Here is a 57,671-nt window from a genome sequence, read left to right as displayed (position 1 = left end):
GAAGCCGGAAATGATTACCAATATTGAAGGAGGTATGGATTTTACCCTTCTTAAAAACAGATTGACATTCAATTTTACAGCTTATCAGAATAATTCTAAGAATCAATCCATCATTATACCCATGTTGTATGAAACAGGATATAATAAGAGAATTATCAATGCCGGTGAGTTGAGGAACAGAGGGATTGAGATGACTTTAAATGCTTACCCGATCAAGAATAAAGATTTCTCATGGAATATAAGTGCTAACTGGTCTATGAACCGAAACAAGATCCTTTCCCTTCCGGAAGAATATCAAGGAAAACCTTATACAATGGCAAGTGTAGGAAGTGTAGTCTTCTATGATGCTGTAGTAGGAGGTTCTCTTGGAGATATGTATGGAGCAGGGCTATTGTATTCACCGGATGGACAGGTAATTTATGATGCTAAAGACGGATTAACGGCTAAGTCAACAGAAATGAAGAAGATAGGAAATGCTTATCCAAAGTGGAGAGCAGGTCTTCAGAATGAATTCAGATATAAAAATATTACAGTGAGCTTCTCATTTGATGGACAGTACAAAGGAATAGCTTACTCTCATTCACATCACAAAATGTCGGAACAAGGGAAGCTTACTCATACCCTTGCGGGAAGAGACAATCCTGGAGGATTAATTGTTGGCCAAGGAGTTGTTCAGAATCCTGACGGAACCTTTTCTCCTAATACAAAAGGAATTCCGGTCGCTACCTATTATGGAGATTATTATAGAAGAGCAAACGTAGAAACCAATTCATTTGATACTTCATTCCTGAAGTTGAGAGATGCCAGAATTTCTTACTCTTTCCCGAAATCAATTGTGGAACCTTTAAAAGTTACAGATATTACCCTTGCGGTATTCGGGAGAAACCTTTGGATGTGGACGAAATTCCCATTATTTGATCCGGAGGCAGCTACTTTAGATGATTCTACAATCACACCAGGAATTGAGATGGGGCAGATGCCTCAGGCCGGAACTATTGGCTTCCAGGTAAATGTTAAATTTTAAAATCAGAAAAAATGAAAAAGTTAATCTATATATGTTCATTTCTAGCTCTTGTAGGGAGCACCGTTTCTTGTGATAGAAGTCTTGATGAGATCAATAAAGATACCAGTAGAATTAATGTGCCTGTTGCCAGCGCCTTGTTGGTTCCCATCCAATATAATATGGCAGCTGTTGGATACAATAGAGCAAATGATTTTACTTTTGATATCATGCAGGTTTCTTTAGACTTTCCCAACGAAGGGAACTCATTGAGCCGCTATTATTTAACAGAAAAAACAGGAAATGGTTTCTGGGATAATTCCTATCGATGGCTCAAGCAGGTAGATGATCTAAAGAAAGCTGCAATGTCGGAAGGAGATAAAAATTATCAGGCCATCTCGATGGTATTAAATGCCTGGATCTATTCCAATCTTACCGATACTTATGGAGATGTTCCATTTTCTGAAGCATCACAATTGGATGATAAGATTATGTATCCGAAGTTCGATAGACAAAAAGATATTTATATTAAATTATTGGATGATTTAAAGGCTGCCAATGCTCTTTTTATTACGAATAAGACACTTAGCGGAGGAGATCTATTCTTTAAAGCAGATTCAGATCCTAATGGAATTATTGGCTGGAAAAAATTCTGTAATGCTCTATCTTTGAGACTTTTGATGAGAATCTTAAATAAAGATGGAGAAGTAAATGTTAGAGAAAGAATTCAGGAAATTATCAATAACCCAACAACGTATCCTATTTTCCAGAATAATGCAGAAGGAGCAAAAGTTGATCTTACCGGAATCTTCCCATTGATGCCGCCTATTGCAAGACCTCAGGATTTCACAACCGGTAGAGCCGCTTCAGAATTCTTTGTAGAAACATTGAAGGCCAATAACGATCCACGTATGGCATTGTTTTTCTCACAGGCAAAAGATCCAAAAACAAATGCTAACTTAGGATATTTAGGAGCACCATCAGGATATGCACAAGGAACTGTATTTACCTATCAGCCATCAAACCTTAACCAAAACCTGGCGAAGGCACCTCTGAAAATTTTAGTATACCCATACGCAGAGCTTCAGTTTACATTAGCAGAATTGGCATTCAAAGGAATAATCCAGGGAAGTGCTAAGACGTTTTATGAAAATGGAGTAAAAGCAGCCATCGAACAATGGGGAGCTGTAGTTCCTGCCAATTATTTTGATAATCCTGTAGTAGCATTTGGAACAGGAGATATGAAGAAAATTATGCTTCAGAAATATGTGGTCTTATTTTTTGTAGACCATCAGCAATGGTTTGAAAAGAGAAGAACAGGGTTACCGGTACTTCCTAATAATGGAGGACTCTTAAATGGAGGAAATCTTCCTCAAAGATTGATGTATCCGCCTAATACCAGAGTTTTGAATAAAGAAAACTATCAGGCAGCAGTTCAGCAGATGGGTGGTGATGACATCAATGTAAAAGTATGGTGGAGTAAATAATTTTAAATAAAAAATAAAGATGAGTATCAATATAAAACTTTTAGTGCCTTGTATGCTGGTTTCAGCAATGGCTTTTTCCCAGTCTTCAGTTTCAGGATATGTATATGAAGACAGTAACAAAAATCAGAAGAAAGAGAACCGCGAAAAAGGAATTGAAGGAGTTGCTGTTTCTAATGGGGCTCAGGTAGTCTTAACTGATAAAAATGGTCGTTATAGTTTGCCTGTTCAGGAAGATCAGACAATTTTTGTCATCAAACCATCAGGATATCAGACTGCTTTAAATAGCAACAATTTACCCCAGTTTTATTACCATTATAAACCCAAAGGATCTCCTGCAGACTTTAAATATAAAGGAGTGGCTCCAACAGGTGAACTTCCAAAAGAACTGAACTTCCCGCTTTACCAACAGAATGAAAACAAAAACTTTGATATTCTGGTTTTTGGGGATCCGCAGCCTTATACAGAGAAAGAGCTGGATTACTTCAAAAGAGGAATCGTTAATGAAGTGAAAAATACTAAGAAAAATGCAGTACTTGGAATCAGTTTGGGAGATTTGGTAGGAGATAATCTAAGCTTACAGAAACCCTATGCAGACGTAATGAAGGAAGTGGGATTGCCCTGGTATAACGTTATGGGAAATCATGACATGAATTATGATGCTAAAGAAGATAAACTTTCAGACGAAACCTTTGAATCCAATTTTGGCCCTGCCAATTATTCTTTCAATTACGGAAATGTACACTTCATTATCCTTGATGATATTCTGTACCCCGATCCACGAGACGGAAAAGGCTATTGGGGTGGATTCCGTGAGGATCAACTTCAGTTCATTGAAAACGATCTGAAATTGGTTGATAAAAGCAAACTAATCGTGGTTTCTTTCCATATTCCGTTGGAGCATAATAATGAGGATAGTTTCAGAAATGCAGACCGACAGAAGTTATTCGACTTCCTGAATCCTTTCCAGAATGTATTGCTTTTATCAGCCCATACCCACATTCAGCAGCAGATTTTCTATGGTAAAAAAGCGGGTTGGAATGGTATAAAAGAACTTCATGAATATAACGTTGGAACCACTTGTGGCGACTGGTATTCCGGAACAGCTGATGAAGAAGGACTTCCTACTTCAACAATGAGAGATGGAACAGCAAAAGGTTATTCTTTTATCAGCTTTACCGATAATCAATACAAAGTAAAATACAAGACTGCCGGAAAACCGGAGGATTATCAGATCAAATTATATGTTCCGAAAGTGATTCCATTCCCGTCAAAAACCTCTGCAAAAGTATTGGCCAACTTCTTTATGGGAAGTAAAAAAGACAAAGTAGAGTACAGAATAGATAATGGAAAATGGGAAGAAATGGAATATGATGAAACCATAGATCCAAACTTTGCACTTTCCGTTTTTAAATGGGATACAACCGAGAAAATTCTACCAGGAAGAAGACCTTCCAATCCTGAAATGTCAAAACATATCTGGGAAGCAGATTTTCCTAAGAAACTGACATTAGGAAAACATAAAGTGGAGGTTAGAACAACAGATATGTATGGAACCCAGTTTTCTGCTTCAGAAGAATTTGAAGTCCAGAACGCGATCCAGATTCCTTAAGCTTTTCATTTTTTACTATACTTTTTTTAGATTTAAAAAACCGGTTCTTCATGAGCCGGTTTAATTTTTTGTTGAGGGTGAATAATTTAAATCACAAAAAGATTGTTTTGCTGCTTTAGAAACTTAAAACTTTGTACGATTTTACATAAAGGCTTAAGTGCTCTTCTCAACCACATTCATGATCGCTTTTCGGGTTATCTAAAACCATTAAAAAACTATTAAATCTCCTTTCTTTCCATTCCATAAAAATGATCTTTCGTAACTTTGTCTTACGAAAAGTATTACACTATGAATATAAATGGAAAAAATGCCATCGTAACTGGTGGTGGAAGAGGATTAGGGAAGGCTGTAGCATTAGCTTTGGCGAATGAAGGAGTGAATGTTGCCATTACAGGAAGAAACGAAGAAAATCTTAAAAATACAGTTGACGAGATCCAACAATTAGGAGTAAAATCTGCCTATGCAGTATTTACGATTGATGATGAAGCGGCTGTAAAAGCAGGAATTGAAACTTTAGCTGAAAAATTAGGCGGAGTTGATATTCTTGTCAATAATGCAGGAATCGGAGATTTCGGAACAATTGAAGAGATGCCGTCTGAAACTTGGGAACAAGTAATCAAAACCAATTTATTTGGAGTGTACTATGCGGCTAAAGCAGTACATCCATTTATGAAAGCGAAAGGAGAAGGAGATATCGTAAATGTTGCTTCTACTGCAGGATTAAAAGGTGGCCCCAATATGTCAGCTTACGCAGCTTCGAAAGCAGCAGTAGTTTCTTTATCTCAGTCAATGATGGCAGAATGGAGAAAACAAAACATCCGTGTGATTACTCTTACACCAAGCACCATTGCTTCTGATATGAGTATCCAGGGTGGACTTACAGACGGAAATCCTGACAAAGTTTTACAACCTGAAGACTTCGCAGAATGGGTAAGAGATATTCTGAAAATGAACAGAAGAGCATTAATTGCTAATGGTTCTATTTTCTCTACAAATCCATAAGAAGTTTAAAATTCAAAGGTTAAAGTTGTCGTAAAACAACTCATCCAATTTTATTTTAAATGATTCATAAAGAAAATCAATAGAAGCGGGCTTTAGCCCGCTTTCTTTATGATATCAAATTCGAATGGCTTTAGCCAAAACCTATAGCTTCTAATCTGCGTTATCAGCATAATCTGCGAGAGAAAAAAAATAATAGAAACGAACTTTATTCAAAACTTACCTTTTCCATTTTTTTAACCGTAATAACATTAGTATTTTTGCAGCAAATTATTCACATGCAAAATTATTTAGAATTCAATTTCAAGATTTCTCCACTGCAACCTTGGAACGAGATATTAATGGCAGAGCTTATTGAAATAGGTTTTGACAGTTTCACAGAAGAAATTCACGGAATTTTAGGATATATCCAAACCGATTTATTTAATGAAGATCAGCTTAAAGCACTTCCAATCTTTGAAAATGAAAATGTAAAAATCGAGTATTCCTTTGAAGAAATGCCGAATATCAACTGGAACGAAGAATGGGAAAAGAACTTTTCACCCATCAATATTGATGATAAAGTAATGATCAGAGCAGAATTCCATGAGTCGGTACCAGGAATGCATGAAATTATCATTCAGCCTAAAATGTCATTCGGAACAGGGCATCATCCTACAACACACCTGATGATTCAGCAGATGATGGATATTGATTTCAATGGCAAAAAAGTGCTGGATATGGGATGTGGAACCTCTGTATTGGCAATTTATGCAAAACAGCAGGGAGCTGGTGATACAAAAGCGATCGATATTGATGAATGGTCTGTAGAAAACTCAAAAGAAAATGCAGTAAGAAACAATGTTGAGTTGGAAATTGAGCAAGGAACAGCAGATAATTTAGGGAGTGAAAACTTCGACATTATTTTAGCCAATATCAATAGAAACATTCTGATTTCAGATATTCCAACTTATGTTTCCGTATTGAACGATGGTGGGAAATTATTGCTTTCAGGGCTTTGTTTCTTTGATGTGGATGATATCCTTGAAGTATGTAAAGAAAGTGGTCTTACCTTAAAAAAACAGCTGCAGAGAGAAGAATGGGTGAGCTTATTGCTTGAAAAATAAAAAAACGAAATACAAATATGAAAACCTTATTGACGGCTTTATTTTTACTGACATTGCAATTCTTTACAGCGCAGGAAAATGAAGTATATGCAGATGGTGTTTTCAACTTTACAGAAAACAAAAGCCAGAAGATTTTTACAGACTGGACAAGAGTAAGAAAGGAACCGGGTGTTAATGCCCAAATTCTGGATTCACTGCAGAGCAATCAGCAGATAATGATTCTTAAAAAAGAAGAAACGTTACCCGTCTTACAGTTGGGAGAAAGAAGAGCCCATTGGTATAAAATTTCTTATCAAAAAGGAGAAATGATAACTGAAGGGTATATTTGGGGCGGAAATCTATGTGTAGGATACCGCAATAAAAACGGATACGATTTTCTTTTCGGGCTTTCAAAAACTGTGGATAGAAAAAACAAATCTTTGAATGAAACCGAGAAACAGAATATTGCCGGAATAAAAGTAATGGAAGGCAATACTCTTATTGATGAGGTCTATTTTGATACCGGAAGAGGAGAGGAGCTGAGTACAGCTTCCTTTAATATGGAAAGCAATCACAAATTACAGGATGTAGAATTTACCTTAAAGGCAATGGTATCCGGTGAAGCTTGTGGTATTGCAACTTATGATCAATACGTCCTTTATAAGGATAAAAAACTTATTACATTACCACAACTGATGAATGTAGGGGATGCAGGAGTATATTATCACAGTGAAGAATATGTTTTTCCTAATGATAAAGGAGGAATTTCTAATGCAATTATCCTGAAGGTAGAAGATATGGAAACCGATGATAAAGATAGAGAGAAGAAAAAACATTCTTCCAAAACGTATCTTTGGAACGGAAGTTCTTATAAGCTTAAATAAGTTTTTTGTTTACAATAAATAAAAACCGTTGTTATTACAGCGGTTTTTTTGTTCAGAAAACCTATTTCTCAATTGAAAAAAATCAAATACATTTAACCATAGAAAAAACAAAGCCAATGAATTTGTTAGATAATATCCTTCCCATTTTGTTTTCAGTAGTTGTAGGAGGTATAATTGGGATTGAAAGAGAATATCAATTGAAGTCAGCAGGGTTGAGAACCATGATATTAGTGACCTTGGGTGCTTGTATCTTTACCATGCTTTCTATGAATCTGGGGGAATCAGGAAGTCCGGATCGTATTGCGGCCAATATCATCACTGGAATAGGTTTTGTGGGAGCAGGGGTCATCTTTAAAGAAGATAACAGAGTTTCTGGACTTACAACGGCTGTTACGATATGGATCTGTGCTGCATTAGGAATGACAATAGGAGCCGGATATTATGAAGAAGCCACCATTGGCTCTGTAGTTGTGTTTTTACTGCTTATTATGTTCAAATATATCCAGGATATTATTGACAGGATCAGTACCCGATATATCTATCAGATTACACTTTCTTATGAAGAAGGAGTGATAGAAAAATATGAAACCCTTTTTAAAGAAAATGGTTTAAAATCCATCAGAGGAAAGCAAATGAAAAGTGGGGAAAAATATACAGCAATCTGGAGAGTACAGGGAGCTGCCAGAAATCATGAGATTTGTACAAAAATACTATTGAATGATTCTGCCATAGACGAATTTAAGTTTTAAAAAATAAAAAGAACCTTTACATCCTGTAAGGGCTCTGTTTTTGGATGAATACAAGGTTTGCAAAACAAAAATAGGATTGGAATAAACCAATCCTACCCAAACATGATTAAGTGTATAGTTTAGCCATAAGTGGCTACAAGGAATAATTTGCACAAAAAAGATTTTTATTGATACTTAATCAATGTTTCCTTAATAATAATTAAAACTAACTTTTATAACGGCTTCCCGATTAAAGCTTATCCCTGTAAAAATAGTGTGAATTGTAATCTGTCTTAGGAAAAGTTAAACTGATCCTGCGAAATCAGCCGATGAAACGGAATTTTTATGATGTGAAGCGTAGCTTTTATTCTTATAAAAGTAGGATAGGCTAAAGGGGAAGAATCAGATTGGATAATTGCCAAAGAATAAGAGTAATACCTATGTTTATAAAAAGAATAATCCACCAGAGCGGGTTACGTCTTTGGAGAATAATAGCTACTATAGACGAAATATAGGAGAGTAATAAACAAAGTACTTCCACCAAAAAATGAGTATTTTTAATAATTCCAAAAAAGGTAATAATAAACATTCCCAAGCTGAGAATTGCCGTATTACCAAATGCAGTAGCTGTTTTATGCCGGTTTAGTTGGTTCATTTTATGTAAGTTGTTTTCGGAAAATTAATAAAAATCCTCACAGTAAAAGCTGTGAGGGTTTTTTCTGAAAGAATATGATAAATATATCAGATCAGTTTATATTAAGGAGTTGCCTTTACAGCATTGTACATTAAAGAGTCTTTTTTCGAAGGAGTGTAATCATATTTGTAATTGTAAAATGAAGCCTCCCAGTCTCCATATCCTACATTAGGAATAATAATGAATTTTTTACCAAATTCATTGGCAGAGTTTTTCACTGCTGCAGATCGCTCAGTTTCAGATTTTTTATCAAATAAATTAGAGAAATCAGCAAGATTATCACCTAATAATAAAACAATATTATAGTTTTTAGCGATATCAAGTCGACGGTTTTCTTTACTGCTTTCTTTAGATCGAACAATAAGATGATTCTCGTTTTGAATAGGAAAATTGTATTTTTTCAAATTGTTCAAAGTTCCTGTGCGCTCCTGCTCCAAACGGTTGGTCACATAGAAAACCTGTATTCCTTTACTTGCTGCATACTGATAGAATTCCTGAGAGCCGGTCAATGGCTTGGCAATACCTTTAGCCGTCCATTCTTCCCATGTTTTTTGATCATAATCTTTTCCCACCTTAGCACGTTCAACTGCATAATATGAATTATCTAAAAAGGTTTCATCAATATCCGAGATAATGGCCAAAGGCTTCTCAGATTTTTGAGCCAAAGCTTCATCCAAACGAAGTTTAGCAATATTATAAGCTTGTAAGCAAAGAGCTTCATATTCCGCAGAACGCTGTTGGTAAAATGCAGCATATATTTTCCCATCACGTCCAAGGTTTTGATAAGGGGTATTCTGAGTTGATGTATTGGCAACTGGAGTCGCTGTTTTACATGACAAAGTCAAAGCAAAGGCACAGCTTGCGATAATGAACTTGAAATTTTTCATTGAATTAAAATAGAGAAGACAAAATTATAACAATTTGATTTTTATCACAACTATTTCGAACGCAGATTGTCGCACTATTTCTACCTTGAGTTTTTTTACAAAAAAATGATTCATTCTTTTTGGCAAAATTCAAAGAGCTATATCCTCAATTCGTATTGAAACTCTTAGAGATTAACCCTAATCTTGAAAATACAGAGATTATATTTTGTGCTAGCTCAAATTACATTTTTCTTTCAAAGAAATTGTACAGAATTCGGTAATACAGTCTACCTCTGTTCAAAAAAGAAAAAACAGGATAAGAAAAAAATTAGGTATACCCGGTGATGTAGATATTTATGATTATTTTGATCGGGTGTCTTAGACGTAAAATGTACCAAGTTTTCTGCAATCCTTAAACGGTGGATTTTTCCAAAATGGAAGGATCCACCGTTTATTTTTTTCTAAGTATAAATAAAAATATCTTAAAATATGAACAAAAACAAATAGGAAAAAAAACTATTAAGAATCCAATAATCAATAGGTTGAGATAAGAGTAACACCTGTGTCATATGTTATTTTATCGGCGGTAGTACATTTGTCATATCATGATATTACACCTGTATTACATAATAAAATGAGATTTGCCTAACATTAATGAATGGTAAAAATACCGGAAAAAGATAAAATGAAAAATAAACACAAAATAAATCAAAATGAAAACTTTTATAATGCCCCAAGGCTCTGTTTTTATACCATTTTATTACTAGCAATAAGAATGCCCTTTACCTTTATAAACTGAACGGCAGGCGGTATATTTTAAGATGAATTCAAAACAATAATCTAAATCTTTTTCGACTTATGTGGTTCTTAATTTCAATTAATAGCTACAATAAAAAGTAAAAAAATGCAGCTAAGGTTAGCCACCGTTGGGCAAAATAAGACTTTTGTATTGCCAAAAACAAAATAATATAACTTTTATATTATAAAAACAAAAATATATGAAAAAATTAGAAATTTTATTTTTTTTAACTATTGCAACATTTTCATATTCCCAGGTCGGAATTAATACACCATCACCAAAAGCGACTTTGGATATTATTGCTCAGCCTGCAGGTACTGCTGCTGATGGAATTATTGCACCTAGAATTTCAGGGGACAATTTGAGGACAAAATCACCTGTATATACAGCGGCTGATCATACAGGCGCAATAGTGTATGTAACACAGGCAGACTCTGCCCCTGCAGGAAAAACGGTAAATGTTACAAGTGCAGGATATTATTATTTTGACGGAACCGTATGGGTTCTTTTTAACACAGTCACTAATAATCCTTTAGAAGGAAGTTCTGTTGTAAAAATGAGATTAACAAACTCTTCTAGTGCTAATGTATTAACTACAAAATCGGGAACCTATTCTTTTAGATATAATGGTACCGGGATTAATAATTGGTGGGAAATGAAATCAAATACGGGAAGTAATAGACCTATATCTGTTTTTGTAAGTGAAAATTGGGCTCCTTCATCACAATCATCAAGTGTATCACCCAATAACAGTAATGCTACTACTGCATGGAGTAGAATCCCGGGATCCACAATCGTGGGAGCTACTAATGAGCTGAATGTTTTTAGAATTTATGATTTAACGGATGGTAAGGAGATCATTTTAGAAGGAAATTTAATTGATGTTGGAGGTACAATAAAACAAGCTATGATAGCTACCGAATATTAATTTTCTTATTTATCGTAATATTTTATTGCTTGTATATTTTATAATCTAATAAAAAAGGGAACTAAGTCTATCCTGGAGTAATGATTTGACTATAACTTCGTAAGGGATAAAAAGTGACTTGAAAAATAAAAGAAAGAGTGCCAGTTTTGTAGAGTTCAAAATCACAAAATATGCGCACTCTTTCAATACAAGTCAGCGAGAATGAACTGAAGCAATTAAGTTATGAACGTTTTGCCTATCCGTATTCAATAGAAAAAAACATCTCTTGTAAATCATTTTTTAGAAGTACTTTTCCTTTTTATACTAGTCCTGATAAAATGGAGATTCAGATATGAACAGTTCATATCAGTCTTTTATTATCTGCTTTTCACCATAGCGAAGTTTGATTAATGCAAGCTCACAATAAATGGAATCAGGTAAAGTATATGATTTTCTAGGGAGTCTTTTAGATCAAAATAAGAGAATAAAAATCAATAGGGTAAATTCAGCACTGTTACGGCTCAACAATGGTGTGCCGATTGATTTGGAAAAAAAATGTTGGAACTTAAAGGAAGATTGTCTGTTTTGGTAAAAGAACAAGCAGCAAAGGAATTAAGTGTTATAATTAAATTATTATTTTATCAACTTTATTTTTACAAAGAGGATAAATAGCTAATAGCGTAGCCTCCAAAAGTTTTGCATCATATATATTTATATTTTTTTTATATTTACTGCTAATACAAAGCCATTTCAGCTCTAATACAAAACCATGACCAGGTTCATCTATTCATTTTATTTATTTTTCCTTTTATATTCATGCACTAATTCATCACAGGAGGCATTCAATCAAAATTTCAATTATCCGCTGCAAAAGGAAATAGAGCATTTTCCGATAGAAGATTATAAAGCTTATAATGCAATCAATAATAAATATCTTAAAATAGCAGAAGAAAAGGGCTATAATGACGGGAAAGCGCACTGTTATATTAATACGGCTTCGGATGAAATTAATAAGGGTAATTTTATCCCAGCTACTGAGTTACTGCAGAAAGCGGAAGTTATTCTTATCCAATCGGACAATAATGCATTAAAGGCTTATTTTTATAATACACTGGCATTTCTTAACTACAGAGTAAATATTACCGATCATTTCGCTTTGGCTTATAACAACAAAGCATTGTACTACATGAAAAAATGTAATCCGGAAGAGCAGAAGATGTATCAGATGGATAAGATATATCAGGTAAGGGCTTATTTTTTAGCGACTACTCTTAAAACGGATTCGGCTGCAATTTATTTCCATAAGGCATTGAACAATTCAAGTACTGCTCTCAATAAGGTAAATACTCTTGCTTCTTTGGCAGAAATGCAATTGGTTTCCAATAAGTTGGATTCAGCAGCTACTTATGTTGAAAAAACGTTAAACACTGTAAAAGATGTAAAAGGAGATAAAGAAATTCAAGCCTATGCATATTATATTGCGGCACGTTATTATACGGCGATGAAGCAATTCAGTAATGCTGAAATGCTGTTGAATAAAGCTCTCAACATTAATAATTCAATCTCATCGATTCATCTTACTCCGTTTTTATATGATAGCCTGTACAATTTTTATAAAGAGAAGGGAGATAAGCAGAAGGAAATATATTATTCGGAATTATCTCAAAAAGCACGGGATCAGATGTTTAACAATAGAAGCATAGGCATTAATACCGTCAATAGAAAACTGATTGCGGATACAAAACAACAAGAACATCAGGAACTCAGTAATACCCGTATTCTTATAGGTCTGTTGATGGTTGTGGTAATCATTGCCGGTATATTCATTTACCTATGGACAAGAAAGCTTAAGGTAAATAAAATGGCTTTGAAAACCGAAGCAGAGATACTGAAAGATAAGCTGGAGGATAAGAGCGGCGAAGAATTGATTAAACTTGCCCAAAAAAATGATTCATACTTTTTGGCGAAATTCAAAGAGGTATATCCTCAATTCGTATTGAAACTCTTGGAGATTAACCCTAATCTTGAAAATACAGAGATTGTATTTTGTGCTATGCTCAAATTGCATTTTTCTTCCAAAGAAATTGCACAGAACTTGGTCATACAGCATGCTTCTGTTCAAAAAAGAAAAAACAGGATAAGAAAAAAATTAGGTATATCCAGCAATGTAGATATTTATGATTATTTTGATCAGATGTCTTAGATGTAAAATGTACTAAGTTTTCTGCAATCCGTAAACGGTGGATTTTTCCAAAATGGAAGGTTCACCGTTTATTTTTTTCTAAGTATAAATAAAAATATCTTAAAATATCAACAAAAACAAAAAAGCATATAAAAACTATTAAGAAGGTAATAATCAATATATTAATAAGGAAGTAATACCTGTGTCATATATGATTTTTATGAAGGGTAGTATCTTTGTCATAGTGTGATATTACACTTGTATTGCATAATAAAATGAGATTTGCTGAAGTAATTCGGATGTGAAAATTGAAGATTACAACAAACACATTTTATTAAACGATACACATATGAAAAAAAATTTTTTCGCCTTCACTTTTTTCGCCTTTTTTTCTTTTAACCAAGCTCAGGTTGGTATAAATACCTCATCACCTAACGCTACCCTAGATATAAAGGGAAACAATATTGCAGTACCGGATGGCATTGTTGCACCACGTCTTACAGGTCAGCAATTGAGGGCTAAAACATATACTCCTGTACAAGAAGGTGCATTAGTATATGTGACTGTCGCAGATTCTGCACCAGCAGGACAGACAATTAATGTTACCGATGTTGGATACTTCTATTTCAATGGAACCCAGTGGATCTCTTTTAAAACCTTAAGCAATACAACAACCAATGCTACAAGATATCTGGGAGGGACTATTTTCGTCAGGTTTAATACTACTACAGCAGGTACTACAACAATTCCAAATAATAGAGTAATTGGTGGCGCCGTAGGAACTATCTACAATGTAGGAACAGTTACAGGGCAATCGTCGTCCAAAGGAGGAATCACTCAAATTTATGGAAGCGGATATACCGTATCAAATCCTGGACAAGGAATCTATGATATTAAATTTGATGTGCCATTAAAAACCATCTACGGTGCTTCGCTGAATGTTTTTGATGCTTATGGTCAGGGAACCCCAGGTGTTATTACATTAGGTAAAGACCCAACAACCTCATCACCTGGAAATATCTTACTAACAACCGATAACAGTCAGATATCCTTTATCGATAATACCATTCTTCGTGTAAAGACAGGAGATGGTTCCGGAAACTATTCTAACAGACCTTTTACCTTTTTAATCACAGGGCAATAAAATTTTGGATAAATTATGAAAAAAAATAAACTTATACTGCTTGTTTCAATATTTTCAATTATGCATATGTATGGGCAGGCAGGTATTAAAACAGTAATGCCCCGAGTTACCCTAGACGTTATGGGAGATGCGGCTACTTCCTCCTCTTTGGATGGTATTATCCCTCCGAAAATAACAGGGGATGTCTTGAAGTCATTAGATGGAGCTTACGGCACCAACCAGGCAGGTGCCATTGTATATGTTACCACAGTTCCCACTAATCCTATTACGGCAAAAACGGCAAATATTAAAAATCCTGGCTACTACTATTATGATGCTCCTAATACGATTTGGGTAGAGTTCCAATCTGCCGGACAAACCACTGCGAATGATGCTACCCGTTTTCTGGGAGGAACGGTTTATGCAAGGTTTAGCAACCAAAGCAACGGTACTCTTACCAATAGTAAATTAATATCCGGTAACTATAGTTTGGGACAGCTTACCAACCAAACTCCAAATAAAGGAGGTATCAACTCGGTGGCAGGAAATGGCTATACGGTATCTAATCCTGCACAAGGTATTTTTGATATTAAATTTGATACACCCTTTACACAGCTCTATGGAGTTGTATTAAATATTGAGGATGTCTATGGCTATAATTCTGATAGCAGTAACTCCACAGTATCTGATATTAATCCTAATCCTTCCACTCCTGGCAGTCATTTAAGACTGAAAGATAACACACAGGTTGCTTATTTATCCAATAGTATTATTAGGGTAAAAACAGGAGACAATAACGGAGCATTATCTAACAGAACCTTCTCTTTCATTATTACGGGAAAATAAAATACAATATAACGATGAAAGTTATTACAATAACAACGCTGATAATGTTTAGTACAACCTGCATTAACGGCCAAGTGGGTATTAATACAAATCAACCCAATGCAACATTGGATGTACGCACCCCTACCAATCCTACCAGTGCGGTAGGTATCATAGCGCCAAGCATTACTGGAGATAATCTAACAGCTCAAGATGCTGCCTATACAGTAAATCAGACAGGCGCTTTTGTATATGTAAGTCAAAAAGCAACCACACCCTCTGTAAAAACGGCAGCTGTGAATGTCCCAGGATATTATTACTTTGACGGTGCGATTTGGAATCCTTTGAAAGCCGTTGCGTCTGCTACCGATGCCTCTCGGTATATAGGAGGTGCAGTATATGTCAGATTTGACAGCACAGCTAATTCAGTGAATGCGGACACCTATATTCCTAATAACAGAATTATTACCAATAATACAAATGGTCAATATTCTGTAGGTAGTCTTCAAGTTCAGGCCACAAGAGGGGGGATAGATTCCATTACAGGTACTGGCTATAAAATATCAAACCCGGGAAATGGCATATTTGATATACAGTTTGAGACTCCATTTACAGAAATCTACGGCTTTAGTAGTAACATATTGGATGCTTACGGGAATTCGGGGGGATCTATACCTAATGGTGGATATCCTGATTCCCGATTTCCCGGAACCAGGCTTCTGACCAATGATAACACCCAGCTTACCTTTATATCCAATACTATTCTTCGCATTAAAACAGGAAATAGTAATGGAGGATTATCCAATAGGCCCTTTACGTTTGTGGTTACAGGAAGATAAACCTATTCATAAAATATAGAGAAGAGGCAGGAGTAATGATGGCGGACTGAAAGTAGATGATAATGGAGATCTAGAAAGAGTCCTATCCTAAATCTTGATTATGAAGATTATTGAAAAAAACAATATTACAAATGAAAACAAAAATTATTTCGGCCGCTATTGCCTCTTTAGGGTGGATGGGAGTTTGCGGTCAGATAGGTGTAAACACTCCGACACCTCAAACTACAATGGATATTAGTGCAAAAAGAGATGCCTCCGGGAATATTACGGATAATACCCAGTTGATTGGATTACAGGCACCCCATGTTACCAGGGCAGAACTGAGCGCAAATACAGCACCATATGGTTCTGGTCAGGAAGGAGCTTTAGTGTATATTACCGATATATCCGGTGGTAATACGAATAGTCCGAGGACTAATATTACAACTATAGGTTATTATTACTTTGATGGAACTTTATGGCAGAAGATTAATATGTCGGCTTCGGATAATTGGCGCACTATGGGAAATTCTGGGACACAGGTAGGTACTAATTTTATTGGTACTACTGATGCACAAGAGCTGATGTTTAAAATAAACAATGTGCAGAGTGGATATATGGATTACCTGAATACAAAACAGAATACTGCTTTCGGATATAATGCACTGGTAGCGGGACCCGCTTATAATAGTGCCAATTCGGTTACCACAAACAACAACAATACAGCAATAGGTTATGAGGCAATGAGCTCACTTGGTACGGTTTCCGGTTCGTTTCAGACGGCAAACGTAGCAGTTGGTGCCGGTGCCATGAAAAATCTGGTTGGAGGTGCTTGGAATACTGCGGTGGGAGTTAATGCGATGGGAAGTGCTACCGGTAATCCTAACACATTGTCAACAATGAGGAACAATACTGCGTTAGGAATCAGTGCTTTGTCGCAATTAAACAAAGGAGCATTTAATATTGCTATCGGACCTAATGCAATGTCCCAGTCTAAGACATCTGCAGGCACGGATGTACTTTCTGGTAATATAGCAATGGGACTTACCACATTAGACCTCCTGAATAACGGGACAGACAATATTGCATTAGGCTCTTATACGGGGAATGGCTTAAAAAGTGGCAGTCAGAATGTATTTATAGGGGTATCGGCTGCAAGTAATGTCACAAGCGGAGATCATAATATATTTATAGGTCATTACGCTACAGGTACCACCCCAACTTCCAGCGGGGAGATCAATATAGGAAACATTATTACGGGAACCGGTGTAACTAATAATTCAGCAGCGGCAGTAACAAAAAAAATAGGAATCAATACGGGGAGTACTTTACCTAATTCCACATTACAAGTTGGCGGATCCATATCACTTCCCATTAAAGCTGTTACAGCAGATTATACAATTACAGATACTGATTATAAGATATTGACGCGGCACACAGGAGTTGCAGAGGCTGCCCTTACGTTACCTGATCCAGCAACTTGTGCAGGAAGGATATATATAATTCAAAATATGGAGGATAATGGTGGTGTAAAATTTAACTATGATATTGAAATAGGGGGCGGCTACGTTTGGACGCACGGAAATGCCGCATTAAAAGTTAAGGGTGTGAGTATAAGTAGTAATGGAACCTATTATAGCGTAACAGGAACATCAATCACTTTACAAAGTGATGGTACAGAGTGGACAGGTATTACCCAATAAAAGAAAAAATCAATATCAATTATTTAATAAAAAAACAATATCACAAAATGAAAACAATGTTTATTTCTTCTGTCATTGCCCTGAGAAGATTGAACAGCTAATGATTTAATCATAATAGAATAAAAAAAAACTAAACACAATGAATCAACCCAGCCATTCTAACTACATGAAAAAAATGCTTGGAATACTGTTTCTGTTGATCGGTTGTTTTCTCTTTGCAAGCAACTTTAATCAATCAGTTACTACTACTGCCGAAACCTGTGCAGGAAACGGGGCTATCAGCATTAACATTACAGGGGCCAATGCCGGCACAAGCCAGTTTACCTTCAAGATCTATAACGGAACTTCGGGTAATATTTTTACCACCAACCTCAGTGGCGGAAACCCGCAGAACACCACTGCTGCTACTGCCAATTTCAATTGGGCGATTTCAGGCTTTACTGCAGGTACCTACCGCGTGGAAACCACCGAAACAGACGGCAGCAATACAAAAATAGTAACCACAACTTTTACCATTGGCGACCAGAAGAGAAACATGGTAGTATCCGTTGCTGCGGATCAGTGTGCAGAAAAAACGCTTACCGCCACGCTCACACAAAGCAGCTATGGCCCATACACCTATACATTACTGGACTCTAACAGCAATGTGTTGGAAACCAGCCCTTCCACCAATGCCACATCCTACAGCTTTAGCACGGTTCTGCCTAACGGCAGCTATACGGTAAGTGTGAAAGATTTGTGCGGAAACCAGCAAATTGGGACGTATGTGATAAATGCACCTGCCTATACCTATGATCTTTGGATAAAAACAGGAACCCGCTTAGTCAGCTGTACTACGAAAAGACTTAATTTACAGCTTCGATTATTTAAAAATGGAAACCTGGTAAGTATATCGAATGCCCGTTACCCAATAACGGTTAAAATTCAGCTGAACAATTTCCCCGATTCTCAGACGGTTGTCCTTCATAATGCCACAGAAGCAGGAGATTTTTTTGTAGATATACCATTTTATACAGGGCAGGATAATAGCTTTACGATGACCGTAACGGATAGCTGCCCGTTTATTTTTACCAAAAATTTCCAGTCGAATTACGGATTGAATTTCCCTTATTTCGATCTTGGCTTATTGCCGATTGCCAATACCTGCAAAACTCAGTTTAACCTGAGTATTAGTAGAATTGAAGCATTCTATCCGGGAACTAACGGGTACAAGGTAACAATTACTTCAAATGTTCCGGGATTTGATGCTTCCCAGTACAATTCTAATTTCAACTCGGCGGGTGAAGGATATTTCAGTGATTTTAACAACATCCAGCTTCCGAATGTACCGGCAGGGCTATATACTGTTACAATTACAGACGAATGTGGGCATACCGTAACAAAAACAACCCAACAGACACCACCAGACTGGCAATTACAAAAATTAGCAGATTGGGGAGCCTGTACACCGGGAAGCTCAACTGTATCATTCGGTGTTTTTGATGGTGCCCCCGCAGCCAATATTAAAAGTAAACTTACTTCTTTCAGTATTATTGCTGCTCCACAAGTATTTATGACGATGTATAATACCACATTGCCTTACAATGCAGACAGCTGGATATACAACGGCACATTTACAGATAATATAGGAAGGGTGTATGCCAATGCACTCCCTGCGGGAACCTATACCTTCCAGTATACTGACGCATGCGAGGGCAATACCATAAAAACGGCAACCCTTACGGTAACGGGTACTATCCTACAAAATTATGCAACAAATAAAACACTTACCTGCAACGGAGTAAGCCTGAATTCTACTATTACCTCAAATTACAATACACCTGTACTGTATCTTCAGCAGTATTTTCCGGCAACCGGGAAATGGGGGTATCCGCAAGACCCCACACGTCTGTATACAAACGGTACAGAAATTTTTGGTACTGATAAGGCACTTGCACTCACTCCTGTACCCGGAAATGTTGGATCCGGTGTAAATACTTTTTCTTCAACCGGCAATATAGCGGTAACCGGAAGCGGGCATTACCGCGTGATTTTGGAACACAGATCGTGGCTGAACGGTATAGAAAACGGCTTCCCGATTATTATAACAGCTCCTTACCAAGCCTGCCAGACAGTAATGGAGGAGTTTGACGTGAATGCTGCTGATATTACCGTAAACAATTTCATTGTAATTACCTGTATCGACGGTACAAACAATCTGATAATAGACGCAGCCGGAGTAAATCTTTCTTATCAAATTATCGAGAAAGATGGTGTTGCCTTTGTAAGCCCGGCATCACCACAGTCCAGTCCTGTATTTACAAGTCTGCAGCCCGGCAAATATAAGGTAAGGATTTCAGATAGCTGTGGTCGCCAGAAAGTAGTGACATTCTTCGTCGTAGCACTGGAGAAATTGCCTGTAATACAGGGAACATCATTTTGTGCGGGTCAGCCGGGTAAATTGTATATTGAGGGGTATAACTTTCTCACCTATCAGTGGTACAAAAACGGTGTTGCCATTCCGGGAGCTAATGGAACAGGCTACAACACGCTCAATTTTCCTTCTTATGACCCGACAACCGAAGCGGGAATTTACAGTGTGAAAGTTTCACTGCCGGGAACCTGTTTAGATAAAACTTTATATTATACGATAAAACCAGATGGCACTCCACCAAATGCTGGAACTGGGCAAACCGTAACAATAGACATCAGTACCATTACAGCACCCATTAATTTATTCAATTATTTAACGGGGCCATATGATAATTCAGGAATTTGGACGGAAACCACCATTCCCGCCAGTGGGCAGCTTTCCGATTATATCTGGAACGCACAAAATGTGCTGAGTGGGACTTATACCTTTAATTATACGGTAAATTCAACCTGTACCGGTGCACCTTCAGTAGCAACAGTAACCATCAATATAACAGGGCATTGTACAAAACCGGGAGATTTCACCTCCATGGGTTCACCTACCAAGGTCGGGATTACAAACCTTCAAAAGCAGAGTGGATGGCCGGAGAACATTCCCAATGGCTTTATCGCTTTAGAATCTAAAACTTCCGGCTTTGTGATTACCAGGGTGCAGAATGCCTCAATGATTACAGATCCTAAAGAAGGGATGCTTATCTATGACATCGATGCAGATTGTGTAAGTCTGTACAACGGTACAGTTTGGAGATGTATCCGAAGAGGATGTAATGATTAGCGGAAGACTTTCATACAAGAGCCCCGGAATACTAATAAAATAAATTAAACCCGGCAGATTTCAGAAATTTTGTCGGGTTTAAAAAGACAATCAATAATTATAAGTAAGTAAAACAATGAAAAACGTAATACTAATAATAACACTTTGTATGACATCTTTCGCTGCGGCACAGGTTTCCATAGGGGGAAAGCAAAGTGTAGAAGGCACCACTACCGTTCTTGATTTTAATACTACGCCAACCAGTACCAACGGAATTATCCTTCCCGCAGTAGACAATGTTACCAATGCATTAGCATCAACAACTACCAATAATAATGGGACTTTCCTGTTCGACAAATCGGACAAGAAGGTTAAGATGTATGAGAAAAATTCATGGGTTGCCCTTTCAGACATGGGATATTCTTCCAAAATCATGGCCAACACCTCGGCAGAGAGCGGAAACGGAGTAATCATAGGAGCTTCTTCTACTACTGCAAAAGGTGTATTGGTGCTGGAATCTGCGAATAAGGCAATGATACTTCCCAAAATAGCCAATCCGCATACCACTGTGAAAAGTCCATATCCGGGAATGATATGTTACGACACCGTAAGCAAGAGCTTAGCAGTATTTGATGGTCAGCTGTGGAGTTATTGGAAGTAATTTTTACAAGTAAAGCTACATTATTTTGGGTACTGGCCGATTACATGATCGTTTATACTAAAAGATGGTACTCTCAAAATATATTACAAAAGGAGGGGAGGGGTAGGAGATACCAGTGAATAGTTAATGTCAGGGATGAAGAATATGCCTCAAATTTTTAAATCTCCTATCTCAAATTTCCCATCTAAAATAGTTAATATAATGAATTTTAAAAACATCCACATAGGGGAAATGATAGAAACTCTGGTTACAGAACGCAGGATAGAGCTACCTCGTATTTGTAATTTTTTTAAATCCTCCGAAGAAGATATAGAAAAAATGTACAAGGCAAAAAGTATGGATACTGAAGCATTGTTGAAATGGAGTAAGCTACTGGAATATGACTTCTTCAGAATTTATTCCCAGCACATGATATTGTACGCACCACATAGTCCCTCGGAAACCCAACAGGGCTCAAAGAAAATTTCATTGCCACAGTTTCGTAAAAATATTTACACACAAGAGATTATTGACTTCATATTGGAACAGGTACATAAGGGAGAAATGTCCCGAATTGAGATTATGAAACGTTACAGAATACCTAAAACCACTTTATACAAATGGATAAACAAATACAATACAGAGGAAAATTAACCCCCGATTATAAACAAATCTATATGGATATTCTGGAATTGAAATTTCCAGAAAAAATGGATAGGTGCAAATCCCTGTTGAATAAAAATCACCTGAGTGCTCTGGATGTTCAGAAGCTGAACCAAATGGTTTTTGGCACTTCAAATAAAGAATTAACCGGAAATGGAAAACATCGTTCCTATTCAAAATCTGATATTCTTCAGATGTTAGGTTACCAGAAAAAACACAATCTTAATAACAGCCAATTGGCAGAGAAATTCAACCTTAGTAGGAATTCAATTACAAAGTGGAAGAGGATATTTGTATGTCTATAATAGTTTTTTCAACTATATGAGAGAACCATTAGTTAAACTAGTCAATACTTAACCATACAAAGATGTTGATGATTTACATACTAATTATTCCATCATCGTCTTAATCGTTCTGATATAATTGTTTTTTTTAGACGTGTCTCCTGCATTTTGTATTCACTACTACTGCAAGGTACAGAAATGCAAGGTACGGGCTTTCTGTTATTCTTTTGTATAGAAGTAAGGATGCTGCTGCACTCCTTCATGCCAAGCGAGCAGCTTCCAAACTAAGTCTTCATCAGCCATCATAGCTTCATGCACCCGTTTTCAGAATATATTTCCTGCTAATTTTTTTATACAGGTTTTTTTAGCATTAGACCTATACAGGCAACCCCGGATTCGTAAAATCTAATAACCTCGAATGATAGGTTACTTGCCTTGGGTTTCGTTCCAAACTTGGGTGAGCACACCAGTGAAATATTCAGGTGGCTGTGCTCCGGAGGCAGAGTAGCGATTATCGAAAATGAAGAACGGTACACCGGTTGCACCATGTTCAGCAGCGGCTTTCTCGTCTTTGCGAACAGCATCAGCGTATTCATTTGAGCTGAGTACCTCCTTTACTTTATCAGTAGGAAGCCCCACCTGGTCTGCAATCTTTGTAAGCGCCGCCCTGTCATTCATAGCCTCACCTTCGGCAAAATAGCCTTTCATAAGTGCGTGGCTTAGTTGTTCTTCTTTGCCATATTGAGCTGCGAAGTGAATGAGCCTGTGTGCGTCGAATGTGTTGCCGGTACGCATTTGGGTGTGGTCAAATGGCAGACCTGCTGACTTTGCGTGTTCACCTATATTACGATAGGTTTCAGAGGCTTTCGCTTCGGTAGTGCCATAGCGTTTGGCAATTACTTGTGGAGTGGGTTGTGCCTCTCCTGAAAGCTGAGGCGCTAACTCGAAGCTGTGCAAGTGTACCTCAACTTCGTTACGATGCGGAAATTCTTCTAGGCCTTTGCGGAAATTCTCCTGGCCAATGTAGCAGTACGGGCAGATAACGTCGTACCAAATGTCAACTCTCATATATTTATGTTTTTCTTAAAGTTACAAAAAAATCAAAATATACAAACATCTTTCAAAAAGAATATAAGACAAAATTGACAATAGTTTCAGGCTTTTTGGAGGATGAAATTCTTTCCTCATTTGAATGGTTTTCAGACACAAGTTTCCAATAAAAACCAATACTTAAACCATCTGCTGTAATCTGGATTTGCATTGGCCTCCTAACATAAATACAAAATATTAAATTGATTAATAAGAAGCTGTACCAAAAAAAAAGGGACAAAGTTAGATTTTTCTACTTTATCCCCTCAAGTGAGCGCGAAAGGATTCGAACCTTTGACCGTCTGCTTAGAAGGCAGATGCTCTATCCAGCTGAGCTACGCACCCTTGAAATTTTTAAAAGTCGGGGCGGCAGGATTCGAACCTGCGACCTCCTGGTCCCAAACCAGGCGCGATGACCGGACTACGCTACGCCCCGAGATGTCATCCTTAGTGAATTTTACTTCATAATTCAAATTTTAAAAAGCCTTCAAAATTTGAATAAATAGTCTCACTTTAAAAGTGTTACTTTTGTGAGCGCGAAAGGATTCGAACCTTTGACCGTCTGCTTAGAAGGCAGATGCTCTATCCAGCTGAGCTACGCACCCTTGAAATTCTTAAAAGTCGGGGCGGCAGGATTCGAACCTGCGACCTCCTGGTCCCAAACCAGGCGCGATGACCGGACTACGCTACGCCCCGATTAAAGGTCATCATCAACGAATTTTATTTCGTTTTTGCGGTTGCAAAGGTACAATACTTTTTGAAATAAAAAAATAAATTCTAGGATAATTTTTAATTAAATTTTCGGGAAACTTTTTTGTTAACTTTACTTGATTAATAACCATGGATTTAGGTTGTCTGAAAATTTTTACATTTTTTTAGGGCTTTGTGACTTGTTCGCGAATTTTAACCTTACAATTTTTTTTAATTAGAAATATGAAAACTCAGGATTTTTATAAAATATATCTTCCCGCTTTGGAAAAAGCGTTTCAAAATGATGAGGTCAACAACGAATTTTATGTAAAAGGGCCGGAAGAATATATTGATCCTATCTTCTTAGATGAAGTGACTTCATATTTAGAAAAGAATGAAGATGAGTTTTTAGAAAAAGTAGCTTATTATTTCGATGCAAGATCACACAATTTTCCATCCATTCAAGGAATTGCCATAGATGCTTATAAAGAGCAATTGAAAAGTTATATTTTGAATTTAAAATACTAATATTATCAATCAATTCTAGAGAGTGGGAATATCTTGATAAAACTTTTAGGAGAAAATATAAAAATTTTATTTTTGTAATAATGCAGATATTTGTAAAGCTGCCTCATGCTTTATTTAAATAATTGATCCCTTTTCAATAAAATAAATACTATGAATTACTTTGTATATGCACTGGAGCATATTTATACCGATGAAACGCATACCGCTTGTAAATTTCTTGGGTATTTTGATGATATGGAACTGCTTGAAAAAGCAAAAGAAAAAGCGTTAACTCTCCCAGGATTTAGAACTTATCCTGAAGGAGTTATTGTAAGGAAATATGAATTAAATAAAATTCATTGGCAAAATGGATTTAATAGTATTGTAGGAGAAATTGGAAGGGATTATTTAAACAAAGAAGATGTAATTAGTGAGAGCAGTAAATCAATAAAAGAATTGAACTTACAATATATTTTTCAAGTGAGTCATACCTATACTATTCATACTTTTTTAGACGATGAGAGGATTGTTGGAGTCTTTTTAGATGAACATCGGGCAAATGAGGTTGTTGATCATTGTAAAAAGAAAGATGGATTTAAAAATTATCCCAATGATTTTATAGTGGATAGGTTTGTTGTAAATAATTTATTGTGGATTACAGGGTTTGGTTAAAAAATAATAGCATTAGAATCTTTGATTTGTTATTTTAATACATTTAATCCTACGTAATAAAAACAGGAGAATAGGTTTGAACTTTATTTTCAGGGTTCATTAACTTTCTGCTTCCATCCTCCAGCTTCCTTTATTTCTCCTTAATCCCTATATTTGCGGCATGAAACGATTAATGTTGATGAGCTTGCTTTTTCCGGCAATCCTGTTTTCACAAACAAGCGGAAAAGTAATCAAAATTTCAGATGGAGATACCATTACAGTGCTTTTAAAAGGCAATATACAAAAGAAACTAAGATTGGCAGAAGTAGATTGTCCGGAAAGTGGGCAGGCCTTCGGAAAAAATGCCAAACAATTCACATCCAGTCAAGTGTTTGGGAAAACAGTAAAATTTACTGAAACCAGTACAGATCGCTATGGACGTTCCATTGCTAAGGTGTATTATGATAAAGATAAATACCTCTCAAAAGAGCTGATAAAACAAGGAATGGGATGGTGGTACTTTTCCTATTCTAAGGATGATTCTTTAGGGAAACTGCAGGAGAAAGCTCAGCAGAATAAGATTGGACTTTGGCAGGATATTCATGCTGTTGCTCCCTGGGAATACCGCAAAATGAAAAGGGAAGAATCGAAAAATAAAAAAGAGGCAGCTTCTAAAACTCAGATGAAAATAAAAGGAGTAGCTTAAAATAATAGAGGTCTTGAAATAATATTTTCAAGACTTTTTTTATGCAGAGTTTGCTAAGGAATCTAAATGGCTATATTTGTAATGTTCACATTCTCTACTTCTTATTTGTTGTTGATCGTTTAAGATAGATATGAAAAATGGATGCTGATAAACTATTTAATCATGAAGAAATCCACTATTTTACTATTGTTGTTTGTGTTGTTTATTCAAAATATAAACGGACAAAAAAATAAAATTTCTTACGATAGTATTTCTGTTTATTTTAATGAAATAAAGACTGCATCTACGAAGAATATTGAACTTTGGGATCAGGACTTGTATGGAGCAATGATCTTAATTGATCCTAAAACCAGAGAGTTCTTCACTAATGAATCCGATAAAATGGAGGTTCTTCCTAATGATATTAATATGGCCAATACAGCCCTGAATTGGAATGGGAAAAAATGGGCAATGATTATGCTTCCGCTTCCTCAAAATAAATATGATAGGATTGGTTTGTTGGCTCATGAATCATTTCATCGTTTACAGCCATTGTTAGGCTTTGAATTAAACAATGTAGAGAGTAGTCATCTTGATCAGAAAGAAGGAAGAATTTATCTTCGTTTAGAGCTGGAAGCTTTGAAAAAAGCAGTAAAATCAGATTCGGAAAAGGAGTTGAAAAAACATCTTACCAATGCACTTACCTTTAGAAAATACCGCCATAGTATTTACAAAGGCTCTGCTTCCCATGAAAATCTTCTGGAACTTAATGAAGGGATTGCAGAGTTTACTGGAGTTATAGTGAGTGGTAGAAATAAAGCCCAGACAGTTACTTTTTTAGCCAACGGGATTGATGACTTTTTTAATAATGCAACATTTGTACGGTCATTTGCCTATCATACCGTTCCTGTTTATGGGTATTTGCTCCATAATAAGGATAGAAACTGGAATAAAAAAAATACGGCAAAAACAGACCTGACTGATTATTTTATCAAAGGATTCAATATTATTATTCCTAATAATGTAAATGCTGTTGTAAAAGAGATATCGGATCATTACAAAGGAAATACAATCATTGAAGAAGAAGTTCAGAGAGAAGAGAAAACAAAAAAGATTATTGCTGAATACAAACTCAAATTTATAGAGAGCCCTCATTTTGAAATAAAATTTGAAAAGATGAATGTTTCTTTTGATCCAAGGAATATAGTACCTATTGAAAATAAAGGAACAGTATATCCTACTATCAGAGTTACGGATAAATGGGGAGTCTTGACCGTTGAAAATGGGGCATTAATGAGTTCAAATTGGGATAAGATTTCAATATCTAACCCTGTTCAAATGGAAGGGAAAAAAATATCAGGTGATGGTTGGGTTCTTGAACTGGCTGAGGGGTATGTAATAAAGAAAAATGAAACTACTGGTAATTATACATTGTTTAAATAATGGGACTTGTTTATAAGTCAGAATAATGATTGATTGTATGTAATGAGTAAGGACAGATCTGTTACGATCAGATTTGTCCTTACTGAGATGTTTACAGGGGGTATTCAAGCTCTTTTTATGGTTCGAGTCCGAGATCACCACATGATTTATAGGGAACACAGGTTAATTTGTCATTTACAAAACATAATCTGATACAATTCCCACCTCCAACAATGGCTTTTAATTCTGCTTTTTGAAGTTTTTTTAAATTTTTCATGTCAATAATATTTTATGTTGTAGTACAAATTTGAAATTAATTATTACACTACAATTAAAATTAACAAATTTTAACCGCCTTAGATGATGAAAAGAATAGCTATAATAAAAAGGTAATTTAAGGCTTAAAATGATATTTGAAATTTATTATACTCCAATTTTTATTTTAGAGGTAAATCCTTTGTGGTTTGATAGGTGCTTTCTGAGCCTTTCCTGCAAATCTTCACAAGAATGCCCAATATAATATTTATCAATCGTTTCAGAATAAAGTATATAGCAATAGCACATCGAGCTAATATATGAAAACTATTGTTTGTTGTAGTGTAGTAATAAACAAAAAACCTCACCATAAAAATGATGAGGTTTTTTGTGAGCGCGAAAGGATTCGAACCTTTGACCGTCTGCTTAGAAGGCAGATGCTCTATCCAGCTGAGCTACGCACCCTTAGAAGTTGATTTTTGCTTAGTAATAAGCACATTAAAAAAGTCGGGGCGGCAGGATTCGAACCTGCGACCTCCTGGTCCCAAACCAGGCGCGATGACCGGACTACGCTACGCCCCGAATATATAAGAGAGCGGAGGGTAAGGGATTCGAACCCTTGCGACACTTTCGCGTCGACAGTTTAGCAAACTGCTCCGTTAACCACTCCGGCAACCCTCCTTTTTGTTTATTTTTTAATGATCGTTGTTCCGTTATTGCGAGTGCAAATATAGAACAGATTTCTTTATTTACCAAATAAATTTCAAGAAATTTTTGTGTATTTTTGAAGTAATAAATTGATAAAAAACCAAACTGATGCGTAAGACATTATATATCATCGGATTAAGCACTTTAGTTTTTTCATGTACTTCCCAAAAAAATGTGAAAAAAAATACGTACCAACCGAAAACCCCAGTGGCACAGCCAAAAACTGCAGTGAAGACTCCCGCTCCGGAAGTTTCAAAACCAAAAGTTGTAAGTGATCATGGAGTAGACTTTTTTACTACTAATATAGCAGACCCGGCAAAAAATGATAACACGGCAAGTTATGGTTCTATAGTATCTGCTAAACCTATAGGGTATAAAGTAGTGAAGACTTATTTTCCAGCCATGGCTCAAAACTTCAGACAACGTTATCTGATTATGCATTATACAGTGCTTCCTGATGACAAGTCTATCACTGTTCTTACTCAACCCGGTGTAAGTGCTCATTATTTGGTTAACAATACCGGAGATAATGAAATCTATCAATTGGTAGATGAAAATAAGAGAGCGTATCATGCCGGAGTAAGTTCGTGGAGAGCAGATAAGAATATTAATGATACTTCTATAGGAATTGAAATTGTAAATCCCGGGTTTACTACTGATGCTACCGGAAAAAGAGTTTTCGTTCCTTTTAGTGATGCACAGATAAGAAAAGTAGCAGCATTAGCAAAAGATATTGTTACCAGATATCAGATTCCTGCAACCAACGTAATTGGACATGCAGATATTGCTCCTACAAGAAAGCAAGATCCGGGGCCTATGTTTCCATGGAAAAGGCTGTATGATGAATACCAAATAGGAATGTGGTATGACGAATCGGCAAAACAAAATTATTTTGACCTTGCACAAACTGAGCTTCCTGCAAAATACAGTGATACAACCTTTATTTTTACAATACAGACTGCATTGCAAAAATTTGGTTACGGAATAGAACTGAGCGGAAAATGGGATGATGCTACCAAGAAGACTATTGAAGCTCTTCAGTATCATTTCCGTCCTCAAAATTATGACGGAATTATGGATGCCGAAACATGGGCAATACTGCAAGCTTTGAACTTAAAATATTCAGTAAAATAATTCAAATTAAAACGCATCGATTCGATGCGTTTTTGCTATCTTTAAACGATCAAAAACAGTAAAATATCTGTAATGGAAAATTTCAGAAAAGAGAGTGATCTATTAGGCGAATTAAACGTGCCATTAGACGCTTATTATGGAGTGCAGACACAACGAGCAATCAACAACTTCAAGATTTCGGGACAGCTATTGTCTTCATACCCGGATTTTATTAAAGGACTGGCTTTCGTAAAAAAAGCCGCCGCAAAAACCAATTATGAATTAGGACTTCTTGATGAGACCCTATATTTCAAGATAGCAGAAGCATGCGATGAGATTGTAGCAGGGAAATACCATGAGCAATTTCCGGTAGATATGATCCAGGGCGGAGCAGGAACTTCAATCAACATGAATGCAAATGAAGTAATTGCTAATATCGTACTGGAGAAACTAGGAAAAAATAAAGGCGAATACGAATTCTGTTCACCAAATGACCATATTAACCTTTCGCAATCAACCAATGATGCTTATCCTACAGCCATCAAAATGGGATTATTGCATATGAACATCGGATTGGTAGAAAGATTAAAGAAAATTATTGAAGCTTTCCGTGCGAAAGGGCAGGAGTTCCAGGATGTCATCAAAATGGGACGTACACAGCTTCAAGATGCTGTTCCTATGACATTAGGCCAGGAATTCGAGGCTTATGCAGCTACATTGGAAGAAGATATCTCTAAGCTAGATAATAATGCCAGCCTTTTTGTGGAAGTAAATATGGGAGCAACAGCTATTGGAACGGGACTGAATGCTCCGGTTGGATATGCAACCCTTTGTGCTAAAAATCTGGCTCAGATTACAGGATTTCCTATTATTTCGGCACCAGACCTTGTAGAAGCTACACCGGATACAGGATCTTATGTGATCTATTCTTCAGCAATGAAACGTCTTGCTGTAAAATTATCAAAAATATGTAATGATTTAAGATTACTTTCATCAGGGCCAAGAGCTGGGCTTTTTGAAATCAATCTTCCGCCAATGCAGCCGGGATCATCTATTATGCCAGGGAAAGTAAATCCTGTTATTCCTGAGGTGGTTAACCAGGTTTGTTTTAAGGTAATCGGAAATGATTTAACGGTAACTTTTGCTGCAGAAGCAGGGCAATTACAACTTAATGTGATGGAACCGGTACTTTCTCATGCTATTATGGAAAATATCAACTTCCTTTGCAATGCATTAGATACTCTTCGTGATAAATGTGTAGTAGGTATTACAGCCAATAAAGAAGTTTGTCTGAATATGGTAAAGCACAGCATCGGAATTGTGACAGCATTGAACCCTTATATCGGTTACAAACAATCGACACAGATTGCAAAAGATGCATTAGAAACAGGAAAAAGCGTATACAATCTTGTTTTAGAAAGAGGAATTCTTTCACAAGAAAAACTGGATGAAATCCTTGATCCTAAAAATATGCTTAAACCGCATAATAAATAAAATAAAACAATAAGTGGTAAGCCATGTTTTTCATTGCTTATCACTTATTATTCATTACTTATACATTACTCCGTGAGGTTTTTAATTATTATTCCTGCGCATAACGAAGAGCAGAACCTCTCATTCACTCTCGATTCCTTACAGCGGCAAACTGATAAGGGTTTTAAAGTGGTCGTCGTTAATGACGGGTCCACAGATCGTACTCCTGAAGTGATCAGAAAATATACAGAGACTGATTCCCGTTTTGAAACGATAAATCTTCAAAAGTCAGAACATCAGCCTGGCTCAAAGGTGGTGCATGCCTTTAAAAATGGTTTACAGACACAATCTGTAGGTGATTTTGATATCATCTGTAAATTTGATGCAGATATTATCCTCCCTGAAAATTATCTGGAAACCGTAGAACGAGCGTTTGTCCATAATCCTGAATATGGATTGGTTGGAGGATTGCTTTATGTGGAAAAAGAAGGAAATTGGGTGTATGAAGGAAATTCCAATAAACACCATGTCAGAGGGCCTATGAAAGCCTACCGAAAAGAATGTTTTGTTCAGATGGGAGGTTTAAGAGAAACATTAGGATGGGATAATATTGATTCTATTTTGTTGGAACATTTAGGATGGAAGGAGATTGTTTTACCTGAACTTCATGTAAAGCTTATCAAAGTAAAAGGAGCTGATTATACCATAAGACCGGCAGATTATTACGGCCGTTATTTCTATTTTTTAGGATTAAGCAGATTCTTGGCTTATATTGCTGCCTCAAAGGAAGCGATGAAGAGTAAATCCCCATCATTTTTCTTTGATATTATAAAGTCCTATGAAGGCTGTAAATCCCAAAAATTAGAACTTAAAATTACAAAAGAAGAGCAAAAAGCAGTCAATGATCAACGTTGGAAAATGTTGAAAAAGAAATGGCTGAAAATATAATGATGTAAACGAATATAAACATTAATAGAAACGGACTTTAGTCCGTTTGATACAAAATAAAAATTCAATCGGCTTTAGCCGAAATCTAAAAACAATCCCAATAGGTCAGTGAAAAAAATTGCCTACATCGAAATAGATACCCACGCAGAAATAGCACAAGCTTTCATGAATATCATGGAAGGTTCACAACATTTCAGTGTAGATTATTATTTTTCAAAAAGGATCAAAGATCAGGTGAATGAAATAGGAGCGAATGTTTTCCTGTCTGACAGTTCTATGATTTTAGATCAATTGAAGGCTGAACAATATGACCTTGTTATTATTGGAACAGTTCATCGTTTTTTCAATACATTCTTAGCCATAACAAGTAGGTATAATACTACTGTTATTACTCATAATCTCAATTTTACCAAAGCTTCAAAATTAAACTTAATAAAGAGTGTATTCAAAGGTGATATTATTTACCGAATGAAATTGTGGTGGAAGGAAGGATTGTTATATGCAACAAAAGTATATCAGAATTCAAAAGCTCTTGTTGTATTGGATGAGGCATTGGTTTCCGATCAATATCAATTTTTACCTCTCTTTTATACAAGGGATTTTGATAAAGATAAAAATGAAAATTTAATCATTGTGATTCCAGGAGGAGTTTCACAGAAGAGGAGGGATTATGATCATATTTTCAAAACGATTAAGGAGATTAAAACAGATCAAAAATCTGAATTTGTTTTTCTTGGAAAAGCGAAGGATAATGAATTAAGACAACTTGAACATTTATTTTCAAACTTACCGGAAAATATTTCCATTACTTATTTTCCTGAAAGAGTTTCTGTCGGAGATTTTGAGAAATGGATGCAAAAAGCAGATGTTCTTTGGTGCCCGATTCAGCAGGAAACCGAATTTTTCAGTATAAAAGAAACCTATGGGAAAACTAAAATGACCGGAAATCTAGGAGATTCTATTGCTTATGGAAAACTGGCTGTTTTTCCTGAAAATTATCCATCAAAACTTAGCTTTATCCTGTCGGAAAAAGAAAATATTTTTGAACAGTTAAACGAGGCTTCACAGATTCACTTTGATTTTCAAAATCAATATAGTAAAACTAGCGTACAAAGAAGACTGGAAGAGCTGCTTAACAGTCTTGTCTTTATTCAGACGTAAAAACTTTATCTTTAGTAATCCTAAAATTGCTTATTTAATTTTAAAAACACTCTTAATAAACCTCATATTCAGATAATCCTCTATTGGGAAAATCTTGGTAAAATAATTTCCAACGAAGATCAATGCCAGCACTACAGCAGGCTTGTAAATAAGATTGATAAAGTTGCTTTCAAAATTAGGCAATACAATGGCTACAGTAATTGCTAAGGTACAGATAATAGAAACAAAGATCATTTCAATCGTTAAAGGGGATACCTTAAATACAATATAATTGAAGGCGATTTTAATAACATTAAAGACGATCAGGGAGATTGCTGTTGACATGGCAATTCCGATAAGTTTCAGAGAAGTATTTTTGATGAAATAATAATTCAGTCCAATCGTTAATCCTGCTAATAGAAGCATAACGATAATATTGAATCTGTAATATTTTGAAAGAGAAATAATATTCCCGTTAAATCCGGTTGCTAGATCAATTAAAACTGCAGATCCCCAGATCCATACTACAGGTTCATATTCTCTGAGCATTGTTCCGTTTTTCGGCATAAATTGCGTAAGATAAGGGAATCCTACCATGATACATGAGAACAGGACGGCTCCCAGAAAATATAAAGTTAGTGATGTTTTTTTATGGAACTTGTCAAGTCCTTCAATATCACCATCAGCAAGGTGTTTGCTAATGATAGGAGCAGAAATATTAAATAACCCTAATTGTGGAATAGAAATCAAAGAAATAAGAGCATACAAAACGGAATAAATACCGTTTTCCTCCATTCCCATAAATTCTCCAATCATAAAGCTGTTGATGGCCAGGTAATTTCCAAATGTTCCTAAGAACCCAAAAAAGCTATAGTTTAGAAACTCTTTCCAGAAGTTGTTTTTCTTGAAATAATCTGTGCTGATATCAAAATGGATCTTCTCAAGCTTATTGGTGTAATAAATATACCCAAACAGCATTAAAGCAAATATTCCGAAGAAGAAGGCGAGGGCGATATTTTGTGACAGAGAGAAGTAAAAGAAAAGACAAAAAGCTCCTAAGTTGGCTATTTTAGGCAGTAGGTTGTCAAAGATATTAGACACCACAATTCTTTTATAATTGGAAGTGTATTTATTGAAAATAGCACAAAGGGATAAGACTAAAATAAGAGGTAAGATAATTCCTTTAATTTTCCAGGCTTCCGAATGAATGAACTTTGGATAAAAGTAAGGAAGAATAAAAAAGACGACAGAAAATATAAGAAAGTTGATGAGAACAGTAACAAGCGATAGCGAAAGCATATTCTGATTTTTACCATCTTTTTGTAAAGAATGAAAAAACTTTACATTCGCATAAGAAATTCCAAAAACCACAAAAGGGACAAGCATTTCTGCAGTTTGCATACTATAGCGGAGTTTTCCATAAAATTCAAAATCATTAGGGAAAATGAATATTGCGGAAACTGTGCCCAGCAAAAAACCAATATAGCCAATAATGGAATATTTGAAGCCTTGTCTCGCTACTACACTCATAAAGTTGTTTTAAGGGTTTTTAGGTATAAAAATAATATTGTTAATGTACTGAGTTTTATTTTTTTCGTCGTTTGTATTTTGTAAAAGAATATCCTCTGTAAGGCTTTCTAGAGTGAAGCTGTTCCTGTTTAGGTACTTTACTTCATATCCCCAGCTTTGTACTTCAGAGATGTCATTCCATATCGGTGTTTGGTGGTGCCTTTGTTCCATCTCAACCATTAAGGTCGGAAGAAACTGTTTAATGGTTTCTTTGGCACCTGCAAGAGTCTTTATTTCGTTACCTTCAACATCAATTTTGATGAAATCCAGTCTGGTGAAATGTTCCAGAGCAGCCCATTCGTCCAGTTTGATAACCTTTACTTTCTCAGTATAGCTTTTCTCTTCGCCTTTTTCTTTGTAAGTAGTGTTTAAGGTTCCACGGGAAGCAATGGTTTTTCCGTTGATAATAGGAACTTTGAATTCCGCTATCGCATTTTCGTCAGAAAGAGCCAAAGGAAGTACCCTCATTGTAGGGAATAGTCTTTTTAGCCTGGTGTAAAGCTTCTTATTAGGTTCGAAAGCATAGATATGCTCATGATCCAATTTATTTTCCAATTGATAGAGGAAAGTTCCTACATTGGCACCGATGTCCAGTATTACAGCATTTTTAGGAAGGTATTCCTTGATCCATACCAGTTCCGGTTCTACATTGCGCTCCGAGAAATTATCTTTATTAAGATTGTTTAAGTTCTTAAAATATCTTTTTTTATAAAAATTCGGACTTATATATTGTAGTTTTTCTGCAATTTTTTGGTATAAAGACATCCTTAGCTTTTTGACGAACAGCAAAGATAAGGAAAAATGTAAAACTTATCTTAAAAAATGTTAAATATAATAGATTGATTTTCAATTGATAGACTTTGTTGTCTGTTTTATAAGAAGCTGAATCATAATGAATTTTGAATTTGTCACAGAAACGCCTTGTAAGATAGAATGTTGTAAGGCTGTCAGGTATTTCTTTATTGCCCTTACTCTTTGTTTTGCTAAAAAATCCGGAAGAATACAGGAAAATTTTGATAAAGGATTATCTTTGTTATCAGCTAATACAATATGGAAAACTCGGACTCTGAAACAATCATTCAGCTATTACAATACTATCAATCTCTTGAAGATACTTTTAACCGTAAAAAAATAGAAGGAATTGAATTCAATTCTTTTTACCTTATCCATTCAATTTTTGGTATTTCCGAAACAAAGCACACTCAACTTTTAGCATTTTTTCTTAATCCTGAAGAATCCCATGGACAAGGAAAGTTGTTTTTAAAGAAATTTTTAGAAAAGATAAATGGGCTGCAACTTAATGATCCTATTGACCAATACAAATGGAGAGTGACTACAGAAGATCGAAATGCAGATATTGTTATTAAGGCCATCAGTATCATCGGTTCTGAAAAAATCAGTATTGTCATTGAAAATAAATCTAATGAAGCTATAGATCAAGATAGCCAGCTGTATAGATATTGGTATGAACATATCTATGGTTTTTTTGATCGTGATCTGGAGAAATCGCAAGATCGGTCAAAATGCAGGATCATTTACCTTACAAGTGGTTATACAGATAAGTTTGTTTGTGAAATTTCGATTCGAAAACCTGACTTTATCAATCTTGACTATTCGATCCTCAACAAAGAAAAAGGGTTCATTACAAACTGGACTTATTTTGAGGATATAAAAAGTTGGCTTAGAGACTGTATCAACGCAGAATCCTTACATGAAAAGCATCGATTGAAACTTTATATTGAGGATTATTTACAATTTTGGGATAACACCCGTTTTAAAAACGAATTTTTTATGGAAGGACTTAAAGAAGAGTTCAATAACAATGAAGAAAAATGGAATAGCTTTATAGAAATGTGCCAATATAAAGATGGTTTGATTAAAGATTGGAGTGATCGTTTTGCAGAGAATCTTAGGAAATTGGCAGCTGATTCAGGCTGGCATTTTTATAGAGCTAATAATGATGATCTAAGGTTTAATCTTAATAATGGCTGGAATGATATTGCCTTAGTCTATGAATGGAAAATTGGCTTGACAATATGGAAAGGAGCAGGTGGTAAAATTAAAAAACAGTACAAGAAAAAGTTTTGTGACCTTCTACAGAAACATTTTAATTTTATAGACGGCCCATTGGGGAGAAATGATAACTATATCATGGAATATGTTCAAAATTCAGAAATGAAGTTTAAGACGTATGAAGAATTTATCTGGAAAGCAAATAACGAAGAAACAATACTAAAAAACATACGGGAGGTCTTTGAAGCATTAAAAAATGATCAAGTAGAAAGCTTTTTTAAAGAGATAGATCGTGATCACCCTGTTTGATAATTGAACTGGGTATGATCTTAGTGACTTGTTTTTTTAGAATTAGTGAAAAGGAGTATTCAGGAAATCATTAAACGGTTTCATAAATTTAAAAATCTTACTCATATTCTTCACTGCATTTTTATCTAAAATTTCTTCATCTTTGAGGGAATATACTACAATAAAGTTCTTGAGCTTTAAATACTCAGCCATAGAGTCTTCTTTTTCAAAACCTTGAGGTACCTTTTTTAATTTGTCTTCCTGATCCAGTTCTGGGAAATGTTTCTTGAAATCTTTATTGTTTAAAATTTTAAGAAACTCATCGCCATACAGAGAAATTTCCTTTCGAACCTCTTTCAATACGGAAGATTCAGGCATATAGATTCCTCCTGCAAGAAAAGATTTTCCTGGTTCAATATGAAGATAATATCCCCCTTTCTGGTTTCCTTTTCCCATCCCAAGAGAAGCCCCGAAATTGGTTTTATAAGGTGATTTATCCTTTGAAAATCGAGTATCTCTGTAAATTCTGAACAATGATTTTTTACTGTCGATTTTAGCAAGTTCTTCATCAAATTCAGACATCTCCTTGATCAGCTCATCTAAAAACGCAATGACATTTTCCTGAGATTCTGTATACAGGTTTTTATTCTCGTTGAACCATTCCCGATTGTTGTTTTTATTTAGTTTCTTTAGGAAATCAAAAGTTTTGGAAGAAATACTGGTTGACATATAGTGTTGGTGTTTGTTAATTTTTACTGGTTGTTAGTTGCGCTATTTCAAATTTTGTATCTCATTATCCTGAAACTCGAAACCCGAATCTACTACCAGTAAGGTTATCCAAATTTACATAAAACTATTCATATCTCAATGCCTCAATAGGATCCAGTTTTGATGCTTTCAGGGCAGGGTAGTATCCGAAAAATACTCCGGTAACAGCGCAAACAATGAAGGAAATAATGATCGAAGATTCTGTAATGAAAGTAGGCCATGATAAAAAGAAAGTGACCAGTTCTGAAGTAAGAATTCCTAGGATAACCCCGAGAATTCCTCCCGTAATACTGATGAGTACTGCCTCAATTAGAAATTGATACAAAATATCTTTCCCTCTGGCACCAATAGACATTCTTAACCCAATTTCCTTAGTTCTTTCAGTGACCGATACATACATGATATTCATAATCCCAATTCCACCTACAATAAGTGAAATTCCGGCAATCGCCGAAAGCAATACAGTAAGAAGCTGGCTGGTAGAACTCATCGTAGAAATAAGTTCTGCCTGAGTTCTTACACTGAAATCATCATTGCTGCCGTCAACGGGCAATTTGTGTTGTTTCCTTAACACCTCTGAGACTTGATCCGTAGCCTGCTGTGAAGTGTTTGCATTGGTAGAAGCTGCATAAATAGTCTGAACATAAGTAATTCCTAAAAATCTTCGCTGAACAGTATTAAAGGGAGCAATAATCACATCATCCTGATCCTGTCCGAAAGCATTAGAGCCTTTTGGGGCAAGAATTCCAATAATTTTCATAGGAACCTTGTTGAATCTTATGATGCTTCCTATAGGATCTTCCCCATTAGGAAATAGATTAGTATAAACGGTTTGTCCTAAAAGGCATACTTTATTGGAGGAAGTGACATCTTTTTTGGAGAAAAGATTACCACTTGATATATTCCAATCTCTGATCTGAAAGTATTCTTCATTCACTCCTTGTAATTGTGTGGGCCAGTTATTGGGGCCATTGATGGATTGTCCATTGGTTTGTACAGCAGGGGAAACATATGAAACATCAGGAGCTCCCTTGGAGATTGCTTCTGCATCCTGAGGTTTTAGGGTTTGTAGTCCGGTAGCACCTATTCTTGCTCCTCCTGAAACATTCACATTGCTTGAAGGACGGATGGTGATCATATTGGATCCCATTGAAGAAAGCTGGTCGCTGATGCTTTTTTTAGAACCTTCTCCAATCGCTGTCATGGCAATTACCGAAGCAACACCAATAATAATCCCGAGCATCGTTAAAAATGCACGAAGTTTATTTCTTAAAAGAGCTTTCCAGGCAATTCTGAAGAGGTTTGAGAGGTTCATTGCAATAGGGTTTTAGTTGAACTATTGATAATCATCATTGACAGGGAGGTTATCCAGGGCTTCTCTGGCAGATTTGATATTGTCATTTTTAATATCCTTAATTACTTTTCCGTCTCGCAGTGTTACTGTTCTGCTGCTGAAAGTAGCAATATCCGGTTCGTGGGTTACAAAGACAATAGTACGCCCCTGTTTGTGTAAATCCTGCATGAGTGCCATGATCTCATACGATGTTCTGGTATCAAGATTTCCGGTGGCTTCATCTGCAAGAATCATGACCGGTTCATTTACCAAAGCACGGGCAATGGCGACTCTTTGTTGTTGACCTCCGGACATTTGATTGGGAAGATGGTCAACCCTGCTTTCCAGTTTTACAGCAGCCAACGCTTCCAATGATCGTTTATGGCGCTCCTCAGTGGAAACTTTAGAATTATACAGAAGAGGAAGTTCTACATTTTCTCTTGCAGTCGTTCTGGGAAGAAGATTATAGGCTTGAAATACAAAACCTATTTTTTGATTTCGTAATACTGCCAGTTCATCACGATCCAACTCTTTAATATTTACACCATCCAGAATATAATCTCCGCTGGATGGTTTATCCAAACATCCCAGAACATTAAGCAGGGTAGATTTTCCTGAACCACTACTTCCCATAATGGTTACGAATTCTCCTCTTTCTACAGAAAAAGTTACCCCTTTTAATGCATGTACAATTTCTTCGCCCATCCTGAATTCTCTTTTCAGATCCATGATATCAAGAATTTTTTCTGCCATGACTTTCTGTTTTTGCTGGTTGTTTTATTAGCTTAAATGATGGATTGGATATTTCTATTGTCTAGGGCCACCGCCACCGCCGCCTTTATTATTTCCGCCACCTCTCCTTTGAGGCATGAATGGACTTTTTGCCTGTCCACCAGATGTTTTTTTAGATAAGACTTTATAACCAGTGATGATATTGTCATTTTTATCCAATCCGGAAATTACTTGTATTTCAGTGTTATTATCCATTCCTGTTTTGATTTTTTTACGGGATATGGTACTATCTTTAGCAATAACCCATACTCCAGCTTCACTTTTCTTGTCTGCTCCTTTCATGCCTTGCTTTTTCCATTGTCCTTTTTCGTGTTTTTTTCCATTGGCAAACGGAGAATTGACCTTGTATTTTTGGATAACCAGACTATCTGGTCTAAAGCTCGTTGCAGCTGCTGGGATCTTCATTACATTATTCAAAACTTGCGTATAAATTGTAATATTTGCTGTCATTCCTGGCTTTAATTTTAAACCAGAATTATCAGCATTAATAATCGTTGTATAATTCACGACATTAGACGAAACGGTAGGATGGAGTCGAACTTCAGAAACTTCACCATCAAATGTTTCATCAGGGAAAGCATCTACCGTAAAGGTGGCTTTCTGTCCCACTTTTACATTTCCAATATCTGCTTCATCTACAGAAGCCCGAACTCTCATTTTTGTCAGATCTTTTGCAATACTGAATAGAGTAGGAGTACTGAAGCTTGAGGCTACCGTTTGTCCTTCACTCACATTCCTGTTGAGAACCGTACCATCTATCGGAGAATAAATATTCGTAAGCGAAAGATTTTTATTTGCAGTAGAAAGCTGAGCGGTTACTGTACCTACTTGTGCTTTTGCTATTTTGTATTGATTGGTAGCATTGTCATAGTCGGCTTTGCTGATGGCTCCTACTTTATAAAGCTGTGATTGTCTATTGATATTAATTTCGTTATACGCAAGGTTACTTTTTGCATTTTGTAGATTGGCCTGGTATTGCTCAGATTGAAATTTGAGTAGGTCAGGATCCAAAGTAGCCAAAAGCTGCCCCTTTTTCACGGTAGAATTGAAATCTACATAAATGTTTTTAATGATTCCTGAAACCTGAGTACCTACAGCAACAGTATCTACTGGCTGAATAGTTCCCGTAGCGGTAATGGAATTGGATATTTCTCCCATTTCAGGTTTCACTGTTTCCAGTTGGATTTTTATTTCTTTCTCTCTGATGAAGAAAAACCAGACTGCACCGATGGCAATGATGCCGCCCACAACCCAATACAACCATTTTTTATTCTTTGTTTTCATAGTTTATTTTAGATTTATAGGGTTACCTGCATAGAATTCGTAAATCTGTTTATTGAGAACTGCAGTGTATTTGGCCTGCAGATAATTTTGAATAGACTGGATATAGAGCAATCGCTGTTGTTGAAGCTGTACGTAATCAATACTGCCTATTTTCATCTGTGCATTCACGATGTCGTAGCTCTGTTTGCTGATGTCCATTTGCTTAGTGGCAGAATCATATTGTGCCAGAGCGTTCTGGAGATTAACGTAGGATTGCTCGATCTGTTGATTAAGAGCCGTTTTAGTGTTTTGAAGATCGAGATTAGCTTGTTCAATAGCAATCTTTGATTTTTCTATCTGGGTCTTGTAAATCCTGTTATTATAAATGGGAATACCAAGGCTTAGGCCGATAGGCATATAAAAATTGTTCCCTAGTTGATTGAAATAATTTCCATTTCCGTTAGAATAATTGGTTGAGATATTTCCCACGACACTCAATGTAGGTTGGATAGAAGCCTGAGCCATTTTAAGATTGGTGTTGGAGTTTTCTACATTCAATTCTCCGTATTTGACTTCCGGGCGTAGGGTTTCAGCGAGATTTTGAACATCCTGTAGAGGTTTTAATTGATCATCAACAATAATGCTATCCGGTTTTACAATTTGGAAATCATATTGAGTAGGCAATTGGAGGATTTGCTTTAGATTAATAATATTAGTTCGTAATGTATTTTGAGCTGAGGTTAAATTATATTGATCCTGAGCAACCTGTGATTGAATTTGAAGATAATTAAGTTTGGAAAGACTTCCTGCTGTATAAAGCTGATTGCCCTGTTTTAATTGGGTTTGGGTTGTTTTTAAAACATTTTCCAGAGAAACGATATTTTCTTCATTCATCAGAATATTCAGATAAGCCTGTGTGATGCTTAGCGTAATATTATTTTCAGACTCCTTTACAGATAAATCAGCCATTTGAACCAACAGATTTTTTGATGCCTCGTTATTGTTAATATAATTAGCGTGGTAAATTGTCATAGAAGAATTAGCGCCGAGACTTTGAGATTGTGCTCCGGTTATGTTAAGTCCATTATTACCGTTTACTGCGAAAAGACCTTGAGACACGGTTCCGTTAAGGTTGGGGTATCTTGCATCTTTGGCCTGAAGCAGATCTTGTTGGGCTGAATTTTTTGAAAGTCTTAATGAATTGATAGAAATATTATTTTCCTTTGCATATTCAATACAATTATCCAATGTCCAACGAGTAGGATAATTAGGGGTTTGAGCAAATATTTCAATTGTTACCAATGAGAATATCAAAAAGAAAAATCTGGGTTTCATAGTTTTATTTTTGAAAATTCATAAATAATAAAGAAAAAATCAATCCAATTTAATAAAAAAAAGCAATGGTTAATAATTTTTTAACTTATAGTGTGTTTTTTTGTGTTTATTTTTTCGAATATTAAAAAAGTATTAAAAGATTCTGAATTTAAGTTTGTATATTTAAAACTTTATTCAAAAACAAGTCAAATATTTATTGTATCTTTGCAAAAATTTTAAAATAGTTAATGAATTTATTTACGGAAACCAATTTAAGTCCTGATATCCTTAAGGCAATTGGCGAACTGGGTTACGAAAGCCCAACAGAAATCCAAAAACAGACTATCCCTTTTATTCTTTCAGATATTCGCGACTTGATCGCACTTGCGCAGACAGGGACAGGCAAAACAGCAGCGTTTTCGCTTCCGATTTTGGATATGATTGACGATACGAGTCGCAAAATCCAATTATTGGTGCTTTGTCCGACACGGGAATTATGTCTTCAGATTTCGAAGGACATAAAGAATTACTCTAAGTATATGAAAGACATCAAAACTACTGCGGTTTATGGTGGAAGTAGTATTGTAGAGCAAATGAGATCTTTGAAGGATAAACCACAAATTATTGTGGGAACTCCAGGTAGAGTAATTGATCTTATCAACAGAAAAGCATTAGATTTTTCTGCCATTCATTGGTTAGTATTAGACGAAGCTGATGAAATGCTTTCAATGGGATTCAAAGACGAATTGGAAACCATTCTAAGCGAAACTCCGGAAACGAAACAAACTTTCTTATTCTCGGCTACGATGAATAAAGAAGTGGAAAGAATTTCCAAAAACTATCTTACAAAGCCACACCGTATTTCAGTAGGTTCTATCAACGAAGTGAAGAAGAACATTACTCACGAATATTATGTGGTAGGATACCGTCAGAAAAAAGAAGCATTAAAAAGATTAATTGATGCTAACCCGAACCAGTATTCCATCATCTTCTGTAGAACAAGAATGGAAACTCAGGAGGTTGCAGACTTCTTAATGCAGAACGGTTATGCAGCTGATGCTCTTCACGGAGATCTTTCTCAAGCGCAGAGAGATACGGTAATGAAGAAATTCAGATTGAAGAACATTGATATCCTTGTAGCGACAGACGTTGCAGCAAGAGGACTGGATGTAAACTCTCTGACTCACGTTATCCACTTCTCTTTACCTGATGATCCTGAAGTATTTGTTCACAGAAGTGGAAGAACAGGTAGAGCTGGTAAAGATGGTATTTCTATGGCTTTAATTAAGCCTGAGGAAAGCAGAAAATTGAAGCAAATCAAATCTGCTACTAAAATTGAAATTAACGAAAGATTTATTCCTACAGGAGAAGATATTATCAAAGCTCAGGTGGGAGGTGTTTTCGAAAAACTATTCACAGAGCACGAAGATTTATTCGAGTTTGATGACAGCTTAATCCCTGATCTAAGCAACTTCACAAAAGAAGAATTGGTACACCAGTTGTTACAGTTCCAATTGAAAGATCTTGCTTTATATTACAAAGACAAACACGATCTTGTTGAGCAGAAATTGAGCAACAGAGATGATGATTACTCAAGAAGAGACCGTGGACGTGATAGAGACAGAGATAGAGGTCGCGACAGAGACAGAGGAGAGCGTGGAAGAGACAGAGACCGTGGTGGAAAACCAAGAAGAAAAGATGAAAACATGGTAAGATTCTTCTTCAACCTTGGTAAAAAAGACCACTTGAAGAAACTTGATGTTTTAGATATTATCAACAAAGCTACTGCTGGTGGAAAAACTAAGAAAAGAGCTGAAATTGGAGATATCGAGATCCTTGAGAAATTCTCTTTCTTCGAAGTTGAAAAATCATTCAAAGACAATGTTTTAAGCAACATTCAATCGATGAAATTTAAAGGAAAAGATATGAGAGCTGAAGTAGCTAACTAATCCCTTTTTATACTATACAAAACCGGCAGTAATGCCGGTTTTTTTATTTGATAATCAGTTGGTAAGCGAATGTTAACAAAACTTAATGTTATATAGTTTCATGGGCGATCCTTTTTTAAGAAATTTGCACTCGAATTATAAATACTAAAAAATGGGAATTGGTAATATTTTCCACGCTTTTCAACCAAAAGATAAAATCTTCTTTGTACTTTTTGAAAAGGTAACTGAAAACCTAGTTGCAATGTCTGAAGAATTCAACGCTGGAATCAAGGATTTCGATCTTAATGATGATTCAATGTTGAAAAAAATGAGTGATTTCGAACATAAGAATGACGAGCTTACTCACGAAATCTTCGTAGAACTAGGAAAAAACTTCATTACTCCTTTTGATCGTGAGGATATCCACACATTGGCAACAGGACTAGATGATATCGCTGATTATATCTACGCTTCTACAAAATATATCTTCTTATACAAATCTCCTGAGATGAAAGCTTATTCAGATTTCTCTCTATTGATTCACAAAGCATGTCTTGAAATCCAGAATGCAATGAAAAACCTTAAAGGATTCAAGAACATGGAGCAGGTGAAAGAAGCTTGTATTAAAGTAAACTCTATTGAGAATATCGCAGATGATTTGCTTTCAAACTCAATGGTAGAATTATTCGAAACTAATGATGCTATCAACATTATTAAAGTTTCATCTGTATTGAACTATCTTGAAATCGTAACGGATAAAGCAGAAGATGTTGCCAATACAATTGAGAACATCATGATTAAATACGCCTAAACGATAACAATACATAGCAAAAAATGGAATTTCCGATTTTACTTGTAGTTATTATTGCGTTGGCATTAATCTTTGATTATATCAATGGTTTCCATGATGCAGCCAACTCGATTGCAACTATCGTATCTACAAAAGTTTTAACTCCATTCCAGGCTGTACTTTGGGCGGCACTTTGGAACTTTGCAGCTTTCTTTATTGCTGCTTATATCATTGGAGAATTCAAAATTGGTAATACAATTGCCAAAACAGTTAACGAGAATTTTATCACCCTTGAAGTTATATTTTCCGGCTTGGTAGCAGCTATTGCCTGGAACCTTCTGACATGGTGGTTTGGAATTCCTTCCTCATCATCACATACATTGATCGGAGGATTCCTTGGAGCAGCTTTGATGCACGCTTTCATGATGGATTACCATGATGTGGCAGCAGCACAACCAGGACTTGGATTCTGGGATACTGCTAAAGAAGCAATGAGCCAGGTTACTCACCAGAGTGTTGTAAAGTTTGATAAAGTAATTCCTATTTTCCTGTTCATTTTCATGGCACCGATCATAGGGATGATTATCTCGATCATTATTACATTAATTATTGTTCACCTTTATAAAAAATCAAACCCGCACAAAGCAGATCAGTCTTTCAAAAGATTGCAGTTGGCTTCTTCAGCTTTATTCAGCTTAGGTCACGGTTTGAACGATGCCCAGAAAGTAATGGGGATCATTGGTGCAGCTTTAATCTATTACCATGTGGAGATGCTTCACGATCCAATTTATCTGGATATTCCTGCTGCGGGACGTTTCGATTACTTTGCTCAGCATTACCTTTGGGTTCCTTTGGTTTCTTTCTTAGCAATCGGTTTAGGAACAATGAGCGGTGGTTGGAAGATTATCAAAACAATGGGAACAAAGATCACTAAAGTAACTTCATTAGAAGGAGTAAGTGCAGAAACTGCAGGTGCGATTACTTTATTCATTACAGACCACTTTGGTATTCCTGTATCTACAACGCATACGATCACAGGTTCTATCATCGGGGTAGGATTAACAAAGAGAATTTCAGCAGTAAGATGGGGAATTACGGTAAGCTTACTTTGGGCTTGGGTATTAACTATTCCGATCTCAGCGATAGTAGCTGGTATCACTTATCTGATTGTAACTTTCTTTTCTTAAGTTAAAAATCACAGTTATCATATAAACTTTGTCCATTTGGGCAAAGTTTTTTGTTTTATAAAGCCCCGAAAAATCGTATTTTTGTTCAAATTATAAGATTTTATGGAATTTTTAGACAGATACCAGCAGATTGTTGGGGACGCCATCAATAAGTATACTTTTAAAGATAAACCTACGGAGCTGTATGAGCCGATGAACTATATTATTTCCCATGGTGGAAAACGTCTTCGTCCCATTATGGTGCTGATGGCTTGTGATCTGTTTGGTGGAGACCTGAAGCAGGCTATAAAACCGGCTTTAGCGATCGAGTTTTTCCATAACTTTACCCTGATCCATGATGATATTATGGATGAGGCTCCATTAAGAAGAAATAAACCTACGATCCACACTTTGCACGGGATCAATGTGGGGATTCTTTCAGGAGATGGATTAATGCTTAAAGCGTATAAATTCTTTGAAGATCTTGAGCCTGAAATTTTCAAGGCTTGTATCAGAATCTTTACCCATACAGGACTTCTTTTATGCGAAGGCCAGCAGTATGATATCAATTTCGAGACTCAGGAAAATGTAACTTTTGATGATTATATCAGAATGATTACCTACAAAACCGGAGTATTGAGTGCTTCTTCTTTTGAGATCGGAGCTTTAATTGCTAAAGCTGATTTTAAAGATGCAAAAGCCATTTTCAATTTCGGAAAACACATCGGAATAGCATTCCAAATCATGGATGATTATCTGGATGTATTCGGAGATCAGGCACAGTTTGGTAAAAAACATGCCGGAGATATCTATGAGAACAAGAAGACTGTTCTTTATCTGTTAGCAAGAGAACATGCTACGGAGGAAGAAAGAAAAGAGCTTGATTATTGGTATTCTAAAAAGACAGATAACGTTGATAAGATCTACGGAGTTGAGAAAATTTTCAGAAGAACAAAAGTAGACGAGAAAGCACTTCGTTTAATCGAAAAACATAATGAGATCGGTCAAAGTTATCTTCAGAAAATTGATATTCCGGAAGAGAAGAAAAAGCCGTTCATTGAGCTTGCAAACTATCTTTTAAGAAGAGAAAGCTAAAATAAGGTTACAAATGATAGGGAGTAGGTATCAGAATTGCCTGCCACCTATCATCTGCCGCCTGATATCTGTTATTATGAAATTCAGAACAGAAGTAGATATTCCAACATCAGAGAAAAAGATTGAAATTGAAGATAGAATATTTTCAATAGGTTCATGTTTTGCCTCTGAAATGACAGAATTGCTTAAAAATGGGCAACTTCAGACTCTTAATAATCCTTTTGGAACTATTTTTAACCCTTTTTCAATCAATAACGCGGTAAAAAGGCTTCATGATTCTGATTTCTATGTGGAAGAGGAACTGATTACCTATAATGAAGAATACATCTCTCTGGATCATCATACCAGTTTTGATACAAGATATATTCATCAAACACTGGATAAGATCAACGGGGAAATTGAAGAGGGAAATGCTTTTCTTCAGGAAGCTGACTGGATTATTATCACTTACGGATCTTCCTTCATCTATGAGTTTATTCCCAAGAATAAGTTAGTTGCCAATTGTCATAAAATTCCCCAGAAGTTCTTTGAGAAGAGATTGTTGTCTCATCAGGAACTTACAGGCTCCATTTACAATACCATTCTGGAACTTAAAGATATCTGCAAAGAAGGTGTTCAGATCTTATTTTCTGTTTCTCCGGTAAGACATACAAAAGATGGAATGGTAGAGAATCAGCTAAGTAAATCCAAATTGATTACAGCAATTCATGAATCCATATCTCTGTTTGAAGACTGCCATTATTTACCTGTTTACGAGATTTTAATGGATGATCTTCGGGATTATCGTTTTTATAAAGAAGATATGATCCATCCGAGCACTCAAGCCGTTAATTATATTTTTGATAAGTTTGGTGACTCTTATTTTTCAGAAGAAACAAAAGGCTTCATTAAAGAAAACTTTAAGATCATGAGAGCTTTAGAACATAGAACGAATGATACAAAAGATCCGAAATTTATTGAATTCAGAGAAAAATTAGATCAGAGAATTGACCTTCAACGTAAAAAGGTAAAACATAAAATATTTTAAATGCCTGATTTCACCAGAATCGACTATCTGAAAAATGGAAATGAAAGACAAAGAAGAGCTTACGAAGTTCTTTCAAAGCATCATATTTTTGAAAAATTAAAAGAATATTCACCCATTTTAGCAGGTACGATTCCTATTGGAATTGATATAGAAGGAAGTGATCTGGATCTTATTTTTGAGGTGGACTTAAGATTTGAAGAAGACTTCCTGGACGATTTAATGTTTAGCCGGTTTATTCCCCACGATGTAGACGTGAAATATCCCATGGTAAATGGTGAAAAATGCATTACATTGAATTTTATGTTAGAAGAATTTCCCATTGAAATTTTCGGACAAAATAGACCTACTACCCAGCAAAACGCCTATCTTCACATGGTTGCTGAGCACAAAATATTACAGGAAAAAGGAGAAGAGTTTAAACAAGAAATAATAGAGCTTAAAAAACAGGGAATCAAAACAGAACCGGCATTTGGAATACTGCTGGGACTTGAAAACCCTTATGAAGATCTATTGAAATTTTAAATAAAATGATTGATACACATACCCATTTATACGCAGAAGAATTTGATGAAGATAGAAAAGAAGCTATTCAGAGAGCTTTAGATAAAGGAATTTCTGAATTTTATCTACCCGCAATAGATTCTGAATCCCATGAGAAGATGCTGCAACTGGAAACCGAATATCCTGGACAGATTTTTTCAATGATGGGACTTCATCCTTGTTATGTAAAACCGGAATCTTGGGAAAAGGAATTAGAGATTGTTAAAAATTATCTTGACCAAAGACAGTTTCCGGCCATAGGAGAGATCGGAATCGATTTGTATTGGGATAAAACAACATTGGATATTCAGGTAAAAGCTTTTGAACAGCAAATCGACTGGGCAATAGAAAAAGACCTGCCAATTGTGATTCATACCAGAGAAAGTTTTGATGAAACGTTCGAAGTACTGGAAAGAAAGAAACATCCGAAATTGAGAGGGATTTTCCATTGCTTTTCCGGAAATCTGGAACAGGCTCAGCATGCGATTGATCTGAACTTTATTTTAGGAATTGGTGGAGTAGTGACCTTTAAAAATGGAAAAATAGACCAGTTCCTGGGCGAAATCCCTTTAGATAAAATCGTGTTGGAAACAGATTCACCTTATTTAGCACCAGTTCCACACAGAGGAAAAAGAAATGAAAGTTCATATCTTGACCTTGTTGCCGGAAAGCTGGTGGATATCTATGGTAAGGATTTCTCTGAAATAGATAGAATGACCACTGAAAATGCCAGGAGTCTTTTTAAAACCGACTTATAATGAATGGAATTCTAAAGTTTGTAAAAGGTAACCAGCTTAATAGCATTCTTCTGTTCACTGTTTATTTTGTTGTGAATCTTTTATTCCTGACAAAATATGGGATCAGGCAATCTTTCGTTCCACTCAGCATTTTGGTTGTTGTTTTTTCTGTAGCTAATGTATTTTTGTTTTCTGCAGGAAAATGGGAGAGGCTAAAGAAAATTATATCAGGGAAGTTTGTATACATTCTGATAGCAGGAATAGCTTTGGTTTATATTGCACTATGCCATGTCATGAAAGATCCTTACAAAATGAATATAGATCGATGGCAGACTTTAGAATTTTCATTGGAATATTGGATCAAAGGAAAGTACATTTATGATACCCCAAACTTTATGGGAAATCTGTCTTCCTATCTTCCCGGGCAGTTATTATTGTCCAGTATATTTTATTTCATAGGAAATGTAGGATACCTTCAGGTCGCTGCATTTTTACTATTTGCATATACTATCTGTCTTGAATTTAAAAGCAATTTCATCCGGTTTATAGGCATATTGATGCTGGGAATATCGTTGGCATACATTTATGATGTAGTCTGTAAGAGTGATTTTATTGCTTCTTTTATTGCTGTTGCAGCATTTATGCTTTTCTGGCATAGTAAATTTAAACATGATTATTTTCAAAAACCTATTCTGTTGGGAATATCTATAGGGGTTCTGTGCCTTACCAGAAGTGTGGTCATCATACCGTTGATTATTTTCTTATTAAGACCTTTTTTGAACACAGGCTGGGAAAAGAAAATTAAATTTGGACTAAGCCTTCTTCTCACTGCAGGAATCTTATTAGCTAGTGTTTTTCTACCCGCTAAAAATCTGGATCACCTGTTACAATATAACCCTCTAACTCTTCAGGGGCAAAGCAACAAATATGTAATGCTTTTCTTTATTGTATTGGCTATCATGGCATCATTTTATGCTAAAAGAATAGAAAGCGTATTTTCTTTTTCTGCCTATATTACATTTTTAGTAATGGTGAGTTTTGTTACTGAGAAGTACTTGATCCTTGGTTTTGATTTTCAGAGTAATTTCTTTTCTACTACTTATTTAGCAGCTTGTTTACCTTTCTGCATTATTGGGTATTGTTATACCAAACGAAAAGAATGAGATAGAAATTAATAAGTGACAATAAAAAATAAACCCCTTTCAAAATGAGAGGGGTTTTCTTTTATTTTTTTCTGGTGAAATTCTTATTCTTAGGCTTTTTAAAACCTGTAGAAGGAGTTTCAGAAGATCTTGGCTTCTTTTTATTTCTGTTATTGTTAGGTCTTGAGTTGTTACTAGGTCTTTGTGGTCTCTCACCTCCTGCAGCAACAGGTTTGTTATTAGAATCTCTTTTCTGTGCTACAAGATCATCCGTATGGAACGGGTGGTTCTTGATAACAGGAATTTTCTTTCCGATTAGTTTTTCCGTATTTTTCAGATTAAGAAGATCCAATCCGTCTACAAAAGAAATAGAAGTTCCTTCTGCTCCGGCTCTTCCTGTTCTTCCAATTCTGTGTACATAGGTTTCAGAAACGTCAGAGAGCTCAAAGTTGATTACAAATTTTAATTCATCAATATCAATTCCTCTTGCAGCAATATCTGTCGCTACAAGAACTCTGGTTTTACCTGATTTGAAATTATTAAGGGCATTCTGTCTCGCATTTTGAGATTTGTTCCCGTGAATTGCTTCTGCAGAGATATTGTCTTTTTGAAGCTTTCTGGCGATTTTATCGGCACCATGTTTTGTTCTCGCAAATACCAATACTGAATCTGAAATGTCATTTTGAAGAATATGAGATAAAAGATTCAGCTTGTTTTCTTTTTCTACAAAGTAAACAGATTGTTTAATAGTATCTGCTGTAGAAGAAACAGGAGTAACTTCTACCTTTACAGGATTGTTCAGGATAGAATTAGCCAGTTTCTGAATTTCTCCCGGCATCGTTGCAGAGAAGAATAAGGTCTGTCTTTTCTGTGGTAAAAGTTTGATGATTCTTTTTACATCATGCACAAATCCCATATCAAGCATTCTGTCAGCTTCATCTAGAACAAATATTTCAAGATTTTTCAAGCTGATAATTCCCTGAGCAATAAAATCAAGAAGTCTTCCTGGTGTAGCCACCAAAATATCAATCCCTTTTTTTAGAGCAGCTTCCTGGTTTCCTTGTTTCACTCCTCCGAAAATAACAAGTTCTTTTAGGGGAAGATATTTACCGTAAGCGTGAATGTTCTCTTCAATCTGAATAGCCAATTCTCTGGTAGGCGTAAGGATTAAAGCTTTAATATTTTTGTTAGGTATCTTATTTTTAGATAAGTTTTGTAAAATAGGAATAGCAAATGCAGCTGTTTTTCCCGTACCGGTCTGTGCACAGCCTAAAAAGTCTCTGCCTTGTAAAATTTCAGGAATAGATCTTTCCTGAATGGGTGTTGGAGTCGTATATCCCTGTTCCTGGATTGCCTTGGCAATAGGTTCTATTAAGTTTAAGTCTGTAAAATTCAAATGAATTATTTTAAAATTTAAATAAAAATTCCCTCTGTCTGAAAGAATTACATCCTGCAAAGGTAGTCTAAAAAAATAAGAATTTGATTTTAAGCTTCAATAACCTGTTTTTGGAAAGAGTTAAGTTGATCGATAGACAAAAAAAGACTGTTCCCAAATGGAAACAGCCATATACTATTGAAAATGTAAGTTTTATTTAAAACGATATCCTACACCAGCTTGTAGAAAACCAACTTTTGTAGGAACAGTATTACTTTTATTCATTTCAAAGAAATTGAAATTGTATCGGGCATCTACAAAGAACTTTTCAGTAATTTTATATTCTGCACCAAGGAAAGGGAAGAGGTTTACTGTTTTTAAGCCCTCAGATTCTCCGGTATCCTCGCCAAACATAGTACTGATTTTTGTTTTTGATGAAATATTAAATCCGATGTTCATTCCCACAGAAGCAGAAAATTTTGGTATAAAATAATATTTTGCAGAAATAGGAACCTGTATCTGATTAATTTTGTAATCAAATTTCATGTCACCTACATCTACAATTTCATTCCCTACCAGTTGAGTCCATGGATATGAAGCACTGCCTCCTAATTGAGTATATACTGCCTCTGCCTGTACACTGAATTGAGAAGAAATTGGTTTTTCAGCAACTATACCAGCATAGAAATAAGATTTTGAATCCAGTTTTTCTCCGTAAAATTTCATGCTGGATAAGGTATAACCTCCTTTTACTCCAAAGCTTATTTCTGATTTTTGTGCACTGACAAGCGTTGAAATAGCAAATAATAGAACGAGTGAAATGTTCTTTTTCATGGTTGTTTTTGAGTTAAATAATTATAGTTTTTATAAACTACAATTCCCTCTTTAACAGAAGGAATTGTAGCATACAAATATAATTTAAAAATTTATTTTAGTCCATTTTTTTAAACTTCAATTAAATGATTATATATTTCATTGAGCCATTTCAAAACATCTTCATTATTTTCAAAATATATATTAGATAGGTGAGATATATACTTATAATCGATTATTTTTTTTATTAAAACTTCTTTAAATTCTAATTGTAACAAGTGTATTTCTTCGCTCTTTGTTACCTTTTTATAATTTTTTATTACCTCCTTATAGGTGATATCTTCATAATCTAAATCACTAAACCATGCACCAAGTAATTGATACATTCGAGGGAAATTATTTTCAAAATTATTTATCATTTATAAATCACTTCAAACTTTCCATTTTCCACCTCGAACATAACTTAAAAAATCATCCATATTAGTAGTAGGTTCATTTTTAAATTTTACAATAGAATCAGGTGAACAATATCCTGTGATTATTGTTTGCAACTCACCTAAATAATCAAATTGATCTTGTAATTTGAAATTTTTTTGAATCATACTTTCTTCCATCAAAAAAATTTCATTTAAAGATTGATAAACTTCATTTCTCGTCCCTCCTTCATTAATATAGTCAGTTAGTACATTATCAATATCTTCATCACTGCCATTATTTTCTAATAGCTGAATTATTTTATTTTTAAAATTTAATATACTCATCTTTGCTTCCCATCAATTGAGATCAACAACATTTATCCCTTTACTGAAACGGGCTCGCCTCACTCCTTATATTCAGTTTTCTATATTAGTTGACTCTTATAAAGCTAAATTAAACCTCAAAATACCATTCTAGGAAATCATTAAATGATTCCCACTTTTTAATAACAACCACTCCATTTTCAGAGTAACCAATTATTTCGACACTATTTTTCTCTTTATTATAAAAATATGCCCTTTCCCCCTCAAACTCTGAAATTACATAATAGTTATCATTTAAATTCAAATCTCTTCTTAAACGATTATTAATAACGCTGTAATCACTATTTTCATACATCCAGCATATCTGCCATAATTCAAATTTTTTCGAAGAAAAACCTCCTGGATTTTCCTCTGCATGGGTATAGAAAATGCCAAAATCAGAGCTAGTATTCAAATTTAAATCACTCAGAATTTCTCTATACCTTTCACAGTCGATATCTACATCTTCAAACCAAGCCTCTTTTTGCTTCAAATAATTAATTACTTTTAAACTTAACATAATTTCACCTTTATATAAGGACAGATACTATTAGTATTCTATTTTAGAATATTTTGGATTTTCTTTCTGAGAATTACAGGAAAATAAAAATATAAACTTTCACTAGTTATTCCAAAGAGCTTTGTGGTATCTTTTCCCAGTTTTGATTAAATCTTAAATCAAACAAAATAGTATAAAGAATTTTAAGTCCATATGTTCCTACCAGGCCGTAGTCATAGATCTTCTTTGTCTTTTTTATTTTTCCAGTATTGTAGACAATCGTGAGGGTAGAGGACGGATTATCAGTTGCCGAGATTGAATAACTGTTATTGAGGTTTGGAAAGTCAATATAATTCAATATTTCTTCGATATTAGCAAAGTCTGAAGGCTTTATCTGGCTCTTAAAAACACCTTCGTTTTTGCCTTTATTTAAATTTCCAATTGCATTAGCTGCAGTTTCTGAATCATAATGATCCATGAAATTAAAAGCAAGTGCTGTAAATTTAGACATCTTATTTTTATTGAGTTCCAACTTAAACATTGGGCAAGTTCCGTAGCATGGCCCTGCTTCATAAGAAATTTTTTTAATAGAATATTTTCCCGGATGAGGATTGTATTCTATAAAATTATCAAATTTATAGGTCAGTGTTTTAGAGAATATTTTTTCGGGTGCCGTGGAAAACAGGCTGTTTTCTTCATATTCATAGTAGATGTTAATATAATCCATTCCATCAATTTTGATAACTTTTGGGATGATGAAATTATTATACCGGCGCATCACATCTTTAAGTACATATCCTGATTCTAAGTCGAAGATTACATTGACACTGACATCGCATGAAGTCTCTTCTTTGGAGTCTGGAGACATTTGTATACAGGTTTTATCATCACCTATGAAAAGAAGATCCGTTCTGCCGTCATGATTGAAATCCCCTTTGTAAAAACTTTTGTTGATTCCTAAGGCTTTTGCCTTTTTCTTCATCTTTGAAGAAATGAGGTAAGTATTAAAATCCTTAATCGTTTTCAGGGTGAATTTTGAGAGTTTATCGTCCTTACTTTTAGCACAAGACCTTATAAAAGACTCAACCTCGGGGATTGTCCCGAGGCTGTCTATTTTTGAAGTGTTACTTTGTGAGAAGTAATATTGATGAATTACAAAAAGTAAAACTGTAATTATTTTCTTATCCATGCAGTTGTTTCCAGATAGCATCTTTTAGTTCTACAAGACCTTCTCCGGTAACCCCGGAAAAGAATAGAGGTTGTTTGTTCTCCGGGAATTCAGCAGAAATTTCTTTTTTCAGTTCATCATCCAAAAGGTCAGATTTTGAAACGGAAATAATGAAATCTTTATCTAAAAGCTCAGGGTTATATTCCTTCAATTCATTTTCCAGAATTTTAAATTCCTGGAAGTGATCTTCAGCATCTGCAGGAATTAAAAACAACAGGATAGAGTTTCTTTCGATATGTCTAAGGAATCTGTGTCCTAAACCTTTTCCTTCAGCTGCACCTTCAATGATTCCAGGAATATCAGCCATTACAAATGATTTGTAATTTCTGTAATCCACGATTCCAAGGTTTGGAGTCAGGGTTGTAAAAGCGTAGTTGGCAATCTTAGGTTTTGCTGCAGAAACAGAAGCTAGTAGTGTAGATTTTCCGGCATTCGGAAACCCAACCAATCCTACATCGGCCAAAATTTTAAGTTCAAAGACAATATATCCTTCCTGCCCATCCATTCCGGGTTGAGCATATCTTGGGGTTTGATTGGTAGAAGATTTGAAGAATTCGTTTCCTCTTCCTCCTTTTCCTCCTTCCATCAAGATGATTTCCTGTTTGTCTTCAAGGATTTCACCGATAATTTCTCCTTCTTCATTTTTAGCGATCGTTCCAATAGGAACATCGATATAAATATCAGAACCGTCAGCACCGGTAAGCTGGTTTTTTGCTCCGTTTTCACCACGTTCTGCTTTAATGTGACGAGTGTATCGAAGCGGAAGTAAAGTCCATTCCTGAGCATTTCCTCTCATAATGACGTGTCCACCACGACCTCCGTCACCTCCATCAGGGCCACCTTTAGGAATATACTTTTCACGGCGAAGGTGGGCAGAACCAGCACCTCCGTGTCCGCTTTTACAATGGATCTTTACGTAATCTACAAAGTTAGACATATAGTATTTGTTACGAGTTGCGAGCTACGGGACGAAAATACGTATCCCGTATCCCGAACCTCGATTATTTAATTTTTTCTACCTCAGCGAAAAGTTTTTGGGAAATCTCATCAATTTCACCTACACCGTTTACTTCAACATATTTACCTTGTTGCTTGTAAAGTTCAGCTACTTCTGCTGTTTTAGCATAATATTCTTTAATTCTGTTTTCGATGATCTCTACATTGCTGTCGTCTGATCTCCCGCTGGTTTCTCCTCTTTTCAGAAGTCTTTCCACCAAAATTTTATCCTCTACAATTAATGAAAGACAGATGTCAATTTCATCATTCAGCTCTTCTTTAACGATTTTTTCCAAAGCTTCTGTCTGAGCAGTAGTTCTTGGATATCCATCAAAGATAAAACCATTAGTATCGGTTGGTTTTTTGATTTCGTCAATCAGCATATCTGTTGTTACCTGATCTGGAACCAATTCTCCCTTATCGATATAAGACTTAGCCAGTTTTCCAAGTTCAGTGTCATTTTTCATGTTGTATCTGAAAAGATCACCTGTTGAAACCTGCTTTAAATTGAATTTCTCGATTAGATTCTGAGCTTGTGTTCCTTTTCCACTTCCTGGAGGGCCGAACAGAACGATGTTTATCATAATGTTGTTTCGCTTCGGGCAATTGGCAGCTGCTTCTTGCTTTTAGCTTTATTTAGTTAATATTTTACTTTATTTCGATTGAATATTTAAAGCTAAAAGCCAGTAGCTAATAGCTAGAGGCATATTAATGATTGATTTGTCCGTCTTCTAATTGGTACAAATTAGGTAGGTTTCTTCCTAATTCATCATAATCCAATCCATATCCAAGGACAAATTTATTTGGAATCTCTTTTCCAATATAGTCCAGTTTGAAATCTTTCTTGTAAATCTCAGGTTTCAATAAGAAACTTGCCAATTTTACAGATTTAGGACGTTGTGTCTCCTGGAAATATTTGAAAAGACTCTCAACTGTATTTCCTGTATCAACGATGTCTTCCACAAGAATAATGTGACGATCTTTTACATCCTTTGTAAGTTCCATTTTTTGGTAAACAATCCCTGTAGATTCTGTTCCTACATAAGAGCTCATTTGAAGAAAAGCGATTTCGC

54 protein-coding genes and 7 tRNA genes (2 of these 61 running past the window's edge) are annotated in these 57,671 nt (G+C 35.6%); 34 read left to right on the top strand and 27 right to left on the bottom strand.

The window, feature by feature from the left end; genetic code table 11:
- The 7 genes from GTR01_RS24630 to GTR01_RS14335 form a co-directional block, all read left to right on the top strand.
- Positions 1-1,024: the 3' portion of a TonB-dependent receptor domain-containing protein gene (locus GTR01_RS24630; RefSeq protein ID WP_228452242.1), read on the top strand. It extends 608 nt beyond the left edge of the window; the window shows 1,024 of its 1,632 coding nt (coding positions 609-1,632); the start codon falls outside the window, past its left edge; the stop codon is at positions 1,022-1,024.
- Positions 1,025-1,035: 11 nt separating this feature from the next.
- The gene (locus GTR01_RS14360; RefSeq protein ID WP_160138504.1) at positions 1,036-2,487 is read left to right on the top strand and encodes a SusD/RagB family nutrient-binding outer membrane lipoprotein; all 1,452 of its coding nucleotides are present in this window, start codon (positions 1,036-1,038) and stop codon (positions 2,485-2,487) included.
- 19 nt (positions 2,488-2,506) lie between these two features.
- Positions 2,507-4,096: a calcineurin-like phosphoesterase C-terminal domain-containing protein gene (locus GTR01_RS14355; protein ID WP_160138503.1), complete on the top strand. Its 1,590-nt coding sequence runs from the start codon at positions 2,507-2,509 to the stop codon at positions 4,094-4,096.
- Positions 4,097-4,384: 288 nt separating this feature from the next.
- Positions 4,385-5,098 carry a 3-ketoacyl-ACP reductase gene (locus GTR01_RS14350; RefSeq protein WP_160138502.1) on the top strand — a complete coding sequence of 238 codons (714 nt, stop codon included), beginning with the start codon at positions 4,385-4,387 and terminating at the stop codon, positions 5,096-5,098.
- A 275-nt stretch (positions 5,099-5,373) separates the two neighbouring features.
- A complete protein-coding gene (prmA, locus tag GTR01_RS14345; protein WP_160138501.1) occupies positions 5,374-6,201 on the top strand; it encodes a 50S ribosomal protein L11 methyltransferase in 828 nt (275 codons plus the stop codon).
- 17 nt (positions 6,202-6,218) lie between these two features.
- Positions 6,219-7,064, top strand: a complete 846-nt coding sequence (locus GTR01_RS14340; RefSeq protein ID WP_160138500.1) for an SH3 domain-containing protein — start codon at positions 6,219-6,221, stop codon at positions 7,062-7,064.
- Positions 7,065-7,180: 116 nt separating this feature from the next.
- Positions 7,181-7,813 carry an MgtC/SapB family protein gene (locus tag GTR01_RS14335; protein ID WP_160138499.1) on the top strand — a complete coding sequence of 211 codons (633 nt, stop codon included), beginning with the start codon at positions 7,181-7,183 and terminating at the stop codon, positions 7,811-7,813.
- 735 nt (positions 7,814-8,548) lie between these two features.
- Here GTR01_RS14335 and GTR01_RS14330 read toward each other — a convergent pair.
- Entirely contained in the window at positions 8,549-9,373 is an 825-nt protein-coding gene (locus tag GTR01_RS14330; protein ID WP_160138498.1) for a 5'-nucleotidase, lipoprotein e(P4) family, read from the bottom strand.
- 977 nt (positions 9,374-10,350) lie between these two features.
- Here GTR01_RS14330 and GTR01_RS14325 point away from each other — a divergent pair.
- From GTR01_RS14325 to GTR01_RS14280, 10 genes are all read left to right on the top strand, one after another.
- The gene (locus tag GTR01_RS14325) at positions 10,351-11,079 is read left to right on the top strand and encodes a hypothetical protein (protein ID WP_160138497.1); all 729 of its coding nucleotides are present in this window, start codon (positions 10,351-10,353) and stop codon (positions 11,077-11,079) included.
- A gap of 748 nt (positions 11,080-11,827) precedes the next feature.
- The gene (locus tag GTR01_RS14320) at positions 11,828-13,261 is read left to right on the top strand and encodes a helix-turn-helix transcriptional regulator (protein ID WP_160138496.1); all 1,434 of its coding nucleotides are present in this window, start codon (positions 11,828-11,830) and stop codon (positions 13,259-13,261) included.
- Positions 13,262-13,589: 328 nt separating this feature from the next.
- Positions 13,590-14,384 carry a hypothetical protein gene (locus GTR01_RS24625; RefSeq protein ID WP_228452241.1) on the top strand — a complete coding sequence of 265 codons (795 nt, stop codon included), beginning with the start codon at positions 13,590-13,592 and terminating at the stop codon, positions 14,382-14,384.
- Between the two features lie 15 nt (positions 14,385-14,399).
- The gene (locus GTR01_RS14310; RefSeq protein ID WP_160138495.1) at positions 14,400-15,209 is read left to right on the top strand and encodes a hypothetical protein; all 810 of its coding nucleotides are present in this window, start codon (positions 14,400-14,402) and stop codon (positions 15,207-15,209) included.
- A gap of 14 nt (positions 15,210-15,223) precedes the next feature.
- A complete protein-coding gene (locus GTR01_RS14305; RefSeq protein WP_160138494.1) occupies positions 15,224-16,027 on the top strand; it encodes a hypothetical protein in 804 nt (267 codons plus the stop codon).
- Between the two features lie 131 nt (positions 16,028-16,158).
- Positions 16,159-17,709 (top strand): hypothetical protein, encoded by a 1,551-nt coding sequence (locus GTR01_RS14300; protein WP_160138493.1) that lies wholly within the window; start codon positions 16,159-16,161, stop codon positions 17,707-17,709.
- 139 nt (positions 17,710-17,848) lie between these two features.
- Positions 17,849-20,896, top strand: a complete 3,048-nt coding sequence (locus tag GTR01_RS14295) for a hypothetical protein (protein WP_160138492.1) — start codon at positions 17,849-17,851, stop codon at positions 20,894-20,896.
- A 115-nt stretch (positions 20,897-21,011) separates the two neighbouring features.
- Positions 21,012-21,536: a hypothetical protein gene (locus GTR01_RS14290; protein ID WP_160138491.1), complete on the top strand. Its 525-nt coding sequence runs from the start codon at positions 21,012-21,014 to the stop codon at positions 21,534-21,536.
- A 201-nt stretch (positions 21,537-21,737) separates the two neighbouring features.
- On the top strand, positions 21,738-22,169 hold the full coding sequence (locus GTR01_RS14285; protein WP_160138490.1) for a helix-turn-helix domain-containing protein: 432 nt from the start codon (positions 21,738-21,740) through the stop codon (positions 22,167-22,169).
- A complete protein-coding gene (locus GTR01_RS14280; protein ID WP_160138489.1) occupies positions 22,136-22,483 on the top strand; it encodes a helix-turn-helix domain-containing protein in 348 nt (115 codons plus the stop codon). Before GTR01_RS14285 ends, GTR01_RS14280 begins: the two co-directional genes overlap by 34 nt.
- Before the next feature lie 405 nt (positions 22,484-22,888).
- On the opposite strand, the gene GTR01_RS14275 is transcribed toward GTR01_RS14280, so the two are convergent.
- The 5 genes from GTR01_RS14275 to GTR01_RS14255 all read right to left on the bottom strand — a co-directional run bounded on the left by GTR01_RS14275 (position 22,889) and on the right by GTR01_RS14255 (position 24,247).
- The gene (locus GTR01_RS14275; protein ID WP_160138488.1) at positions 22,889-23,530 is read right to left on the bottom strand and encodes a DsbA family oxidoreductase; all 642 of its coding nucleotides are present in this window, start codon (positions 23,528-23,530) and stop codon (positions 22,889-22,891) included.
- Between the two features lie 292 nt (positions 23,531-23,822).
- Positions 23,823-23,896: transfer RNA gene (locus GTR01_RS14270), tRNA-Arg, on the bottom strand.
- 16 nt (positions 23,897-23,912) lie between these two features.
- Positions 23,913-23,987: transfer RNA gene (locus GTR01_RS14265), tRNA-Pro, on the bottom strand.
- A 95-nt stretch (positions 23,988-24,082) separates the two neighbouring features.
- Positions 24,083-24,156: transfer RNA gene (locus GTR01_RS14260), tRNA-Arg, on the bottom strand.
- A 16-nt stretch (positions 24,157-24,172) separates the two neighbouring features.
- Positions 24,173-24,247 (bottom strand) — tRNA-Pro (locus GTR01_RS14255).
- 237 nt (positions 24,248-24,484) lie between these two features.
- On the opposite strand from GTR01_RS14255, the gene GTR01_RS14250 reads away from it, so the two are divergent.
- The 4 genes from GTR01_RS14250 to GTR01_RS14235 all read left to right on the top strand — a co-directional run bounded on the left by GTR01_RS14250 (position 24,485) and on the right by GTR01_RS14235 (position 27,527).
- Positions 24,485-24,769: a hypothetical protein gene (locus GTR01_RS14250; protein ID WP_160138487.1), complete on the top strand. Its 285-nt coding sequence runs from the start codon at positions 24,485-24,487 to the stop codon at positions 24,767-24,769.
- A 150-nt stretch (positions 24,770-24,919) separates the two neighbouring features.
- The gene (locus tag GTR01_RS14245; protein WP_160138486.1) at positions 24,920-25,420 is read left to right on the top strand and encodes a hypothetical protein; all 501 of its coding nucleotides are present in this window, start codon (positions 24,920-24,922) and stop codon (positions 25,418-25,420) included.
- A 160-nt stretch (positions 25,421-25,580) separates the two neighbouring features.
- A complete protein-coding gene (locus tag GTR01_RS14240; protein WP_160138485.1) occupies positions 25,581-26,105 on the top strand; it encodes a thermonuclease family protein in 525 nt (174 codons plus the stop codon).
- 162 nt (positions 26,106-26,267) lie between these two features.
- Complete coding sequence (locus GTR01_RS14235) at positions 26,268-27,527, top strand: hypothetical protein (protein WP_160138484.1); 1,260 nt, start codon at positions 26,268-26,270, stop codon at positions 27,525-27,527.
- A 115-nt stretch (positions 27,528-27,642) separates the two neighbouring features.
- Here the strand turns inward: GTR01_RS14235 and GTR01_RS14230 are convergent, their stop codons facing one another.
- From GTR01_RS14230 to GTR01_RS14210, 5 genes are all read right to left on the bottom strand, one after another.
- Positions 27,643-27,783 (bottom strand): bacteriocin-like protein, encoded by a 141-nt coding sequence (locus GTR01_RS14230; RefSeq protein WP_160138483.1) that lies wholly within the window; start codon positions 27,781-27,783, stop codon positions 27,643-27,645.
- A 146-nt stretch (positions 27,784-27,929) separates the two neighbouring features.
- A complete protein-coding gene (locus GTR01_RS14225) occupies positions 27,930-28,070 on the bottom strand; it encodes a GIY-YIG nuclease family protein (RefSeq protein WP_160138482.1) in 141 nt (46 codons plus the stop codon).
- A gap of 82 nt (positions 28,071-28,152) precedes the next feature.
- A tRNA-Arg gene (locus GTR01_RS14220) sits at positions 28,153-28,226 on the bottom strand.
- A gap of 42 nt (positions 28,227-28,268) precedes the next feature.
- A tRNA-Pro gene (locus tag GTR01_RS14215) sits at positions 28,269-28,343 on the bottom strand.
- A gap of 14 nt (positions 28,344-28,357) precedes the next feature.
- Positions 28,358-28,442, bottom strand: a tRNA-Ser gene (locus GTR01_RS14210).
- Positions 28,443-28,577: 135 nt separating this feature from the next.
- Between GTR01_RS14210 and GTR01_RS14205 the strand changes: the two genes are divergently transcribed.
- The 4 genes from GTR01_RS14205 to GTR01_RS14190 all read left to right on the top strand — a co-directional run bounded on the left by GTR01_RS14205 (position 28,578) and on the right by GTR01_RS14190 (position 33,164).
- Entirely contained in the window at positions 28,578-29,603 is a 1,026-nt protein-coding gene (locus tag GTR01_RS14205) for an N-acetylmuramoyl-L-alanine amidase (protein ID WP_160138481.1), read from the top strand.
- A gap of 72 nt (positions 29,604-29,675) precedes the next feature.
- On the top strand, positions 29,676-31,076 hold the full coding sequence (aspA, locus tag GTR01_RS14200) for an aspartate ammonia-lyase (protein WP_160138480.1): 1,401 nt from the start codon (positions 29,676-29,678) through the stop codon (positions 31,074-31,076).
- 72 nt (positions 31,077-31,148) lie between these two features.
- Positions 31,149-32,003: a glycosyltransferase gene (locus tag GTR01_RS14195; protein ID WP_160138479.1), complete on the top strand. Its 855-nt coding sequence runs from the start codon at positions 31,149-31,151 to the stop codon at positions 32,001-32,003.
- Between the two features lie 108 nt (positions 32,004-32,111).
- Entirely contained in the window at positions 32,112-33,164 is a 1,053-nt protein-coding gene (locus GTR01_RS14190) for a hypothetical protein (protein WP_160138478.1), read from the top strand.
- Positions 33,165-33,194: 30 nt separating this feature from the next.
- Here GTR01_RS14190 and GTR01_RS14185 read toward each other — a convergent pair whose 3' ends face one another.
- Complete coding sequence (locus GTR01_RS14185; RefSeq protein ID WP_160138477.1) at positions 33,195-34,673, bottom strand: lipopolysaccharide biosynthesis protein; 1,479 nt, start codon at positions 34,671-34,673, stop codon at positions 33,195-33,197.
- 9 nt (positions 34,674-34,682) lie between these two features.
- Positions 34,683-35,477, bottom strand: a complete 795-nt coding sequence (locus GTR01_RS14180; protein WP_160138476.1) for an FkbM family methyltransferase — start codon at positions 35,475-35,477, stop codon at positions 34,683-34,685.
- A 285-nt stretch (positions 35,478-35,762) separates the two neighbouring features.
- Between GTR01_RS14180 and GTR01_RS14175 the strand changes: the two genes are divergently transcribed.
- Positions 35,763-37,034: a PD-(D/E)XK nuclease family protein gene (locus tag GTR01_RS14175; protein ID WP_160138475.1), complete on the top strand. Its 1,272-nt coding sequence runs from the start codon at positions 35,763-35,765 to the stop codon at positions 37,032-37,034.
- A gap of 42 nt (positions 37,035-37,076) precedes the next feature.
- Here GTR01_RS14175 and GTR01_RS14170 read toward each other — a convergent pair whose 3' ends face one another.
- From GTR01_RS14170 to GTR01_RS14150, 5 genes are all read right to left on the bottom strand, one after another.
- Entirely contained in the window at positions 37,077-37,742 is a 666-nt protein-coding gene (locus tag GTR01_RS14170; RefSeq protein ID WP_160138474.1) for a DUF2461 domain-containing protein, read from the bottom strand.
- A 124-nt stretch (positions 37,743-37,866) separates the two neighbouring features.
- Positions 37,867-39,096: an ABC transporter permease gene (locus GTR01_RS14165; protein WP_160138473.1), complete on the bottom strand. Its 1,230-nt coding sequence runs from the start codon at positions 39,094-39,096 to the stop codon at positions 37,867-37,869.
- A 21-nt stretch (positions 39,097-39,117) separates the two neighbouring features.
- Positions 39,118-39,867 (bottom strand): ABC transporter ATP-binding protein, encoded by a 750-nt coding sequence (locus tag GTR01_RS14160; protein ID WP_160138472.1) that lies wholly within the window; start codon positions 39,865-39,867, stop codon positions 39,118-39,120.
- 54 nt (positions 39,868-39,921) lie between these two features.
- On the bottom strand, positions 39,922-41,190 hold the full coding sequence (locus tag GTR01_RS14155) for an efflux RND transporter periplasmic adaptor subunit (protein WP_160138471.1): 1,269 nt from the start codon (positions 41,188-41,190) through the stop codon (positions 39,922-39,924).
- Positions 41,191-41,193: 3 nt separating this feature from the next.
- On the bottom strand, positions 41,194-42,504 hold the full coding sequence (locus GTR01_RS14150; RefSeq protein WP_160138470.1) for a TolC family protein: 1,311 nt from the start codon (positions 42,502-42,504) through the stop codon (positions 41,194-41,196).
- A 227-nt stretch (positions 42,505-42,731) separates the two neighbouring features.
- On the opposite strand from GTR01_RS14150, the gene GTR01_RS14145 reads away from it, so the two are divergent.
- The 8 genes from GTR01_RS14145 to GTR01_RS14110 all read left to right on the top strand — a co-directional run bounded on the left by GTR01_RS14145 (position 42,732) and on the right by GTR01_RS14110 (position 50,929).
- Positions 42,732-44,432, top strand: coding sequence for a DEAD/DEAH box helicase (locus tag GTR01_RS14145; protein WP_160138469.1), 1,701 nt, complete (start codon positions 42,732-42,734; stop codon positions 44,430-44,432).
- Between the two features lie 151 nt (positions 44,433-44,583).
- A complete protein-coding gene (locus GTR01_RS14140) occupies positions 44,584-45,222 on the top strand; it encodes a DUF47 domain-containing protein (protein ID WP_065393534.1) in 639 nt (212 codons plus the stop codon).
- A gap of 23 nt (positions 45,223-45,245) precedes the next feature.
- On the top strand, positions 45,246-46,388 hold the full coding sequence (locus GTR01_RS14135) for an inorganic phosphate transporter (RefSeq protein ID WP_160138468.1): 1,143 nt from the start codon (positions 45,246-45,248) through the stop codon (positions 46,386-46,388).
- Between the two features lie 102 nt (positions 46,389-46,490).
- Positions 46,491-47,462 carry a polyprenyl synthetase family protein gene (locus tag GTR01_RS14130; protein ID WP_160138467.1) on the top strand — a complete coding sequence of 324 codons (972 nt, stop codon included), beginning with the start codon at positions 46,491-46,493 and terminating at the stop codon, positions 47,460-47,462.
- A 76-nt stretch (positions 47,463-47,538) separates the two neighbouring features.
- Positions 47,539-48,489 (top strand): GSCFA domain-containing protein, encoded by a 951-nt coding sequence (locus GTR01_RS14125; protein WP_160138466.1) that lies wholly within the window; start codon positions 47,539-47,541, stop codon positions 48,487-48,489.
- Positions 48,490-49,011, top strand: coding sequence for a DUF4269 domain-containing protein (locus GTR01_RS14120; protein WP_160138465.1), 522 nt, complete (start codon positions 48,490-48,492; stop codon positions 49,009-49,011).
- A gap of 5 nt (positions 49,012-49,016) precedes the next feature.
- On the top strand, positions 49,017-49,787 hold the full coding sequence (locus tag GTR01_RS14115) for a TatD family hydrolase (RefSeq protein ID WP_160138464.1): 771 nt from the start codon (positions 49,017-49,019) through the stop codon (positions 49,785-49,787).
- Positions 49,787-50,929: a hypothetical protein gene (locus GTR01_RS14110; protein ID WP_160138463.1), complete on the top strand. Its 1,143-nt coding sequence runs from the start codon at positions 49,787-49,789 to the stop codon at positions 50,927-50,929. Before GTR01_RS14115 ends, GTR01_RS14110 begins: the two co-directional genes overlap by 1 nt.
- A 61-nt stretch (positions 50,930-50,990) precedes the next feature.
- On the opposite strand, the gene GTR01_RS14105 is transcribed toward GTR01_RS14110, so the two are convergent.
- The 9 genes from GTR01_RS14105 to GTR01_RS14065 all read right to left on the bottom strand — a co-directional run.
- Positions 50,991-52,304, bottom strand: coding sequence for a DEAD/DEAH box helicase (locus GTR01_RS14105; RefSeq protein ID WP_160138462.1), 1,314 nt, complete (start codon positions 52,302-52,304; stop codon positions 50,991-50,993).
- Between the two features lie 192 nt (positions 52,305-52,496).
- Positions 52,497-53,117 (bottom strand): porin family protein, encoded by a 621-nt coding sequence (locus GTR01_RS14100; protein WP_160138461.1) that lies wholly within the window; start codon positions 53,115-53,117, stop codon positions 52,497-52,499.
- Between the two features lie 110 nt (positions 53,118-53,227).
- The gene (locus GTR01_RS14095; RefSeq protein ID WP_228452240.1) at positions 53,228-53,482 is read right to left on the bottom strand and encodes a hypothetical protein; all 255 of its coding nucleotides are present in this window, start codon (positions 53,480-53,482) and stop codon (positions 53,228-53,230) included.
- A gap of 45 nt (positions 53,483-53,527) precedes the next feature.
- Positions 53,528-53,857, bottom strand: a complete 330-nt coding sequence (locus GTR01_RS24515) for a hypothetical protein (RefSeq protein ID WP_185155133.1) — start codon at positions 53,855-53,857, stop codon at positions 53,528-53,530.
- 109 nt (positions 53,858-53,966) lie between these two features.
- A complete protein-coding gene (locus GTR01_RS14085; protein ID WP_160138458.1) occupies positions 53,967-54,395 on the bottom strand; it encodes a hypothetical protein in 429 nt (142 codons plus the stop codon).
- A 106-nt stretch (positions 54,396-54,501) separates the two neighbouring features.
- Complete coding sequence (locus tag GTR01_RS14080) at positions 54,502-55,563, bottom strand: DUF6438 domain-containing protein (RefSeq protein WP_160138457.1); 1,062 nt, start codon at positions 55,561-55,563, stop codon at positions 54,502-54,504.
- Positions 55,556-56,539: a GTPase ObgE gene (obgE, locus tag GTR01_RS14075; protein ID WP_129059373.1), complete on the bottom strand. Its 984-nt coding sequence runs from the start codon at positions 56,537-56,539 to the stop codon at positions 55,556-55,558. The genes GTR01_RS14080 and obgE overlap by 8 nt, the downstream gene beginning before the upstream one ends.
- A gap of 64 nt (positions 56,540-56,603) precedes the next feature.
- Positions 56,604-57,182 (bottom strand): adenylate kinase, encoded by a 579-nt coding sequence (locus GTR01_RS14070; RefSeq protein ID WP_076357462.1) that lies wholly within the window; start codon positions 57,180-57,182, stop codon positions 56,604-56,606.
- 124 nt (positions 57,183-57,306) lie between these two features.
- A protein-coding gene (locus GTR01_RS14065; RefSeq protein WP_045494079.1) for a phosphoribosyltransferase crosses the window boundary here: on the bottom strand, positions 57,307-57,671 show its 3' portion. 190 nt of this gene lie beyond the right edge of the window; 365 of the gene's 555 nt are visible here — the last part of the coding sequence; its start codon lies off the right edge, out of view; it ends in the stop codon at positions 57,307-57,309.

The organism is Chryseobacterium sp. c4a (assembly GCF_009900745.1).
Taxonomy (GTDB): domain Bacteria; phylum Bacteroidota; class Bacteroidia; order Flavobacteriales; family Weeksellaceae; genus Chryseobacterium.
This window is presented reverse-complemented; position numbering and strand designations above follow the sequence as displayed.

Bases quoted from the DNA above. Each gene is read 5' to 3' on its own strand.
- GTR01_RS14150 (WP_160138470.1), bottom strand. From the start codon at position 42,504: ATGAAACCCAGATTTTTCTTTTTGATATTCTCATTGGTAACAATTGAA.
- aspA (WP_160138480.1), top strand. From the start codon at position 29,676: ATGGAAAATTTCAGAAAAGAGAGTGATCTATTAGGCGAATTAAACGTG.
- obgE (WP_129059373.1), bottom strand. From the start codon at position 56,539: ATGTCTAACTTTGTAGATTACGTAAAGATCCATTGTAAAAGCGGACAC.
- GTR01_RS14185 (WP_160138477.1), bottom strand. From the start codon at position 34,673: ATGAGTGTAGTAGCGAGACAAGGCTTCAAATATTCCATTATTGGCTAT.
- GTR01_RS14180 (WP_160138476.1), bottom strand. From the start codon at position 35,477: ATGTCTTTATACCAAAAAATTGCAGAAAAACTACAATATATAAGTCCG.
- GTR01_RS14135 (WP_160138468.1), top strand. From the start codon at position 45,246: ATGGAATTTCCGATTTTACTTGTAGTTATTATTGCGTTGGCATTAATC.
- GTR01_RS14325 (WP_160138497.1), top strand. From the start codon at position 10,351: ATGAAAAAATTAGAAATTTTATTTTTTTTAACTATTGCAACATTTTCA.
- GTR01_RS14235 (WP_160138484.1), top strand. From the start codon at position 26,268: ATGAAGAAATCCACTATTTTACTATTGTTGTTTGTGTTGTTTATTCAA.
- GTR01_RS14230 (WP_160138483.1), bottom strand. From the start codon at position 27,783: ATGAAAAATTTAAAAAAACTTCAAAAAGCAGAATTAAAAGCCATTGTT.
- GTR01_RS14295 (WP_160138492.1), top strand. From the start codon at position 17,849: ATGAATCAACCCAGCCATTCTAACTACATGAAAAAAATGCTTGGAATA.
- GTR01_RS14355 (WP_160138503.1), top strand. From the start codon at position 2,507: ATGAGTATCAATATAAAACTTTTAGTGCCTTGTATGCTGGTTTCAGCA.
- GTR01_RS14125 (WP_160138466.1), top strand. From the start codon at position 47,539: ATGAAATTCAGAACAGAAGTAGATATTCCAACATCAGAGAAAAAGATT.
- GTR01_RS14305 (WP_160138494.1), top strand. From the start codon at position 15,224: ATGAAAGTTATTACAATAACAACGCTGATAATGTTTAGTACAACCTGC.
- GTR01_RS14245 (WP_160138486.1), top strand. From the start codon at position 24,920: ATGAATTACTTTGTATATGCACTGGAGCATATTTATACCGATGAAACG.
- prmA (WP_160138501.1), top strand. From the start codon at position 5,374: ATGCAAAATTATTTAGAATTCAATTTCAAGATTTCTCCACTGCAACCT.
- GTR01_RS14140 (WP_065393534.1), top strand. From the start codon at position 44,584: ATGGGAATTGGTAATATTTTCCACGCTTTTCAACCAAAAGATAAAATC.
- GTR01_RS24515 (WP_185155133.1), bottom strand. From the start codon at position 53,857: ATGAGTATATTAAATTTTAAAAATAAAATAATTCAGCTATTAGAAAAT.
- GTR01_RS14290 (WP_160138491.1), top strand. From the start codon at position 21,012: ATGAAAAACGTAATACTAATAATAACACTTTGTATGACATCTTTCGCT.
- GTR01_RS14170 (WP_160138474.1), bottom strand. From the start codon at position 37,742: ATGTCAACCAGTATTTCTTCCAAAACTTTTGATTTCCTAAAGAAACTA.
- GTR01_RS14330 (WP_160138498.1), bottom strand. From the start codon at position 9,373: ATGAAAAATTTCAAGTTCATTATCGCAAGCTGTGCCTTTGCTTTGACT.
- GTR01_RS14225 (WP_160138482.1), bottom strand. From the start codon at position 28,070: ATGTGCTATTGCTATATACTTTATTCTGAAACGATTGATAAATATTAT.
- GTR01_RS14320 (WP_160138496.1), top strand. From the start codon at position 11,828: ATGACCAGGTTCATCTATTCATTTTATTTATTTTTCCTTTTATATTCA.
- GTR01_RS14155 (WP_160138471.1), bottom strand. From the start codon at position 41,190: ATGAAAACAAAGAATAAAAAATGGTTGTATTGGGTTGTGGGCGGCATC.
- GTR01_RS14310 (WP_160138495.1), top strand. From the start codon at position 14,400: ATGAAAAAAAATAAACTTATACTGCTTGTTTCAATATTTTCAATTATG.
- GTR01_RS14095 (WP_228452240.1), bottom strand. From the start codon at position 53,482: ATGTATCAATTACTTGGTGCATGGTTTAGTGATTTAGATTATGAAGAT.
- GTR01_RS14085 (WP_160138458.1), bottom strand. From the start codon at position 54,395: ATGTTAAGTTTAAAAGTAATTAATTATTTGAAGCAAAAAGAGGCTTGG.
- GTR01_RS14175 (WP_160138475.1), top strand. From the start codon at position 35,763: ATGGAAAACTCGGACTCTGAAACAATCATTCAGCTATTACAATACTAT.
- GTR01_RS14115 (WP_160138464.1), top strand. From the start codon at position 49,017: ATGATTGATACACATACCCATTTATACGCAGAAGAATTTGATGAAGAT.
- GTR01_RS14070 (WP_076357462.1), bottom strand. From the start codon at position 57,182: ATGATAAACATCGTTCTGTTCGGCCCTCCAGGAAGTGGAAAAGGAACA.
- GTR01_RS14145 (WP_160138469.1), top strand. From the start codon at position 42,732: ATGAATTTATTTACGGAAACCAATTTAAGTCCTGATATCCTTAAGGCA.
- GTR01_RS14110 (WP_160138463.1), top strand. From the start codon at position 49,787: ATGAATGGAATTCTAAAGTTTGTAAAAGGTAACCAGCTTAATAGCATT.
- GTR01_RS14165 (WP_160138473.1), bottom strand. From the start codon at position 39,096: ATGAACCTCTCAAACCTCTTCAGAATTGCCTGGAAAGCTCTTTTAAGA.
- GTR01_RS14130 (WP_160138467.1), top strand. From the start codon at position 46,491: ATGGAATTTTTAGACAGATACCAGCAGATTGTTGGGGACGCCATCAAT.
- GTR01_RS14350 (WP_160138502.1), top strand. From the start codon at position 4,385: ATGAATATAAATGGAAAAAATGCCATCGTAACTGGTGGTGGAAGAGGA.
- GTR01_RS14285 (WP_160138490.1), top strand. From the start codon at position 21,738: ATGAATTTTAAAAACATCCACATAGGGGAAATGATAGAAACTCTGGTT.
- GTR01_RS14300 (WP_160138493.1), top strand. From the start codon at position 16,159: ATGAAAACAAAAATTATTTCGGCCGCTATTGCCTCTTTAGGGTGGATG.
- GTR01_RS14335 (WP_160138499.1), top strand. From the start codon at position 7,181: ATGAATTTGTTAGATAATATCCTTCCCATTTTGTTTTCAGTAGTTGTA.
- GTR01_RS24625 (WP_228452241.1), top strand. From the start codon at position 13,590: ATGAAAAAAAATTTTTTCGCCTTCACTTTTTTCGCCTTTTTTTCTTTT.
- GTR01_RS14120 (WP_160138465.1), top strand. From the start codon at position 48,490: ATGCCTGATTTCACCAGAATCGACTATCTGAAAAATGGAAATGAAAGA.
- GTR01_RS14240 (WP_160138485.1), top strand. From the start codon at position 25,581: ATGAAACGATTAATGTTGATGAGCTTGCTTTTTCCGGCAATCCTGTTT.
- GTR01_RS14080 (WP_160138457.1), bottom strand. From the start codon at position 55,563: ATGGATAAGAAAATAATTACAGTTTTACTTTTTGTAATTCATCAATAT.
- GTR01_RS14280 (WP_160138489.1), top strand. From the start codon at position 22,136: ATGGATAAACAAATACAATACAGAGGAAAATTAACCCCCGATTATAAA.
- GTR01_RS14340 (WP_160138500.1), top strand. From the start codon at position 6,219: ATGAAAACCTTATTGACGGCTTTATTTTTACTGACATTGCAATTCTTT.
- GTR01_RS14205 (WP_160138481.1), top strand. From the start codon at position 28,578: ATGCGTAAGACATTATATATCATCGGATTAAGCACTTTAGTTTTTTCA.
- GTR01_RS14275 (WP_160138488.1), bottom strand. From the start codon at position 23,530: ATGAGAGTTGACATTTGGTACGACGTTATCTGCCCGTACTGCTACATT.
- GTR01_RS14360 (WP_160138504.1), top strand. From the start codon at position 1,036: ATGAAAAAGTTAATCTATATATGTTCATTTCTAGCTCTTGTAGGGAGC.
- GTR01_RS14100 (WP_160138461.1), bottom strand. From the start codon at position 53,117: ATGAAAAAGAACATTTCACTCGTTCTATTATTTGCTATTTCAACGCTT.
- GTR01_RS14160 (WP_160138472.1), bottom strand. From the start codon at position 39,867: ATGGCAGAAAAAATTCTTGATATCATGGATCTGAAAAGAGAATTCAGG.
- GTR01_RS14250 (WP_160138487.1), top strand. From the start codon at position 24,485: ATGAAAACTCAGGATTTTTATAAAATATATCTTCCCGCTTTGGAAAAA.